This is a genomic window from Sphingobium sp. JS3065, assembly GCF_026427355.1.
Lineage (GTDB): Bacteria > Pseudomonadota > Alphaproteobacteria > Sphingomonadales > Sphingomonadaceae > Sphingobium.
The window spans coordinates 344,465-402,135 of record NZ_CP102665.1; the positions used below are offsets into that span (position 1 = coordinate 344,465).

At 62.6% G+C, this 57,671-nt stretch carries 49 protein-coding genes (2 of these 49 running past the window's edge); 29 read left to right on the forward strand and 20 right to left on the reverse strand.

The window, feature by feature from the left end:
• The 4 genes from NUH86_RS18970 to NUH86_RS18985 form a co-directional block, all read right to left on the reverse strand.
• Positions 1 to 1,917: the 5' portion of an AAA family ATPase gene (locus tag NUH86_RS18970; protein WP_267252870.1), read on the reverse strand. The gene continues 708 nt to the left of window position 1, outside the view; only the first 1,917 of its 2,625 coding nucleotides appear in the window; the start codon lies at positions 1,915 to 1,917; its stop codon lies beyond the left edge, outside the window.
• On the reverse strand, positions 1,914 to 3,038 hold the full coding sequence (locus NUH86_RS18975; RefSeq protein WP_267252871.1) for a metallophosphoesterase family protein: 1,125 nt from the start codon (positions 3,036 to 3,038) through the stop codon (positions 1,914 to 1,916). Before NUH86_RS18975 ends, NUH86_RS18970 begins: the two co-directional genes overlap by 4 nt.
• A 2-nt stretch (positions 3,039 to 3,040) precedes the next feature.
• Positions 3,041 to 8,995 (reverse strand): DUF3320 domain-containing protein, encoded by a 5,955-nt coding sequence (locus tag NUH86_RS18980; protein ID WP_267252872.1) that lies wholly within the window; start codon positions 8,993 to 8,995, stop codon positions 3,041 to 3,043.
• Between the two features lie 625 nt (positions 8,996 to 9,620).
• Positions 9,621 to 11,297, reverse strand: coding sequence for an MFS transporter (locus tag NUH86_RS18985; protein WP_267252873.1), 1,677 nt, complete (start codon positions 11,295 to 11,297; stop codon positions 9,621 to 9,623).
• Between the two features lie 199 nt (positions 11,298 to 11,496).
• On the opposite strand from NUH86_RS18985, the gene NUH86_RS18990 reads away from it, so the two are divergent.
• Entirely contained in the window at positions 11,497 to 11,736 is a 240-nt protein-coding gene (locus NUH86_RS18990; protein WP_267253043.1) for a hypothetical protein, read from the forward strand.
• A gap of 349 nt (positions 11,737 to 12,085) precedes the next feature.
• Here the strand turns inward: NUH86_RS18990 and NUH86_RS19000 are convergent, their stop codons facing one another.
• The 6 genes from NUH86_RS19000 to NUH86_RS19025 form a co-directional block, all read right to left on the reverse strand.
• Positions 12,086 to 13,057: an energy transducer TonB gene (locus NUH86_RS19000; protein WP_267252874.1), complete on the reverse strand. Its 972-nt coding sequence runs from the start codon at positions 13,055 to 13,057 to the stop codon at positions 12,086 to 12,088.
• A gap of 359 nt (positions 13,058 to 13,416) precedes the next feature.
• A complete protein-coding gene (locus tag NUH86_RS19005; protein ID WP_267251045.1) occupies positions 13,417 to 14,514 on the reverse strand; it encodes an IS630 family transposase in 1,098 nt (365 codons plus the stop codon).
• Between the two features lie 192 nt (positions 14,515 to 14,706).
• Entirely contained in the window at positions 14,707 to 15,033 is a 327-nt protein-coding gene (locus NUH86_RS19010) for an excalibur calcium-binding domain-containing protein (protein ID WP_323749037.1), read from the reverse strand.
• A gap of 15 nt (positions 15,034 to 15,048) precedes the next feature.
• Positions 15,049 to 15,630, reverse strand: a complete 582-nt coding sequence (locus NUH86_RS19015; protein ID WP_267252875.1) for a hypothetical protein — start codon at positions 15,628 to 15,630, stop codon at positions 15,049 to 15,051.
• Between the two features lie 12 nt (positions 15,631 to 15,642).
• Entirely contained in the window at positions 15,643 to 16,818 is a 1,176-nt protein-coding gene (locus tag NUH86_RS19020) for a M48 family metallopeptidase (protein ID WP_267252876.1), read from the reverse strand.
• Between the two features lies 1 nt (position 16,819).
• Positions 16,820 to 17,563, reverse strand: a complete 744-nt coding sequence (locus NUH86_RS19025; RefSeq protein ID WP_267252877.1) for a hypothetical protein — start codon at positions 17,561 to 17,563, stop codon at positions 16,820 to 16,822.
• Between the two features lie 227 nt (positions 17,564 to 17,790).
• Here NUH86_RS19025 and NUH86_RS19030 point away from each other — a divergent pair, with 227 nt between their 5' ends.
• Together NUH86_RS19030 and NUH86_RS19035 are read left to right on the forward strand one after the other, a co-directional pair.
• Positions 17,791 to 19,281 carry a DUF2235 domain-containing protein gene (locus tag NUH86_RS19030; RefSeq protein WP_267252878.1) on the forward strand — a complete coding sequence of 497 codons (1,491 nt, stop codon included), beginning with the start codon at positions 17,791 to 17,793 and terminating at the stop codon, positions 19,279 to 19,281.
• Positions 19,220 to 20,608 (forward strand): MBL fold metallo-hydrolase, encoded by a 1,389-nt coding sequence (locus NUH86_RS19035; RefSeq protein ID WP_267252879.1) that lies wholly within the window; start codon positions 19,220 to 19,222, stop codon positions 20,606 to 20,608. The genes NUH86_RS19030 and NUH86_RS19035 overlap by 62 nt, the downstream gene beginning before the upstream one ends.
• A gap of 244 nt (positions 20,609 to 20,852) precedes the next feature.
• On the opposite strand, the gene NUH86_RS19040 is transcribed toward NUH86_RS19035, so the two are convergent.
• The gene (locus tag NUH86_RS19040) at positions 20,853 to 21,749 is read right to left on the reverse strand and encodes a MucR family transcriptional regulator (protein ID WP_267252880.1); all 897 of its coding nucleotides are present in this window, start codon (positions 21,747 to 21,749) and stop codon (positions 20,853 to 20,855) included.
• 481 nt (positions 21,750 to 22,230) lie between these two features.
• On the opposite strand from NUH86_RS19040, the gene NUH86_RS19045 reads away from it, so the two are divergent.
• From NUH86_RS19045 to NUH86_RS19060, 4 genes are all read left to right on the forward strand, one after another.
• Positions 22,231 to 22,761 (forward strand): RNA polymerase sigma factor, encoded by a 531-nt coding sequence (locus NUH86_RS19045; protein WP_267252881.1) that lies wholly within the window; start codon positions 22,231 to 22,233, stop codon positions 22,759 to 22,761.
• 23 nt (positions 22,762 to 22,784) lie between these two features.
• Positions 22,785 to 23,765, forward strand: a complete 981-nt coding sequence (locus NUH86_RS19050; protein WP_267252882.1) for a FecR family protein — start codon at positions 22,785 to 22,787, stop codon at positions 23,763 to 23,765.
• A 98-nt stretch (positions 23,766 to 23,863) separates the two neighbouring features.
• On the forward strand, positions 23,864 to 26,809 hold the full coding sequence (locus NUH86_RS19055) for a TonB-dependent receptor (protein ID WP_267252883.1): 2,946 nt from the start codon (positions 23,864 to 23,866) through the stop codon (positions 26,807 to 26,809).
• A gap of 1 nt (position 26,810) precedes the next feature.
• Positions 26,811 to 28,880: an Atxe2 family lasso peptide isopeptidase gene (locus tag NUH86_RS19060; protein ID WP_267252884.1), complete on the forward strand. Its 2,070-nt coding sequence runs from the start codon at positions 26,811 to 26,813 to the stop codon at positions 28,878 to 28,880.
• Here NUH86_RS19060 and NUH86_RS19065 read toward each other — a convergent pair.
• The 6 genes from NUH86_RS19065 to NUH86_RS19090 all read right to left on the reverse strand — a co-directional run bounded on the left by NUH86_RS19065 (position 28,765) and on the right by NUH86_RS19090 (position 33,228).
• Complete coding sequence (locus tag NUH86_RS19065) at positions 28,765 to 30,582, reverse strand: asparagine synthetase B family protein (RefSeq protein WP_267252885.1); 1,818 nt, start codon at positions 30,580 to 30,582, stop codon at positions 28,765 to 28,767. The two genes, NUH86_RS19060 and NUH86_RS19065, sit on opposite strands and share 116 nt — an antisense overlap.
• Positions 30,579 to 31,229 carry a lasso peptide biosynthesis B2 protein gene (locus NUH86_RS19070; protein WP_267252886.1) on the reverse strand — a complete coding sequence of 217 codons (651 nt, stop codon included), beginning with the start codon at positions 31,227 to 31,229 and terminating at the stop codon, positions 30,579 to 30,581. Before NUH86_RS19070 ends, NUH86_RS19065 begins: the two co-directional genes overlap by 4 nt.
• A 45-nt stretch (positions 31,230 to 31,274) precedes the next feature.
• Complete coding sequence (locus tag NUH86_RS19075) at positions 31,275 to 31,406, reverse strand: benenodin family lasso peptide (RefSeq protein ID WP_267252887.1); 132 nt, start codon at positions 31,404 to 31,406, stop codon at positions 31,275 to 31,277.
• Positions 31,407 to 31,561: 155 nt separating this feature from the next.
• Positions 31,562 to 32,218, reverse strand: coding sequence for a GntR family transcriptional regulator (locus NUH86_RS19080; protein ID WP_267252888.1), 657 nt, complete (start codon positions 32,216 to 32,218; stop codon positions 31,562 to 31,564).
• Between the two features lie 12 nt (positions 32,219 to 32,230).
• Complete coding sequence (locus tag NUH86_RS19085) at positions 32,231 to 32,650, reverse strand: helix-turn-helix domain-containing protein (RefSeq protein WP_267252889.1); 420 nt, start codon at positions 32,648 to 32,650, stop codon at positions 32,231 to 32,233.
• Positions 32,651 to 32,811: 161 nt separating this feature from the next.
• Positions 32,812 to 33,228, reverse strand: a complete 417-nt coding sequence (locus tag NUH86_RS19090; RefSeq protein ID WP_267252890.1) for a hypothetical protein — start codon at positions 33,226 to 33,228, stop codon at positions 32,812 to 32,814.
• Positions 33,229 to 33,568: 340 nt separating this feature from the next.
• On the opposite strand from NUH86_RS19090, the gene NUH86_RS19095 reads away from it, so the two are divergent.
• The 19 genes from NUH86_RS19095 (at position 33,569) to NUH86_RS19185 (ending at position 49,930) form a co-directional block, all read left to right on the forward strand.
• Entirely contained in the window at positions 33,569 to 33,877 is a 309-nt protein-coding gene (locus NUH86_RS19095) for a hypothetical protein (protein ID WP_267252891.1), read from the forward strand.
• On the forward strand, positions 33,852 to 34,640 hold the full coding sequence (locus NUH86_RS19100) for a DsbC family protein (protein WP_267253001.1): 789 nt from the start codon (positions 33,852 to 33,854) through the stop codon (positions 34,638 to 34,640). The genes NUH86_RS19095 and NUH86_RS19100 overlap by 26 nt, the downstream gene beginning before the upstream one ends.
• A 184-nt stretch (positions 34,641 to 34,824) precedes the next feature.
• Positions 34,825 to 35,169: a hypothetical protein gene (locus NUH86_RS19105; protein ID WP_267252892.1), complete on the forward strand. Its 345-nt coding sequence runs from the start codon at positions 34,825 to 34,827 to the stop codon at positions 35,167 to 35,169.
• Positions 35,170 to 35,295: 126 nt separating this feature from the next.
• A complete protein-coding gene (locus NUH86_RS19110) occupies positions 35,296 to 35,562 on the forward strand; it encodes a type IV conjugative transfer system protein TraL (protein ID WP_037544084.1) in 267 nt (88 codons plus the stop codon).
• 8 nt (positions 35,563 to 35,570) lie between these two features.
• Positions 35,571 to 36,206 carry a TraE/TraK family type IV conjugative transfer system protein gene (locus NUH86_RS19115; RefSeq protein WP_267252893.1) on the forward strand — a complete coding sequence of 212 codons (636 nt, stop codon included), beginning with the start codon at positions 35,571 to 35,573 and terminating at the stop codon, positions 36,204 to 36,206.
• Complete coding sequence (locus tag NUH86_RS19120) at positions 36,190 to 36,957, forward strand: type-F conjugative transfer system secretin TraK (RefSeq protein WP_267252894.1); 768 nt, start codon at positions 36,190 to 36,192, stop codon at positions 36,955 to 36,957. The genes NUH86_RS19115 and NUH86_RS19120 overlap by 17 nt, the downstream gene beginning before the upstream one ends.
• Positions 36,954 to 38,339 carry a TraB/VirB10 family protein gene (locus tag NUH86_RS19125; protein WP_267252895.1) on the forward strand — a complete coding sequence of 462 codons (1,386 nt, stop codon included), beginning with the start codon at positions 36,954 to 36,956 and terminating at the stop codon, positions 38,337 to 38,339. Before NUH86_RS19120 ends, NUH86_RS19125 begins: the two co-directional genes overlap by 4 nt.
• 32 nt (positions 38,340 to 38,371) lie before the next feature.
• On the forward strand, positions 38,372 to 39,007 hold the full coding sequence (locus tag NUH86_RS19130) for a TraV family lipoprotein (RefSeq protein ID WP_267252896.1): 636 nt from the start codon (positions 38,372 to 38,374) through the stop codon (positions 39,005 to 39,007).
• Entirely contained in the window at positions 39,004 to 41,523 is a 2,520-nt protein-coding gene (locus tag NUH86_RS19135; RefSeq protein WP_267252897.1) for a TraC family protein, read from the forward strand. Before NUH86_RS19130 ends, NUH86_RS19135 begins: the two co-directional genes overlap by 4 nt.
• On the forward strand, positions 41,523 to 41,849 hold the full coding sequence (locus NUH86_RS19140) for a hypothetical protein (protein WP_267252898.1): 327 nt from the start codon (positions 41,523 to 41,525) through the stop codon (positions 41,847 to 41,849). Before NUH86_RS19135 ends, NUH86_RS19140 begins: the two co-directional genes overlap by 1 nt.
• Positions 41,846 to 42,082 (forward strand): hypothetical protein, encoded by a 237-nt coding sequence (locus tag NUH86_RS19145; RefSeq protein WP_267252899.1) that lies wholly within the window; start codon positions 41,846 to 41,848, stop codon positions 42,080 to 42,082. The genes NUH86_RS19140 and NUH86_RS19145 overlap by 4 nt, the downstream gene beginning before the upstream one ends.
• Positions 42,072 to 42,704 (forward strand): conjugal transfer protein TraW, encoded by a 633-nt coding sequence (locus NUH86_RS19150; protein WP_416365384.1) that lies wholly within the window; start codon positions 42,072 to 42,074, stop codon positions 42,702 to 42,704. The genes NUH86_RS19145 and NUH86_RS19150 overlap by 11 nt, the downstream gene beginning before the upstream one ends.
• Entirely contained in the window at positions 42,701 to 43,714 is a 1,014-nt protein-coding gene (locus tag NUH86_RS19155) for a TraU family protein (protein ID WP_267252900.1), read from the forward strand. The genes NUH86_RS19150 and NUH86_RS19155 overlap by 4 nt, the downstream gene beginning before the upstream one ends.
• 364 nt (positions 43,715 to 44,078) lie before the next feature.
• Complete coding sequence (locus NUH86_RS19160; protein WP_267252901.1) at positions 44,079 to 46,010, forward strand: hypothetical protein; 1,932 nt, start codon at positions 44,079 to 44,081, stop codon at positions 46,008 to 46,010.
• Between the two features lie 53 nt (positions 46,011 to 46,063).
• Positions 46,064 to 47,098 (forward strand): conjugal transfer protein TraN, encoded by a 1,035-nt coding sequence (gene traN, locus NUH86_RS19165; RefSeq protein ID WP_267253003.1) that lies wholly within the window; start codon positions 46,064 to 46,066, stop codon positions 47,096 to 47,098.
• The gene (locus NUH86_RS19170) at positions 47,070 to 47,918 is read left to right on the forward strand and encodes a type-F conjugative transfer system pilin assembly protein TrbC (RefSeq protein WP_267252902.1); all 849 of its coding nucleotides are present in this window, start codon (positions 47,070 to 47,072) and stop codon (positions 47,916 to 47,918) included. Before traN ends, NUH86_RS19170 begins: the two co-directional genes overlap by 29 nt.
• Entirely contained in the window at positions 47,890 to 48,489 is a 600-nt protein-coding gene (locus tag NUH86_RS19175; RefSeq protein ID WP_267252903.1) for a S26 family signal peptidase, read from the forward strand. The genes NUH86_RS19170 and NUH86_RS19175 overlap by 29 nt, the downstream gene beginning before the upstream one ends.
• Positions 48,486 to 49,334, forward strand: coding sequence for a conjugal transfer protein TraF (traF, locus tag NUH86_RS19180; protein ID WP_416365385.1), 849 nt, complete (start codon positions 48,486 to 48,488; stop codon positions 49,332 to 49,334). Before NUH86_RS19175 ends, traF begins: the two co-directional genes overlap by 4 nt.
• 140 nt (positions 49,335 to 49,474) lie before the next feature.
• Entirely contained in the window at positions 49,475 to 49,930 is a 456-nt protein-coding gene (locus NUH86_RS19185; RefSeq protein ID WP_267253005.1) for a hypothetical protein, read from the forward strand.
• A 32-nt stretch (positions 49,931 to 49,962) separates the two neighbouring features.
• Here NUH86_RS19185 and NUH86_RS19190 read toward each other — a convergent pair whose 3' ends face one another.
• Complete coding sequence (locus NUH86_RS19190) at positions 49,963 to 51,129, reverse strand: ATP-binding protein (protein WP_267252904.1); 1,167 nt, start codon at positions 51,127 to 51,129, stop codon at positions 49,963 to 49,965.
• Between the two features lie 127 nt (positions 51,130 to 51,256).
• Between NUH86_RS19190 and NUH86_RS19195 the strand changes: the two genes are divergently transcribed.
• Positions 51,257 to 52,678, forward strand: coding sequence for a conjugal transfer protein TraH (locus tag NUH86_RS19195; protein ID WP_267252905.1), 1,422 nt, complete (start codon positions 51,257 to 51,259; stop codon positions 52,676 to 52,678).
• Positions 52,679 to 52,692: 14 nt separating this feature from the next.
• A complete protein-coding gene (locus NUH86_RS19200) occupies positions 52,693 to 56,421 on the forward strand; it encodes a conjugal transfer protein TraG N-terminal domain-containing protein (protein WP_267252906.1) in 3,729 nt (1,242 codons plus the stop codon).
• On the opposite strand, the gene NUH86_RS19205 is transcribed toward NUH86_RS19200, so the two are convergent.
• Entirely contained in the window at positions 56,405 to 56,818 is a 414-nt protein-coding gene (locus NUH86_RS19205) for a hypothetical protein (RefSeq protein ID WP_267252907.1), read from the reverse strand. The two genes, NUH86_RS19200 and NUH86_RS19205, sit on opposite strands and share 17 nt — an antisense overlap.
• A 300-nt stretch (positions 56,819 to 57,118) precedes the next feature.
• On the opposite strand from NUH86_RS19205, the gene NUH86_RS19210 reads away from it, so the two are divergent.
• A complete protein-coding gene (locus NUH86_RS19210; RefSeq protein WP_267252908.1) occupies positions 57,119 to 57,382 on the forward strand; it encodes a helix-turn-helix transcriptional regulator in 264 nt (87 codons plus the stop codon).
• Here NUH86_RS19210 and NUH86_RS19215 read toward each other — a convergent pair.
• Positions 57,302 to 57,671 carry the 3' portion of a tyrosine-type recombinase/integrase gene (locus tag NUH86_RS19215; protein WP_267252909.1) on the reverse strand. Its footprint extends 917 nt past the window's final position, so only the last 370 of its 1,287 coding nucleotides appear in the window; its start codon lies off the right edge, out of view; its stop codon occupies positions 57,302 to 57,304. The two genes, NUH86_RS19210 and NUH86_RS19215, sit on opposite strands and share 81 nt — an antisense overlap.

Consider the following 57,671-nt stretch of genomic DNA (forward strand, 5'->3'; position numbering starts at 1 on the left):
CAGCGCGGCATCGCGTTCCGCGAGACGCGCCGTCAGATCCTGCCCTCTCGCCTCTCGCTCGTCTAAGGGGCCGATGATCGCGACCACTTGCTCGTCGCGCGTCTGCAGGCGCGCGAGCACAGTCTCCGCCTTGATGAAGGCCTCGTCGGCTTGGGCTCGGGCAGGTTCGGCCGCGCGTATCGCCTGCGCGGCCTCGCGCCGGCGCTGCTCTGCTGCGTCACGGGCGGCGCGTGTTTCGTCGGGATCGGCCTTCAACTCGTCCGGAGATGGATCCACGCCGGCTAGCGCGGCCACCGTCTCGCGCAACGCATCCAGCCCCTCGGGCGCGATGACCTTGAGTTGCGCCCGAGCTTCGCTGGCCTGCGCCTCGATCGACCGGGCAAGAACCTGCTGGGCGCGCGCCGCCGCCAGATCAGCGACCCCCATCGAAGCGAGCAAGGTCCTGCGCTGCGTCTCGGCGGCGGCAAGACGGCCGTCATCATCGCCGGCGGTGTGGGAGCGCAGCGTGATCGTACCGATGCCCGGCGCGACGAGCTGGGCGTGGTCGTTATAACCGCGCTCCTCGCCGTCGCCCAGCGTCGCGCCGCCCATCGTTACACGTGCGGAGGCGGAGGCATCATAGGCGACCGTCACGGATGGACGCGCGGCATCCTGCACCGCCCGGATGCGGGCGATCTCGACATCCAGATCGGCAAGCTCGTCGATCGCGCCGTCAGGCAGCCGGACGCTGGAGAGTTGCGCATCGCAGGTTTCGATCGTGCCGCGCATCGCTTCGGCACTCTGTAGCCGCTCCTCCCACTCCGCACGTCGCGCAGCCGCCTCACGCGCCTTGATCGCCGCATCCAGCAGGACGAGCAACTCGCGTGCCGCCGTTTCGTCCGCCTCGGCCGCCTCGATCTTTGCCTGCGCCCGGGCGATCGCCTCGCCAGCCGACCGCCGGCGCTCAACCGCCTCGTCGCGGCGGCGATGGGCTTCGCGGCTATCCTCCGCCACCTGCCGCGCTTCGACAAGCGCCTCGTCGAACTGCCGATGCTCGCGCGAGGCGGTATCGCGTAGTTCGCACGCCAGACCGAGCTGGGCCTGCGCCGCCTTCAGCCGCTCGGCCTGCGCGCGGGCGGCATCGAAGGCGATTTCGGCGGCATCCACCGCTTGCTTGCGGGCATCGCGCGCATCGCGGCTTTCCAGCTCGGCAAGCCGACGCTGGGCGGCGCCTCGCCGGTCGAGTTCGTCACGCAGGGTGATCACTTCACCAGCCAACCGCTGTTCCTCTGCCGCCAGCCGGTCGCGTGCATCGATCGCAGCGGCATAACGGCCGCCGGCCTTGGGGCGACCAGTGGCGGTTACAAGTTGCCCGGCAGCCTCCCCGGCTGCGGCCATGATCTCGGCCATGCGCCGGCCGCCGGTCATCGCCTCCACTTCGCCCTGCACGGATTCTAGCAGGCTGGTTCGGACCTGCCGGTCGCTCTCTTCCTCGGTCCGGCTGCGCGGTTCGATGCCGGTGAGCCCCTGGCGGACCCACAGCAGGCCCGCCGGCCCGCCGACGCCGCCATGGATCAGCGTCGCGATGAAATTCTCCGCCTCGTCTGTCTGCGCGATCAGACGTCCGGACGCGAGATCCACGACCCTGGCGAACTTCCCCGAATAATATTGCTTAGTGATCCTGTAGCGGGCATCGCCGACGATGATGTCAGCCTCGATCAGCGGATTGCCGCCGCTATAGGGGCGCAAGGCACGCACGCCGCCAGCGGTGCTGGAATGCGGCTGGAAGAACAGCCCGTGCAACGCCTCGAAGCTGGTCGATTTGCCGAATTCGTTGGCGGCGCACAGCACGTTGACGCCGTCGCCGATTCCTTCGATCGCCACGCCGCGCCCGGCGAACCGCTTGACATTGTGGAAGCGGAGCGCTGCGACCTTCATTGCGATACCTGCTCGACATAGCCGTAGAGACGGGCCAGCGCGGCGACGGCGATCGCCCGGTCAGCGGACGAGCGACCCGCATCTTCACTCTCGGCGAGCAGAGCGTCGGCCGCATCTCGCAGGGCACCGGCGCGATCGATCCGGTCGAGATCGCCGACGTCGCATTCGGTTGCCAGTCCGGTCTCGTCAAGGTCGAGCCACGCGAAATCGGGGGAGACGCGTTCGATCCCGGCTGTCAGCACGGTGCGAGCGGCAAGCCCGGTGCGGCCGCTGGCAACCACCCGGGCCAGCGTCTGCCGGCGATCCCGCAGATCGGGCAGCAGCGCATCGAGCGCCGCATCCGGATCGTCTTCCGCCAGCATATGAAGGTCCAGCGTGCGCCAGGCAAAGCTCCCGGTGGGGACCGAAGTCACCGCGGGTATCGCGCCGACTCCTGCGATATCGACCAACAACGCCGTGCCGGATCGATCATGTTTGAACCGATCCTGTTCGGGCGAGCCACTATAGTGGGTGCGGGGATCGACCTCGATGGCACCGTGCCAATCGCCCAGCGCGAGATAGTCCAGCCCGGCGCGGCGCGCACGATCCGGGGCGATTACCTCCGCGCTGATGGCGTCTTCGGAAAAGCTCTGGATCGCGCCATGGGCAAGGCCGATGCGGATCGCGCCATCGGCGGTGGCTGCGCCATCCATCCATTCGCTGAGATCGCGACCCGGCCGCCTTGTCGTGCAGGGTGCAGGCAGAAGGACCGCGTCGCCCGCCAGATCGATCGGCTCTGCCCGTGTCGCCAGCACGACATTGTCCGGCGCCTCGCGGGCCAGCAGCGTCCACAATTCGGTCGCTTGCAGTGAATCGTGATTGCCCGGGAGGATGACCCAGCGGATCGGCGCATGATGCGCCATCTCGGTCAGCGCCTGTCGCCGGACATCCGCAGCGGGGGTCTCGGTATCGAATGTGTCGCCCGCCAGTAGGATCGTGTCCACCCCGTTCAGGCGCGCCTGTTCGGCCAGCTTGCCGAGCACCGCGTGGCGGGCCTCCCGCAGGCGGCCGGGCAGATCGCCAGAGAAGTTTCCGAAGCGCTTGCCGAGATGCAGGTCACTCGAGTGGATGAAACGCGCCATGCTCACTCCACCTCAGGCATGGCGGGATCGATCGACGCAGCCGCGCCGTCTCCACGCCCGCGCGCGATCGCTTCGTCGAGGCGAGCGCGCGATCCGGCTGCCAGCCGCTCGACCCCCAGCATGCGCGCCAGCTCGCGCGCAGGATCTGGCTCCTCAAGCAGGTCTAGATTATCGCGGACGACCGCCGACAGTTCCGCAAGCGGGATATCCGGGATCGCCCGGCGTGCTTCATCGCCATGGGGAGGGCGATACGGGTGGAAATCGAGGATGGCGCCGGCCTTCCAGATGAACTCGCCGCTCGATTCCCGCGTCCGGTCATAGTCGCGCAGGTGCATGTCGATCCGCTCGCGGATCTTGCCTCCGGTACGCAGCCAGCCATGCGCGCGGGCGACGCGCTGGCATAATATATCGGTGCGCAGCGGGCTCTCGGTCTCGATCACCGCAACGACCATCGCGCGCAGCGAATCGCGATATGCGAAATCGAAAAACTGGTTCGGATCGGCCGCAAACCCCGTCAGATCGGTGATGCGATAACGGCCAACCAGATCATCTGATACGACCGAGGCCGGGGCGGGGGCGGGAGCCTTGTCGGTGATCCTGACCGGCATGACCGAGTCACAGACCTCCGCGGACACCAGCTCGATCTCGATCGGCACGGGCGCGGGCGCCACCTCATCGGTGTGCGCTGCCGCCTCGTCGTTGCGAATGCCCTCGATCCCCTCGACCTCGTGTCCCATGTCCCAGTGCGCAGTGACGCTGCTGTCCGGTTCCGCCGCGCGGCTTGCCTCCAAGAGCGCCTCCAGCGCCATGTGCAGCCGATCCGCGCAACCGGCGGCATCGTACCACCAGTCGGTCGACCAGACGCGCAGCATGTTCCAGCCGAGACCCGTCAGCACCTGTTCGCGCACCTTGTCGCGATCACGGGCAGTCGCCGCGCTGTGGTAGGACGCGCCGTCGCATTCGACCCCGGCGAGATAGGCTCCAGGCAGATCCGGGTGCCGGACACCCAGGTCGATGCGAAAGCCCGAGATGCCGACCTGCGGCACGATCTGCCAGCCCCGTTGTTCGAGCTGTGCGGCCACCGCCTCCTCGAAGGGAGACTCGAAGCCCCCCACCGAACCCGCGGTCTGGGCCGGCAACGCGATCGCGCCACGCTCCGCATAGTCGAGAAAGGTCTTGAGGTGGTTCACCGCCAGCGCCTTGGTCCGCGTCGGATCGATCTGGTCGGCGGTGAAGCCCGAGAAGACGATTAGTTCCTGCCGTGCGCGCGTTACGGCGACGTTCAGGCGCCGCTCACCGCCGTCGCGGTTGAGCGCGCCGAAGTCCATCGTCAGCTTGCCCGCCGCATCCTTCCAGAAGGTGATCGAGAACAGCATGACGTCACGTTCGTCGCCCTGTACATTCTCCAGATTCTTGACGATGGTTGCCTCGACCCGCTCATCGGCAAAGAACCATTCGAGCGCCGGCTCGTCGCGCCGGGCGACGTCCAGCAGATCGAGGATCAGCGACTGTTGCTGCGCATTGAAGGTGATGATGCCCAGCGTCGGTCGGCTCTTTTCGGGAAGCTCCAGCCACCCGCGCATGCGCGCGACCGCCTCATCCGCGACGGCCTGCGCCTCGATCCGGTTGGTCCGGCTCTTGCCGCGATCATAGATGCCGTGCGGCACCTTGCGCAGACGCACTGCCCGGTCCTCAACCTGCGGCGACGGGAAGGTCACGAGCCGGTTCTGATAATAGTGGTTGTTGGAGAAGGCGATCAGTGACTCGCTGCGGCTGCGATAATGCCAGCGCAGGTCGCGCACCGGGATGCCCGACGCCTTTGCCTCGTCGAGGATGCTCTCCATATCCCGCTCATGGTCAGCGACATCCTCGTCGTCGTCGTTCCTGCCAAAGAAGTTGGTTGGCGGCAGCTGCTTGGGATCGCCGACAATGATCGTCTGGCGCCCGCGCGCGATCGCGCCGACCGCATCCCAGGTCGTGATCTGCGAGGCCTCGTCGAAGATAACGACGTCGAACAAGGCCTGGTTGGGCGGCAGATATTGCGCGATCGAAAGCGGCGACATCAGCATGCAGGGGGCGAGCTTCGAGAAAGTTTCCGGCATCTTGCCGATCATGTCGCGGATCGACTGGCTCGGGCGCTGCAGCTCCATCTGGTAGCGCAGCAGGCCCAATTCGGAGTTGCGCGGCACGCTCTGCACCGCAGGCAGGTTGTGCGCGAGCGCGCCGATCACGCGGCCTGTGGCATGGGAGCGTACCAAATCGTCGATCTCGCGGAATTCGGCAATCGCATTCTCATGCTGGAAGCGCCGGAAATCGCGCAGCACTGGATCACTGTCCAGCACCATAGGCAGCCACCAGCGCGCATAGCCCAGCCGGAATGCCTTGCGCGCGCCCTCGGCGGACACGACTCCGGCTTCGATCTGCTCGACCAGCGCGATAAGCCCGGAAGCGATCGCCCGGTTGCGAACACGGCACCATGCCGACCAGTCGCGCAGCAGGTGGCGTGCTTCCACAAGCGCCGTCAGCGATACCGAAAGGGTGGTCAGCGCGCTCGGTGCGGCTTCGAGCGTGACATTGCGTCCCGCCGCCCTGGCGAAGCGGCTCCGCGCGTCGTCGAAGCCCTGTCGCGCCGCCAGCAGCTTGGCGCCGTCCTGCCAGAGGCGATCGCTCTGATCGCGCTCGTGCAATGCGGTCGCGATCCGCCGGGTGGCAGTCTCCACCGCGCCCGCGTCGCGACCCTCCAGACGTAGTGCCGCGCGCAGCCTTTCCGCGTGAGCGAGGATGTCGGCGATGGCGGTCAGATCGGTGTCGAGGCCAGTGAACGGAAGCGACCGGCCGGCCAATGGGCTCTTGTCGATCGCCGCCAAATGCTCCTTCATCCTGCGTAACTGGGGCAGATCACTTTCAGGGTCGGCCGCGCCGCCACTGGCATAGGTCTGGAGCAGGCGCGACACCTTGCGCTTGCCGAGCGCCGAAAGCGGCCAGAGGGACGCGTTCGCCTCGCGCCATTGGCGATCGAGCGTTTCGATTTCAATCGCCCGCACACTATCCAGCGGGAAGGGCGCGGCGAGTTGGTTTTCGGCTTCCCGATATTTGCCGATCGCGCCGGTCAATGCGGCCAGATCGCCCGCCGATCGAGGGATTTCGGGATCGAACGCGATCGAGATGTCGCGATCGCGCCCCGCCTCCATCGCTTCAGCCAGAGAGGCAAATGTCGCGATCTCGGCGCTCACAGGCTGATTGTCGGCACCAAGTCCGATAGCGCTGCGCCATGCGTCGAGCGCGCCGGCCAGCAGGTCGGCGGCGTTGCGCAGCGACTGGGCGGCAGCGATCAGTTCCTCCTGCTGAGCTGCGCCAGGCTCTTCGATGTCGACCAGATCCAGCGCGGGCCGCCGTTCGACCGATGCGAAGATCAGACCCAATTCCCCCGCCAGTTCTTCCAGAGCCGCCAATGCCGGCGTGTCGTGCACCTGCCCCCACGGCCAATCGAACTCCGGGGCCGGGGTATCCGCCTCGCGTAGAGCGATGCCCAGTGCGAGATAAGGCGTCCAGCCACTGGGCGCAGGCCTGTGCAATGCCTCTACATAGGCGTTGAGCGTATCGCGGCGCAGCTTCAGCCGCTCGTTGACGGCGATCCATTCCGCAGGATCAACACGTCCACCATGTTCCCACGCAGCCTTGAGCTGCGCCAGGAAATGGCGTCGGTCAGCCTTGCTGGAATGCAGCTCGATACACTGGTCGCCCAGCCCATGTTCGCGCAGGCGGCGATAGACGACGTCGAGGGCAGCCGTCTTTTCCGCCACGAACAGCACCGTCTTCCCGACGCCCAGGCAATTGGCGATCATGTTCGCGATGGTCTGGCTCTTGCCCGTGCCCGGCGGCCCCACGATCACGAAATCGCGGCCCGCCGCCGCCGCCAGGCTGGCGGCGGTCTGCGAGGAGTCGGACGGCAACAGGCTGATAATATCCGCCGGCGCATAGTCGCGATCGAGGTCACGCTCGTCACGGATAGCGGGCTGCCCGTCATCCGCCCCAAACGGCTTGTCCGGTGTATCGATCAGGTGGCGGACGACCCGGTTCTCGCGCAATGCCTCGGTGCGCTCGACCAGGTCCTTCCACATCAGGAACTTGGCGAAGCTGAACGTCGACAGAGCAGTGTCGTCGATGACCTCCATGCCTGGAACATCGCGCACCGCCTGCCGCATCATCGCCAGCACACGCGGCACATCGATGCCGCTGTCGTCAAGCGGCAGATCGCCACCGAACTGGGGCAGCCGGAGATCGAAATCGCGTTCCAGGAACTGAAGGAGTGTCGCGTTGAAGCGCGGCTCATCTTCATGGAAGCGCAGGCGGAAGGGGGCGGTCGCGCTGCGGCGCTCCACCTTGACGGGAATCAGCAGTAACGGCGCGCGATAGCTGCGCTCGTCCTCCGGCTTTTTCTTCCAGCGCAGGAAGCCGACCGCCAGAAACAGGGTGTTGGCTCCGCCCTCGGCGAAATCGTTGCGCACCTGCCGATATAGGTCGATCAGGCGCGCTTCAAGCTGGGGTGCGTCCAGCGGCGACGGCAACTCGTCCCGTTGCAGGGCTTCGGCTGCAAAGCCGCGCTGGAGATCGCGGCCATGCACCTCGCGATACAGGACCGCGTCGCGCTCACCTAAAGGGTTTTGCTGGGGCAATGACACGATCTGGATTGCGGCACCGTCCGCCAGTCTGTCCTCGAGATAGGCGACATCGGTGCAAAGGAACGGAATCGTCTTTTTCGATTCCGGGAAGTTCAGCAGCCGGTTGCGGAGCGTCAGGTCAAGCAGCTTCTTTTGCCAGCGATCAATGCGGCCAGCGGCGGTCGTCGGTTTCTCCTCGACCTGCATGTCCGGCAATTCGTTGAACGAGGGGGCAGCGGGCAGCGACAATGCTGCGACCGACGCGCCTTCTTCATCCCCCGACGCATCATGCCGCGATGCCTCGTGGGAGGCGAGCGGGGTGATGCCGCCACTGCGCGCGCGCCGCACATCAATTGCCGCGACGAAGGCGTGCGCCTCCTCCTCTCTCATACGATGATCGAGAGCCCGCTGCGCCATGTCCAGAGCCATAGCCGGACGATGGGTGACGCCGGTCGTCTCGAACACGATCAATTCGCGCGACGCCAGCGCCTTGCGAATCTCCATCTGGTCGGTTTCAATCGTGTTGCCCAAGGTCCGCTTCGTCAGCCAGACGCCCACCGCCGCATGGCCCAGGAACATCAGGATCACTGGATACAGGCCCGCCCCTTCCAGGGTTGCAGCGATCAGCAAAGTCGTATCCAGGCAGGTGCCAAGCCGCTCTTCTGCAATCGTGGCGGGCCGCCGCACCTTCTGCCCGCGATCTTCGAAGCTGGCCGGCGGCTCGGCGTAATGGATCCCCATCGCGGCAACAGCGGAATAGATCGCCGCCGCGAGCATGTAGCTGCGCTGCGGATCGCCCGACTGATAGCCGTCCAGCCCACTGGGATGGCCATGCTCGGCCAGTCGGTCGGCTGCGCTGCGCAGGATACGGGCGACGGCGGGGTCGTTCGGCATCACGAAGGCGGGCAGCAATTGCGCCATGTCGGTGACGCCACCCCATTCGTCACGGGCGAGCAGGCGGACCGGAAAGCGTTGCTCGTTGAGCACCGCATCGCCGGCCGACAGCCTTAAGGTGATCTCGCCGCGCTCGGCTTCGTTCAGTCCAGCAAGATAGCCAGAGTCGAGATCGACCTTGCGATCGCCCAGCGGAAGGCTGTCGCCCGGTACAAGCCGATCGATTGTCCAGGACTTGGCACGCAGAAACGCAGGTGATGAGGTGAGATCGACACGGATATTTTCGTGATGTCGTCCGTCGGCATTTTCTATCCGGATGGATCGGATGACGGGTATCGCGTTCTGATAGGAAGCATAGGTGAAGCTACCTGCAATGTCTGCGGCGACTGTCGGATCGTTCACACTCGCGCTGCTAGGATTACCCGCCATGAAATCTTGATCGTTAGAATCGCGCATAAGCCCCCCATCCAGAGGGAATCTAATAAAGCACGCTCGCTAAAAAAAGATAAAATCACGGTCTACGGCTTTGTTGAATGGGGCTGAGCAAATGACAGCTCTTTTCGGTTGATCCCGTAGATGCGGCCATTCAGATTTCTATTAGAACACGACAATTGGCACGTCATGAACGAACGGCTGTTTTTGGGATTAGCGCTCGATTGCCCAGCGGCCAAAATTACGGCGCACTGTTGGCAGTCCGTTCTGCAACGCCCGATCGGCAGCTTCTTTTAGGACCGGACTTTCATAAAGCTGCTGTAAACGACCGGCTCTGGTCGCCTGCCGCCGGAAACCTGACCGTCCGGAGCTGAGCACCGAAAATTGGCACCTGAACGGCCGACAAGGGTCGTAGTCTGGAGACGAACTGATCAGTTATCGCATAGCCCATCGCCCCGATCGCAGCCAGCCGAACCAACGTGATCATATCCTTTGATGAGCGCGCTACTCCTTGGCATCGACAAGAAACACAGGTGAGGCGTGGAAGTCTCACATGCAATTATTGTCCTCGGGTTCCGCACTGCTATGAAACGCCTCAGACGCCAGCGGGCGGAGACAGATTGCCCGAACCATCCTGGTCCGGCGTCCGGTCCTTCCAGCGGACCGAACCCAGCGGGCGATCGAGCTTGCGACGGACCAGGCGGGGCACCGGTCCCTTGTGATAGGCGGCGGCCTGACGCTCGGTCATGCGCTCCGCCTCGGTCGCGCGGGTGCGCTGGCGAAGGTAGTCAAGCCAAGTCGGGCAGTGGAAACGCTCCGTCCATAGTTCTGGCTGCGCAATGTCGCGGGCGAGCGACCAGCCGTAGGCCCCGTTGCGCTGGCGGCTGAGCTGCACCTTCTGCATGACGGCGTAGAAGGAACGAGCGTCGGCCGGATCGACCTGATATTCGATTTCGATGATGATCGGGCCGCTTCGGGGCGTGAGCTTCAGGGTCACTTCCGGATCGGCAGGCAGTTCCTGCGCTTCGGCTGCCAAGACATCGCTCGCCGGCATGGGCAGCCAGTGGCCGAACAGAGGCAGCAGAGCCAGGGCGATGCCCGAACCTAGCAGCGCCGTTTCGACGCCCCACCCGGTCGCGACATGGCCCCAAAACCAGCTGCCGAAGGCGATGCCGCCCGCGATCGCGGCCTGAAACCCCGCCAGCGCCCTTCCCGCCACCCAGCGCGGGACGCGCAGCTGAATGCCGATGTTGAAGATCGTGATGCCTACCATCCACCCTGCCCCCGCGAGGATAAGGGCGAGGCCGGTCAGGATGCTGGAGTGGCTTAATGCAATGACGGAAATCGCCAAGCCCATGAGCATTGCGGCAAGGCGGATCGTCCATTCCGCGCTCAAGGTGCGGCGGACGAGGGCGATGTTCACCGCACCCGAAACAGCACCCATCCCGAACATGCCAAGCATGATGCCATAGATTTGCGCGCTGCCACCGAGCAGATCGCGGGCGACCAAGGGCATTAGCGCCGAAACCGACCCACCCGCAACGCCGGTCAGGAAAGTGCGGAACAGTACGATCCGGATCGTCGGGGAATGAAAAATGTAGCGCGCGCCCGAGATGATCGCGCCGCTCATGCTTTCGGGTGGCAGCCGTGGCGGCACTTCAACGCGCTGCCAGCGCGCAATAACGGCGAGGAGCGGCAGGTAGAGAATGGCGTTGGCGAAGAAGGCCCCCACCGCGCCCGCGACGGCAACGATGATGCCCCCGACGGCCGGCCCGAAACTGCGGGCAATGTTGAAGCTGATGCTGTTGAGGGCGACGGCCGACGCCAACGCCTCAGGCGGGACCTGTTCGCTGACAGAAGCCTGCCAGGCAGGACCGAAAAGGGCCATGCCGCTGCCAATCACGAACGTCAGCAAGAGCAGTAGCGCGGGAGAGACAAGGCCGAGCAGCGCGAGCGTGGATAGCAGGCTGGCCCCGCCAAGGGACAGGAGCAGCGCTGCGAGGATCACCTTGCGCCGGTCATACATATCCGCCGCCGCCCCAGCTGGGATGGCGATCAGCATCACAGGCAGCATCAGGGCCGTCTGCACCAGCGCGACCATTTGAGCGGACGAGGCCATTTCGGTCATCGCCCATGCAGCGCCGACGCCTTGCACGAGGAGGCCGAAGTTGGACATTAGGCTGGCCAGCCAGATCGCCCGATAGACGGGATATCGCAGCGGGGCGACGATGCTGTCGTGGCCTGCTGCTGAAGTAGAAATCGCGCGGTTCATCCACGTCTCCATGCGACAGCTGCGGTCTATATGCAAACTGTGCCATGTGAGGAACCGTCGCTTTGCAAGGGCGCGGGAGTGGTCAAAGGCGGCAGGAGATCGTTGTTCTAGATCGAAGCCATCGGACAGTAAAAGCAATCCTCCCCTTCGATCTCTTCATTGGCACAGCCAGCATAGAGTCGTCCGTCAGGGCTAGGGCATGGGCAGTGCGGCGCGCAACGCAGCGATGGAAGAGCGGTTCGATTGCATCAAACTGTCGGTGCCGGAGGCCGACGTCCCGCTGAGCGGCCTCGGCCGCGAACCGGCCTGGGCGCTGGCCACTGGTTCGCATCGGAGGATCATTCGTTCCGAGTTCCTGCTGTCCTCCACCTATTTGCGCGCGCCACAGACGGGACAGACAATCCGGGCGCGGCCAGTGTTGAGGGCCGATTTCGGATAGCCGACCGTCTGGACCTGAGCATCGAAACTTGGCCCCTGAACGGCAAAGAAGGGTCGGCTGTGGGAAGGTAGGATTGGGCCACTATCGCTATAGCGGAATGGTCCAGAGTGGCATCGCGGAACGCCATTCTCTTTTCGCTCGGGATACCGATCGACGAGTTGCGCTGTATGCGGCCTCATCAGTAGAGTGATGCGCTGCCCCGCTGCCGGGTATGTAGGAGGTAGTTGGCGCCGCACCGGCAAGCTGGTGACGAACTTGGCAAATCCACCACCGGCGCCCTTAACGCAAAATCGGGCTCGGGTCTGGGCTGGAGTGGCCGCGGCTAGGCGCAGCAGGAAGCCGACGCGCCCTACCGCGTCCAGGTCCGGCTGATCGCATATTCGCTTTCAATCGGATCGCCCTTCTCATCGCTGCCCGGCACGAATTTCGCCCGTCGCGTCCACCCCGCGCAGCTGGCTGCGTCTAGTTCGGCAAAGCCGCTAGAAGCGGTAATGGTGCAGCCGCTCACCTTGCCGTGCGGGTCGATCCGCAGGGTCGCGGCTACCGTGCCTGTCGCTTGGGTGCGATAGCCGCTGACCGGATAATCGACCAGCGAGAGCCAGCTCTTTTCATCGCCCAGCGGGCGGGGCTTTTGCAACGGCGAGAAGGCACCGATCCTGCAGGACCAAACTTCCTTGCCGGTCCCGTCCAGGATGATGAGTTGCTCGGGTCGTGCGTGTACGGTGATCGTCTGGGTGGCGATGTCATATGGATTGTCAAGGCTGGGTTCGCCGGGGCTTACTTCCTCACTGACATAGGGGGAAATGAGTCTGGCAATGAAGGCGATCTTGCCGCCGGCCTTGAGGGCCGGCGCACCTGCGATGGGCTGGGGCACGGCGAACTTGTAGCCATAGTCTCCCGATACACAGCCCATGAGATTGGTGGGCATTTCGAGCGCGACATCATATTCGAATTCCGCCGACGACTTGACCGTCACTGGAATGCCCATGCGCGTCTTAGTGCGGTAGCTGCCCGGCGGTTTTACATCGCGCCAAACATTATGGTTTTTGTAGAAACTGCCTTCGAACAGTTGTTCGTCCGCCTTGTAGGCAAAGGGCACATCTTCATTGTCATTGAGGGACTCGCAAAACAGTATCGGTTCACCGCCCAGCAGGGTCTGCAGCCGATCGGATCTTTCGGAGAACTGCGCGCTGGTTTCGAACTCGTTCTTCGCCGACGTGAGCAGCTCGCGGTTCATGTTAAGCGCGATCGCCAGATTCTTGAAACTCGCCTGGCGGCAGGCAGTACCGATTAGCGTGGCTGGCGTGTAGCGGTTGAGCAAAGATGTCCTGCGAGCACCTGCGAGGGCGACAAAGGTTTGGGGGCAGGCGTGGCCGCCCGTTGCTTTGCCGCAGGTCGGCGCATCGGCGCGCCCTGCGCCGTCGTCGCTGCGATCATCATGGCAAGCGCGCCTGATAAGAGCGCCAAGCGTCCGGTCTTCATAGCTCTATTCCCCGTTCGCCATCTTCACGCCCCCCGTAACGATGATCGCTCTCGATAGAACAGGCTGATGGCGGGGGGCAATGGCATAGTTCGCGATCGCAGCCCTCGGGGCCGGGCCCCAGGCGGTCCTCCCTTACTCGTGTAGTGTCTGCCGGGCTTGCGATCCGGGTGGGCGAGGCGGTACGATGCGCCGACGGCCTAGTCACCTGAATCCGAAGTTCGGCTCATTGTTTTTTGGCAGAAGCGTCTGACCGAGGCGAGGATATCGTCGGCGGATTTGACCCATTTGTAGGGCTTGGGTTTTTCGTTGTGAGCGGCGATGAAGGCGGCGATATCGGCTTCGAGTTCGGCCGTTGAGCGGTGGACGGCTCGCTGCAATTGCTTGCGCGTCAACTCGGCGAACCAGCGTTCGACCTGATTGATCCACGATGCTGACGTCGGCGTGAAGTGCACGTGCCAGTGCGGACGACGGGCGAGCCAGGCCTTGATCCGGGGCGTCTTGTGGGTGGCGTAGTTGTCCATCACAAGGTGGACCTCGGGGCCTTTGGGCATTGCCGCATCGATCTGCTTGAGAAAATCGAGGAACTCTGTCGCGCGATGCCGCTTGTAGCATTTTCCGATCACGGCGCCCGTGGCAATGTCGAGCGCGGCGAACAGCGATGTCGTGCCGTTGCGGACGTAGGTATGGGTGCGTCGCTCGGGTATGCCGGGCGCCATCGGCAATACCGGCTGTTCGCGATCGAGTGCCTGGATTTGCGATTTCTCGTCCACGCATAGCACCACCGCACGGTTCGGAGGTGACAGGTACAGCCCGACGATGTCCTGCACCTTGTCGACGAACAGTGGATCACTCGACAGTTTGAACGTCTCCGAGCGGTGCGGCTGCAGGCCGAATGCGACCCAGATACGGCGGATCGTCGTGTGCGACAGACCAGCCTCCGCCGCCATCGAACGGATCGACCAATGCGTAGCATCCTTGGGCGTGGTGTTCAGCGTGCGCTCGATTACTTGCGCGACTTGCGCATCGCTCACCGTGCGCGGCCGACCCGCCCGATACTCGTCGGTCAGCCCTTCAACGCCGGCTTGCGCAAAACGACGACGCCACTTGCCGACCGTGTGCTCGTGAACCCCAAGCCGCTCGGCAACCTCCTTGCTCTGCAGCCCGTCCGCGCAAAGCAGGACCATCCGGCAGCGGTCCGATAACGAGCGAGGTGCCTTGTGACGCCGCACCTGCGATTCCAGAAACGTGCGTTCAGCGGCACTCAATGCCAACACGTCCGCCTGACGACCAACCATCCATGCCTCCTGCCACCACCAAGAAGCATATACAATGTAACTTATTTCAGTTCCAGGTGACTAGCTGTCCAGGCCACACCGTGAACCGCCGCGAGTTTACCGGAGGCTTATAATCTTAACAGTTCAGCAAGCCAACCGTCAGCTTGTCGGGATTAAAAATCGGCGGCTAAACGGCCGGGATGTGTCGCGGTATTATTCGCAGCCGATCCCGTCGCCATCTCGATCCAGGTGACGCCCATATCCCGGATCGCCCGCGCGAACCGGCGCAGCTCCAGCGGCCCGGGCAGCGGCACAGTTGCGGAATGCGCCGCCTCCCGCGCTTGATAAAGCTTGGCGCGGTGGTTGTGACGGGACGTGCCGATGGCAATGATAGCCGCCCGTACGCCTATCGTTGTGGCAACCCTCAGCGTTCAGTCCGCCTGGATGGCCGTGAACTGAAAATGAGGCTGCCAACACCAAGGCTAGGCCTGAGGCGGTCAACCTTCGCACCATTTTGCTCACCTCGATCCGATCAAGCATGTCGTTTCAAAGGATTCAGAGCTTCAGTGTCGCGGCTAGCTTTCGGAATTTCTCGACATCCTTATCGAAGAAATAAAGGGCGGGAGCTTCGTAGATCACTAGGAAAAGTTGGCCGTTGACCATTGCGCCGATGCCTTCGCCCTTGCGCTGAACCTCGTCATCGGCGCGTGAAAAGGCATAGGTGAAGCGAATTCCCTTATTTCCATCAAGAAGTGCCGGCTCTTGGGTGTCGATCTGCATCTGGTTGACCGAGAACTGGCTGCGATAGGTCGATTCCAACAACGCTGGAATGTCCGTGATCAGCATATTGCCCGCGACCTTGGGCAACGGACGGTTCTTCCGATCAATCTCGCGCAGCAACGGCTCGCCTACTGGGATGCCGCCAAAAAATGAGACTTTGTTCAGCGAATCGCCGTCCAGCGTCCACAACTCGACGTTCTTGCCGTCCTTGCGGCTCAGCCGATTCCATTCGCCATCCGGGGTCGCTGACAATCGGGATTTAGCGATGCCTGCCTTTAGGCCGGGGGCAATAAGGGAGTTGGCGATTGCCGGCGACGCGATGAGGCTGAAAATGGCCGCGATGATTACAGTGCGCATGATCAAAATTCCTTAGTTCGCCATGAGGGCTTGGATCGCCTTGGCATCCGATGCCTCTGGACGGGCGGTAAGATAGGCAGATAGCGCAGCGCGTGCCTCGTCGGTCTGGCCGTTTCGCATCAGTGAGAGGCCAAGATTGCGGTCGAGTTCGGGTTCGGCATAACCGGCCTCCTTGGCTTGGCGATAAAATTGGCTCGCCAGTTGCAGGTCTCGCGGATTTGCGCGCGCCCGATATAATTCCGCTCGGGCAAAGAGGAGGTCACCTGTCCAGCCGGTTCGTTGAGCAAGATTGTCGAGGATATACTGGCTACCGCCGAAATCATTGAGTTTGGTTTGAGCGGCCAGGAAGCGCGGAAGATAGGGTTTTACCGCCTCGTTGAATTCCTTCGCCCTTGCGTCGCCGCCGGGAGGTAGCTTTGCCGCTTCAGCGGCAAGATAGGTGGCCCGTTGGAGCGATGCGGGATGTGTGTCGAAGAATCCCGCGGAATATTTCACCTTCGCCTTTTGATTGCGTCCGGCTGACGTTGCATCCGCTTCGGCCATTAGCGATCTCCACACTTCTGCTGCGGCCGCTGAAGGATAGCCAGACTGCGCAAGATATTTCAGTCCGAGGAGATCGGCTTCCGTTTCTTGCGCGCGGTTGAACTGATACATCGACCCAAGCAGCGTCAGATTTGTATCGCCGATCGGCGTATTGCTGATGCCGCCCAATACCGTGATCCACGCCATCGCATCACCGGTGCCTCGCCGGTTCTTGAAGCCGTTAAGGCCATGGCGCAGTTCGAAATGAGCAAATTCATGACCAAGAACGGCAGCCAGCTCTGCTTCGCTCCGTGATCTTAGCAGTAGGCCGGATTGCACCTGCATGGCGCCGTTAGCCATCATCGAAGCGTTAAAATCAGGAACTTCCATCGCGTATATGCGAATGCCCTTGCATCGATCCGAGCCGACTTCACGGCAGAGGACATCCAGCAGATAAGCCTCCAGCTTGCCTTCTCGAATCCGGAGCGGGCTGTCCCGCAGCTGCCTTTCGATCTCATCTGCCTGCATCCACTGGCCACGCTCGTCGACCGTGGTCGGTTCATAAGCCGGTGTATAAGGCGGAAGTGCAAACTTTTCTGCTGCTTGGGCCGGCGATACCGCGCAAAGACCGGCCAATAATGCGACCGCTGAAAGGATCCGCTTCATGTCACTGTCCCGCAAGGGCAACTTCGGCCGGTTTGCCTGGGAACCCTTCGAGCAGCTGCTTCACCCGCTTTTGCGCCCCTTCGGCTGTTCGAACGTCGCCGCCCATTTGACGGTCCGCGTTAAGCCACACAAGTTGACCTGTCTTCAGATCTACAAGTCCAGCGTGCCCCACATGAACACCAGACGTTACCCCCACGCCCCCGAGCATTCCGACGATCTGCAGCACTTTTCGGCCGGTAGACCCATATTCATCATGGGTGGAGATGAAGAGCGCATAATCTGCGCCCTCAAGCGATTTCAATGACGCGATCCCCGGACCGATTGCCCATTCAAAGCCTTTATCACGCTTCTTGGTGGGAAGCCGATTTCCTGGAAAGAACTGATATTCGATCACAGAGTCAGCGACAGCGCTGAACAGGTGCGAATATTGAGTGACGATTGGCCCTTCGCCGCTGGCGGCTTCGGAATAGGCCACTACCTGATTACCGAGCTGAGATTGAGCCTGAGCCAGCGCAGCGGCGATATTCTCGCGAGCCTGGTTCGTCCAGTCAGCGTTGGGTTCGTACATGCCGCCCGTCGACTGCTCGCCCGCACCAATAACGGGGCGCATGAGGACGATCCTCGCAGTGCCGGGCTTCAACGAGAAGCCTTCCTTATTGCCGGTTTTCTCTTGTCCGAGCGCCGCCGATGAAGCGCAAAGCGCAAGCGCGAGCAAAGTTGCCCGCGCGCAATGATTGAGTCGCACTAACACCCCCTGTAATACCCCAGCCCTTCCTAACTAACTGATGTACGCAGGTAAATACTGCTGAATCCTAAACATGCGAAATGCGCTTATGATCACGCCAGAAATCGAGATAATAAGCCAAAGCTTGGGTTTCCGCCCAGGATTTCATAAGCTTTCTCCTGTCGATAGCTTGCAATGCGCTCATCCTTGGTGAATTTGTTGAAGCTGCCGAATTTGAGGGGGAATATATGAGCGCTCCGATTGGAAGCACGAGTGACGCGGCCTCAAATGAGACCAGACCGAGCGGCCGCAATATCGTCATCTTCTCCGATGGCACCGGCCAGGATGGCAGCGTCCGCGCTGACCAACGGCTTAGCAACATTTACAAGATGTATCGCGCCGCGCGCGTGGGGTCGGATAACAGCATTAATCCAACCGAGCAGGTAGTTTTTTACGACCCGGGTCTGGGAACGGAGACGAGCGCCGTTGGGGTGACCGGCATGCGAAGGACGATCACGAAGCTCATTTCGTCGGTCACGGGGCGTGGCATCACCACCAACATTGCCGACTGTTATGAATTCATCATCAATCATTATCGGCCCGGGGATCGCATCTGGCTGTTTGGTTTCAGCCGGGGTGCGTACACCGTTCGCTGCATCGCCAATGTGCTGATGCTCTGTGGCGTGCCGACACGAACACCCACTGGGTCGCTTCCACGATTCCGAAAACAAATCCGGGAAATTGCCGACAAAGCAGTTTTGCGGGTTTATGAGCATGGTGCCGGCCATCCGCGCGCGAAATATGAGGAGGAACGACTGGAACTGGCGCGCCGCTTCCGCCGGGATTTCGGTGCAGGTAGTGAAGATGAAGCAAACGCCGCACCCTATTTCATTGGCGCCTTTGACACGGTCGCTTCGCTCGGAGCGAAGGGGCCGCTTCGGATTTTCCTGGCTATGCTACTGGTATCGCTGATTGCGGTATTGGCCGGTGCTGCTGCCAGTGCGATTCACTGGCTGTTCGACGCAAACTGGGTTACCTCATTCGCTGCGAGCGCACTGTTGATCGGAACCTATTCGCTGGTGTCCCATCTTCGCACTGCGCTCAAGTTCGTGTGGCCGCCAATGCCGGGAAGGCGGTGGCCGCGCTTTCATATTGCTCAATGGAGCGGAAAGAATTTCGACAGATTGTTGAGCAAGTCGGTCATCTATGCGCGCCATGCTATTTCTATTGACGAGAACCGCGCTGACTTTCCGAGGCTGAAATGGGGGTGGGGCACTTCGGTAGCGGCGCCTGAGGAAATCGATGGTGAGGCCAAGCCGTTCGTTCAACTCTGGTTTGCAGGCAACCACTCCGACATTGGGGGCAGCTACCCCGAAGCTGAGTCACGGCTTTCCGATATCGCCCTGCAGTGGATGACCGAAGAGGCTAGGTCGGTGCCATTTCCGCTTCTCCTCAACGATCGGCGACTCCAGCTATACCCGTCACCTGCTGGCGTGCAGCATGATGAGATCGCAGGCATGGCGGATACGATAAGCGGCAGGACGCCAGCCTTTTTGCGATGGCTGACCAAGGGCTGGACCTGGCCGGTCAGGCAACGAGATCCAGCGGATAACGCGACCCTCCACCCTTCGGTTGCTCAGCGCTTCGCTATGGAAACCGTGCCGAGCCAAGGCGCGGATGAACCCTATCGCCCCGAAGCGCTTCGAAATCACGAGCTTTTCAAGCACCTATATTCCTGAGGTCAGTAAGCGTGTGGATGTTGACGCGGATGTTCCGGAGAGGATCACAATGAAGCTCATCGGAGTGATTGTTCCGTTCTTAATGATGCTGATGAGCGCCACCTCCGCATTTGCCCAGCCGGAAGTAAGCCCAAGCGAGCGGGTTCGACGTAATGTCGTCGTGCGGGTCGAGCCCAATGCCGCTTCGCAGCCGATCGGCGCGCTGTCTCCAGGCGACAGTGTTTCGGTGGTCGGTGACGCGCCCGGCTGGCATCAAGTCCGGCTTAGCGATGGCCGGATCGGCTTCGTTAGTAAGGCCTGGACCATTATCAGAAGTGGGCCGGAGCCGCTGATCGACACCGCCGCGCTTAAACTGCATGTCATCGATGTAGGCACTGGTCTAGCCGTGTTCGTGGAGGGCCCATCATTCACGATCCTTTATGACGGCGGGAGTCAGGATGATCTGGCGGACGGTCCTGACAATCGCATCCTGAATTATATCCAAGCGGTCCGTCCCGGCCTTCAGACGATCGATCATCTGATCCTTAGTCATCCGCACAAGGATCATCTGGAACTGCTGCCAGACATATTCGACCGCTTTATGATACACAATGTGTGGGACTCAGGAGCCGTCAACAGAACGCGTGGCTATTGCAGATTCCTGAAGAAAGTCGCAGCCGAACCGGGAGTTCAATACCATAATGCGATTGCCACTGGGGGGACGCATCGCGTCGTGTTCACTGGCAAAACCTGTTCGGGGGAAGTTGTCTTGCCGCAGGCGGCGATGATGACAGCATCACCTGTTGCGCTTGGTCCGGGTGGGACCATGTCGATCTTGTACCGCGATGCCTCGAAGCATCATGATCCCAACGAGAATAGCGTCGTTATTCGCCTGGATTATGCGGGGCGGCGGATTCTTATCGCCGGCGATGCCGAAGGCGGAGCACGTAAGGCGCCGTCGCAGCCGGCCGACGCCAACAGTGTCGAAGGAAAGTTGATTGCCTGCTGCTCAGCAGATTTGCGTTCAGACGTGCTCGTCGTTGGGCATCACGGCAGTATGACGTCGTCACGCCAGGAATTCCTCGACAAGGTTCAGGCATCGACTTTCATCATATCTTCGGGACCACACCCCTACAGCAAGGTCGTCCTTCCCGATGTGGCAATTGAGGATGAGCTTCGGGCACGGGGCGCGCTTTTTCAAACAGACCTTGCTGATGACGATTGCCCAGCCAGCGAAGCCAAGATCGGACCCGATAATGATGAGAGTCCGGGTGGTTGCGACAACGTCATCGTGACTGTCAGCTCAACTGGTCAGGTTGCAACCGGCTATTTCAGGGAAGCGGACTAAGCATCGCAAACTTGCGCTGATCGTCGCTTGCGTTTGTAAATTGGGGCAGCTGTCCTACTTTCGCTCGTCGCACGTCTCGTCCCCGGAGCGGATGTCTTTAGGATGTGATCTCATTGCGGACCGTCCGGACCCAGGGATTGAAATTTTGACTCTGAACGGCCGGGATGGGTCGAAATCCCCGGATGTCGTTGAATCATCTGCAGATTAGCGAAGCGCGGCGCCCACGGCGCCGCGCTCTACTCGTTCACGCCTTCCCAGCTACGGCTTGCTTCAATTCGCCACCGTCCGTGACAGGCGCAGTGCCTGCTTTCACGGTCGGTGCCGACGATTTCGGCTTTGCCGCTGGCTTGGCCGCCTTCGGTGAGCTCGGAGCTTTCCCGGTCCTCTTTGGCTTGATCGTTTCAGCCTCGACCCCAAGGGAAACTGCTTGATCTTTCCTGCCAGCTTTGGGCGCGGGGGCGGGGGCGGGCTTGTCGTCCGTTGGCGTAGCAATAGACAAACGCTTTCGCGCTGTTTGCTTGTCCGCAGATGGTTCCTTTTTTCCGGGCTTGGCCGAGGCAGTCTCTGGAGCAGCTATCTTCGTCGTTTTTGATGCTGTCTTGGCCCTGTCCGCCTTACCCTTTTTTATGCCGACATCGGCTGCTTCGGCGGCGACCACTGTGGTGGGCGGAGCTGGATTGATCTTCGAAGCCGCATCCTTCGGCTGAGCGTCCTCCTTGCCGTTCTTTGTAATCTTCGTGGGCTTTCTACCCAGACCCAGCTTTTCGGCGACGGCTCGCCGGGCATCGGAATAGGCTGGGGCGACCATAGGATAGGACTTGGGTAGATTAAACCGATCGCGATACTGATCCGGCGTCAAACCATGCTGTGCCAGATGTCGCTTCAATGTCTTGTAGGGCTTTCCGTCGATCAGGCTCAGAATGAAATCGCGCGACGCAGTGCTTCTGCGGATCGATACGGCGGGTACGTAACCTTGCGCTTCCGGCTCGACCTGGATCGCGACCGGGTTTGTGGCCAATGCCGCACGTGTCGACTTGATCAGGTCAGCCAGACCGTCGGCAGGAACCGTATTGTTGGAGACGAAGGCGCTCAGTAGCTGGACGGTGAGCGTCGTGAATTCATTGGGTGTTTCATCTGCCATTTATGCGAATCCATGGTGTGGAGGGAGGGAATGGATTACTGCGTGACCAAGAATAATTTGTAAATGCCAGGACCAGACTAGATCGACTTGATGCAGAATGTTGCGCATCCAAAACCGAGGAACACCAATTGAGTACAGCCGGTCTGCTGATACGCCCCATCCGAGCATGTAAAACTTCCCCTCACTTCGTCTTGAAATCGTCCTGTAGACCATGCATCATCCTTTTGCCGGACGGAGAATGCTGACAGCCTTCCGGTAGGATTTCCCTGTCAGGCATCAATACGTCCGTCGTGCGTGTCGGACGGTCAGAACAGATGCGGCAGCATCGTTCGAGACACACCTAGCCAATTCACCCCCGAGTTTTCGGGGCTGTGATGCTGTCGGTCGCATGGCCAGGTGTTTTGTGTCCCGTCCCATTCGTGCTTCCGTCCTGGATGAAGGCTATGGCGAAGAAGTCCCCCAATGCGTCGACGAGCGCTCCATGGACGTCGTCTTGCTGGCGGACGAAGAGATCGACACACCTCTATTAGCCCAGACCTACCGCACCCAGGCGCCGGGTCTGCTCCGTTACTTCAAGCGTCAGACCCGAAACAGCGATGACGCTTGCGATCTGATGCAGGAGGCTTTCGTGAGGCTCACCGCCCATATGCGAAAGACCCCCCTCTCCCATCCGGCATCCTACCTGCAGAAAATTGCGCGCAATCTTCTCGTTGATCGCATCCGCCTTTCCAAGCGCGCGGAAGCCGCCTTCGGGAAACAGACATCAGAAGATGTCGAAATCGCAGTGGAGCCGGATCAGGGGCTTGCGATCGAAGGAGTCGACACCCTGCGTCTCTACCGACAGGCCGTGGCCGCCCTTCCCCAAAAGACGCGGCAGGTCTTTATCATGCAGCGTGCCAAAGGCATGACCTACAAGCAGATATCCGAGGAACTTGGCATTTCTATCCCGACTGTCCAATATCATTTCGGTCGCGCGCTTGCGCGGATCGCGCAGGCACTGGATGGTGAATGATGATGGATAGGCCTTCAGATTTCTTGCGCGACGAGGCGGCAGCATGGTTCGCCGCCATGCGCGGTCCGGCTGCAGCGGACCGGAAGATGGAGTTTGACGCCTGGATGGCCGCCAGCCCATCGCATCGGGCAGCCTATGCGAGGATTAGCGAAATATATAATCTCGGAAAGTGCCTGGAATTCGGTCACGAACCTGCCATCCCGGCCCATCGGCGCCAACGACGGCAGCTGTCCGTTCTGGCTGCCGCCCTGTGTCTCGGCATCATATCGCTCGCCGCTTTTGTCTGGAAACCTCTCCACCCTGGGCCATCAAGCGATGCCTCGCGCTCGATGGCAGTGGCAGCAAATGCGTCGAACCCGATGCAGACCGCCATTGGCGAAATCCGCAGGATCAAACTGGCCGATGGGTCCACCCTCACGCTCGACACCGACAGCCTCGTTCGAGCCGAATTCACGGATTCAGCCAGGACTCTCCATCTCGAGCGCGGGCAGGCCCGCTTCGACGTCGCGCACGAGGCCCGGCCCTTCACAGTCATGGCAGGCGTCCTGTCGGTCACAGCTCATGGCACAGTCTTCGATGTCAGTGCGCGTTCCAACGGGCGCTCTGCTGTGCATCTGCTGCGCGGTTCCGTCGAGGTCACCCAAAGAGCCGGCGTTGAAGGTCGACGAATATTGACGACGAAAATGCTTGCCCCGGGGCAAGCGGCCGAAACCGGATCCGCAGGGCTCAACCTTCTGAAGCAATTTCCCACAAATCCCGCAGGGACCGACTGGCCTTCGCTGCTGCGCCAGTTCGACAAGATTGAACTGGGCGAACTGATCCAGGAAGCGAACCGCTATTCGCGCGTGAAGATCCGGCCGCCTGCGCCCGAAGTTGCGGCAATGCGGGCGTCGGGCACGTTCAGGATCAACGATCCCCAGCGTCTGGCCAGCAATCTTGCACTTCTTCTCGATCTGCGCGCCCGGAATGAGCCAGACGGCACGATCAGTATCACGGCCCAATAAATTTTTCGCGAGCCGGCAGCCCTCTCATAAATCGGTAAATTCGAGCGTGGTCCCCGTCATGCGCCGCAATCGGCGCGCGACAGACAAAGGGGGACATAGTGCGACAGATATTCCATGGATTGGCTTCCTCGGTGTTCAGCATCGCAGCGATCACAACCGCCAGCTATGCCCCGATCGCGATCTCGCAGAGTGATCAAAGGATTGAACTGCATATCGCAGAGCAGGATCTGGCCGCCTCGCTCCAGGCGCTGGGCGCCGCGACGGGGCGTGAGATCCTGTTCCGGCCCGAAGCCGTAGCGGGCAGAACCGCGCCGGCAATCGAGGGCCATTTTACAGCCACGCAGGCGCTCACCATTCTTCTCAGGTCGAGCGATCTGCGCTTTCGCGAGAATGGCAGGAGCCTGGTGATCCGGGGGCGATCGGAAGCGTCGGCGGCGCTAAGTGACGGCGCTGACGCGGCGAACACGCTCTTCGTCACCGGCTCCCGCATAAGAGGCGCGGATGCGCCAGGATCGAACGTCATCCGTCTCGATCGAAAGGCTATCGGCGAAAGCGGCTATGCGTCTGCGCAGCAGATCCTCCAGTCGATCCCCCAAGCCTATGGCGGCGGCGCCAACGAAGCGACGAGCGGCGCCACCGGCGCGAGCGGCGCAAATCTCAACGCGTCCTATGGATCCTCGATCAATCTGCGCGGTCTTGGCCCCTCCTCCACGCTGGTGCTCCTCAACGGCAATCGTCCAGCCCTGGGCGGCTCCGGCGGCGTCTTTGCAGACATATCGATGCTGCCCGTCAGCGCGATCGAGCGGATCGAGGTCCTTCCCGATGGCGCATCCGCGATCTACGGATCCGATGCGGTCGCCGGCGTCGTCAACCTCATCACACGCCGAAAATTCGAGGGGCTCGAAACCGGCCTTCGCTATGGCACGGCTGACGGAGATTTTTCGGAGATCCAGGCCAGCCAGGTCGCCGGCACCAAATGGAGTTCGGGTCGCGCCGTGCTTGCGATCGAATATTATCGTCGCGGTAGCCTTGCGGCAGATGATCGTGATTTCGCAACACAGGACCTGCGCCGTTGGGGCGGTAGCGACTATCGCGTTCAGTTCGCCAACCCCGGAAACATCGTGGCTGGCGGCAAGACCTACGCGATTCCCTCCGGCCAGGACGGAAGTTCGCTTGTTGCATCGGACCTGGTCGCAGGGTCGCTCAACCGACAGGACGGATGGGAGCAGGCCGACCTTCTCCCACGCCAGACGCGCTATTCCGTCTATGGTCGGGTCGAACAGGATGTGACCGACGGCATCACGCTGGACATTGAGGGTCTGTACGCCCGGCGGTCCTTCTCCAAACGCGTGAACCCCGCAGGCTATCAATCCTCCATCACCGTCACACCCGACAATCCCTATTATATCGATCCTATCGGGACAGGCCGCGCGATCAGCGTCCGCTATGATTTCACCGACGAGCTTGGCCCGCGTACCGATCAGGGCAAGGTCGAGGCCCTGGGGTTCAACGGCGGCGGTACGATCGCTCTTGGCGGCTGGGCAATCGATATCCGTGGCACCTATGGGAAACAGATCGAGAATTTCGGGACGATCAATCTTCCCAATACCGCTCGACTGGCCGTCGCTGCGGCGAGCAGCAATCCCTCGATTGCCGTCAATCTCCTTGGGGACGGCAAGGTCAACAGTGCCACGGTGCTCGACTATATTCGCGGATCGACACACTCGCGCTTCGCGTCGACAATATGGTCGGGCGCGGTGCGTGGTGACGGTCCGCTGGTCAACCTCCCCGGTGGCCAGGCGCGCCTTGCCTTGGGCGCCGAGCATCGCGATGAACGCTTCAAATCGCGGTCCGTTTCGGACCAGAGCCGGCTCGAGCCATATGTTTTCACCGGCACGCAGGGCGCGCGCAATATCGAAGCCGTTTATGGCGAAATCTTCGTGCCGGTCATCGGCGCAGCGAACGCCCTGCCCGCATTCCAATCGCTGAGCCTGTCCGCAGCAGTCAGGCACGAGCGGTATAACGACTTCGGCTCCACGACGAACCCGAAGTTCGGGCTATCCTGGAAACCTGTGTCCGGTCTGGAGCTTAAAGGCAGCTTCGGCACCTCTTTCCGGGCGCCGGGGTTCGTGGAACTGCGGCAGACACCGGATTCGGACGTCTATTTCATCTATCCCGTCAGCGATCCGCAGTCACCCACTGGCACCAGCAACGTGATGTACTATCGCGGCAACAAGACCGGCATGAAGCCGGAAAAGGCGCGCACATTCACCCTGGGCTTTGTTTTGGAGCCAGCACTGCTTCCTGGCCTGCGCCTTTCGTCGAGCTATTTTGATATCCGCTATAAAGATCAGATCGTCGATCTGACATCCGCCCTGCTGCAGATGCTGAACAATCGGGCAACCTATGCCGCGCTGATCAACGACAATCCCTCGCTGGAGATGCTGCAGGCCGCCATCAACTCGCCGAATTTCATCGACTATCTTGGCCTGCAAGCCGCCGATGTCGATGTTTTCATCGATGCCCGAACGCAAAATCTCGCGGTTGTCCGGCAGAAAGGCCTGGACTTCGATGCCCAATATCAATTTCCAGCGGGGAGCGGCACAGCCCGGCTTGGCATCGATGGCACCTATCTCTTCCGCTTCACACGTGCCGCGAGCGCATCGGCGCCAGCCATCGACATATTGAACAGCATCAACAATCCGGTCGACCTGCGTCTGCGCGCGCATGCGGGATGGACCTCTGGCCCCCTCTCTGCGCTCACCAGCCTTAACTATGTGCGCGGCTATACCAACAGCATCGTCAGTCCGGCCGAGCATGTGGATGCGTGGACCACCATCGACGCGCAGCTCAGCTACCGCTTCGAGAACAAGACAGGCGTGCTGCAGGACCTTGCTGTTGCGCTCAGTGCGACGAATCTGTTCGACAAGGATCCGCCCTACGCGGCCTTCTCTTTCAACGGGATCACGGCGGTTGGCTATGATCCGCAAAACGCCAATCCGCTGGGCCGGGTTGTTTCGCTTCAGCTGACCAAGGCGTGGTGAGATGCGCCTTCCATACTGCCTCGTCGCTGTCCTGTTTGCGGCAGTCGGCGCCCTGCCGTCCGCTGCCGCCGCGCTCTGCTCCCCCCCGCCGACACGCGCGGAGCAGAGCGCCACAAATGGCGCCAATGTCAGCCCCGAGGATCTGCTCGGCCTCTGGGACTTTGGCGATGGTGGATCCAGCCCTCTGAATGCCTCCCATATCGCGCTGTCCCCCAACAAGAAGCAACTGGCGGTGCAGATGCGCCGTGCTGACGCAGCAACCAATCGCTACTGCATGGCGCTTGTGATCATCGACCGAAGCGGGCAGAGCGCGCCTATCATAGCCGATCAGGGCGGAGACTTCATAAAGGCGCAATTTTCCAACCGCCGTCTGGCGGGATTCCCGATCGGCCTGCCCATGCCGCTGACGCCGCGCTGGTCGCCGGACGGACATCATATCGCCTATGTGCGGCGCGACCAGGGGCAGACCCGGCTTTGGATCGCCAATGCGGATGGCAGCGGGGCAGAAGCGGCAACGTCCGGGGACCTGCCGATTTCCGATCTGAGATGGTCGGCAGATGGGCGGCATGTGCTTCTGGCAGCCGACACGAACCGCCTGGAAGCTGAACGTCGCATCGAGGAAGAAGGGCTTTCCGGCTTTCACTATGATTATCGAATATGGCAGGCGGCCCGCGCCCTTCCCTTTCCGCCCGGCCCGTACCCGCCCATCTATTATCAGGTCGATCGCGAGACGAAACAGCTGATGAGCCTTCCGGCAGACGCCGCCAGCAAGGCTTTCGGATCGCGCGGCGAAGGCATTCCGGCAAACGCCAGGCTTGGCACGTTCAGTGATGATGGAAATGCCGCAGCGTGGGTCGAGCGTGAGCAGCCGGATCAGCTGCGCTCACCCTCAAGGCTTCACGCAGTCGTCGATGGCGTTCCCATCGCATGTCAAAGCGAAGCGTGTGCAGGCGAATTGCTCGGCATCTGGTGGACCGATCGGCGCGAAATCCTGTTCCTGCGAACGGAAGGTCCAGCCGACCGGAGCCACCTTGCACTTTACAAATGGCACCCACGGCGTGGACGACCCACCCTCCTCCTGCGGACGGAGGATCTCATTCTCGGCTGCCAGGCAGGCAAGGGCGAACTGTTTTGCGGCTATGAGCGCAGCCTCGAGCCGCGCCGGGTCGTCGCCATTTCGGCGCGGGACGGCGCCGTCTCCACCGTCTATGAGCCTAACCCCGATTTCGCGCGGCATCGCTTCGGCGCGGTGCAACGCCTCTATTGGAAATTCCAGGGCGGTGAAGCCTTTGGCGATCTTGTCCTGCCGCCCGACTATCGGAACGACAGGAAGCTTCCCCTTATCGTCGTCCAATATACGAGCCGCGGCTTTCTGCGGGGCGGAACCGGCGATGAATATCCCATATTGCCGCTGGCCGCGGCAGGCTTTGCCGTGCTGAGTTTTCAGAGGCCGACGGATTATGCCAATCGCATCCCTGCCGCGAATATTGCGGAGTTCAGCCAAAACAATGTCACTGGCTGGGCGGATCGGCGTCATGTCCTGAACGCTCTTGAAGCCGGTGTCTCACAACTGATTGACCGCGGACTGGTAGACCCGGCGCGCATTGGCATCTCTGGCCTCAGCGACGGGGCGTCGACGGTCCAGTTCGCCCTGGTCAATTCCAGTATGTTCCGCGCCGCAGCCGTCAGCTCCTGCTGCGAAGACCCGAGCAATTACGACAGCGCCGGCGAGGAATATTATCGCGATCTCGTCAGTTGGGGCTACCCGCCCCGAGGCACGGACGGCCGCAAATTCTGGCAGCGCTATTCGCTTCTGCAAAATGCCGACAAGATTGCGGCGCCCATTCTCATGCAGCTTTCAGACGACGAGTTTCGTCTTGCGCTCCCCGCCTATCACGCCCTTGAGGCTGCGGGAAAAACCGTGGACATGTATGTTTTTCCCGACGAGCATCATATCAAATGGCAGCCGGCGCATCGCCTCGCGATCTACCGGCGATCGATTGCCTGGTTTCGCGGATGGCTGACCCCTCAAGGAGACCCCGCGTCACCTTCCGCCGGCGAACGGCCCTGACCCACATTTCCGTATCCCACAGCACCATCAGCCGGTTGATGCCGCCACTTCCGCTTTCCTGGAATCGGAAAAACTCCTCATCCACGGCGTCTACATCGATGATTTTTTCCGTAGCAAGCCAGCCATCGTGCAGATGCGCCTTCATTTCTCCGCTGCGCTCCTTGAAGATATCGCGGATCACAGCATCAAAGCCGCCCTTCGACCGGCGACCCGAGATCATCGGGGGCAATCTGTCGGCGAGCAATCGGCGAACCGGGGCACGGTTGCGCCCGCCCTCAAACCATTGCCAGGTCGGTATCTGAAGCGCCGTTTCGACCACCGGCTTCGACACGAGCGGGAACCGAAGGGCGTCGTGGCGAGGCGCGCTGTAGGCATCCAGGTGATTATGGATGCCGATCATGTGCTTGAGATGATCGCATTTGCCTCTCGGCGCGCAGCCCAGATCGATCCCCCGGTGATAGGCCCGGCGCGACAGCGACCGCCGCGTATCACGGGACAGGAATGAGCCATCCCTTTTCCAGGAAAGCCGATGCGGCAGGCTCATCCTGCGCAATGCCCGCCAGATAATCTCCGCGCTGGTGGTATCATGGGCGCGCGCAAGATCATGGACAACCGCCGGACTGTTCAACATCGTTTTCCAACTGCCCAGACAATCGATCAACGGTGCGCTGGAGGGAAGGTAGCAAAAGGTGCCGTCGCCGCCGCCCCCGCTCATGATCATGTCGCAGCCAAGCTCGTCCATCGCCCTATCCGCCGCCTGATCGAACAGCTGAGTAAAAAGCCGGGCGCTCGGCCACGCGAGATGCGCGGCAGCCGATTCATGGAGGCGGATGTGATCAGCGGACAGGACCGATCCGCGCCACTGCCGGCCCAAATGGGCGCAAACTGCCCTGGCAAAATCGCTCTCATCTTCTCGCGCGTCAGGCCCGACATAGGTGACCGCCGTAAAGTCGATCGCCATGTCCGCCAGGAGCATGGCGAGGAGGGAGGAATCCAATCCGCCGGACAATTCCAGCATTACGCGACTGGCGCCGTTCGTTTGCGCGCGCACGGCGACCCTCAGCACCCTCTCCAGCCGCTCCGCAATCTCTTCATGCGGAAGCGCGCGGCCCACCTCCAGGTCCACGAGCGGTTGCCAGACATAGCGAACCTCCTCATTTTGATCACTGGCGGTGCATCCCGGTGTCAGTTCGCGGACGGATTTCAACGCCGTGCGGTCCTGCCGAAGATCTCGATAGGCAAGCGCCCGGATAATTCCGTCCCGGCAAATCTCGAAATCCTGCCCGGTGACGAGGCGCAAAAGATCGACGCTCGACGCGGCGAAGAACGCGCTGCCGACGCGGCACATGTAGCAGGCCTGCCCAGCCGATGGATCCCTGTAGAAGCGCACTGTCTGCGCATCGACCGTGACAGCGACAAACTGCCCCCAATGGCGCGACGCCACCGTTTCGAGGGTATCAGCGGAATGCGCCGCCCTGTCGAGGCTCTCCCGGCTCAGGCGGCCGCCAGCTGCATCAAAGGCTTCGCCGATTATGACAAGGCGCCGGTCCGACGAAATCTCAACGCGTCCCCTCAGGAAAAGCCTGTAGTTCGCGTCGATCGACGTTTCGGAAAAGTCGTCAGTCAGGGACAGATCGGCAAGGGCCCGCCGAGCGATGCCGATAGCCGGTCCCGCTGATGGACAGAGGATGAAATCGCTCATGCCCGGCACCGCATGATCGGCGTAAATCGACGCACATGGTCGATTTCGTCGTTCAGGAGCCACCCATCGCGCTCGAGCCAGCAATGCGCGGCAAAGGGATCGAGACTGACGCCAAAGACCAGTTCCGTCATGGAATCTCCAACAAAATGGTAGAGCGCAACGCTGTCTAGGAGGCAGACGCGGGATAGCGGAATGGCTGGCCGGCAAGCGGTAAAGCGCCCGACACGGTCCATCACGACCTGCTGCTCCCGAACCGGCATCTGTCCTGCTCGTTTCCGCATCGGCTCGAGGGTTCTCGCAAGCGATCCCGTTGCTATGCGCAGGCGCGTCGTGGCAAGAAACCAGGCGATCTGCAGATACTCGGCACGATTGGCGGACGACACGCAAATCTCGGCGCGGCTCTTCAGGGGTTTCGCCGCGCATGCCTCCAGACGTCGATTTCCCGCCTGTTCGCGGGACACATATCCCTTTGCCATCAGGTCATCGAATGTTTCGTCTGAATGCCTGCTTTCAGCGCCCGCTTCCCATTGGATCAGCGCCTCACCCGATGCACCGTGGATCAGGAAATAGCGGGTCGTCCTCATATCGAGTGCGACGACGCGCCCGTCGACCAGACAATGGTGAAAATGAGGCGTTGCGTAGAGCATCGTTTCGTAGATCGGCGCGGCCAGAGCCGCGCCGATCCCTTCGGATTATTCGTCGGCCATGCCGTTCAGGCGGTAGCCGACGCCGTCCGACGGTTCGCCCGCGATCGCGCCCTTGGTTTCAAAGGCGGCGTTGCCCAGATCGACGAAGTCGTCGGAGAGGTCTTCGATACGTTCCATGTTCATCTCCATCATGCAGGCCGCAGTCATTTGCGGCAGGCATGATGATAAGTAGCTCGCCCCTTATACCCGATCTTATAAGTTCTCATTTCACCGGCTTATAAGCGCCATATTGGAGATAACCCCGCACCGGCGGCAATCAAAGCCGCTGAACATCAGCTTCTACCGGCAGTGTCGGAGGATGGCGGGACTGCGCTAATTCTGTGAGCGATTGCCGAAGCGCGTCGTATCCGTCTCCTGTGATAGGCCCAGATGGCATCACGTAATGCGGCATCCTGACCGGATCTGGTCAGGTTCCAGATCGCAAGCAGTTCTTCCTCGACATTCTTGACGACGGACGGCTCATGGAGTCGCGCGACCGAAAGCAACTCGCCCGCGGCAAGGACCGCATGGAGATGTACCTGATTTCCAGGCCTGCTGCCAATCCGGCCGAACAGCGCGGCGGTTGCATCGCGAATATCCTTGGGATGATGTGGACCACTGCGCTCCAGGATTGCGATAGGCCCTGGCTCCCCCGCAACGGGACTATTTGCCTTCAGGGCATGCCTGACCAGATAGCCATGCCAGACATAAAGGTCGCGCAGCACCTGCGCATCGAGTTGCGGGATGGTGAACCCTCCCCCGACATTGAGGCCCAATAGTCTCTCGCCCACCAGCCGATGCGCGCCATCGCGTACGGGCGATATGCTCACGCCATAGTGCTCAGCTGCATTCTGTACGATCAACTGGGATCCCGGAGGGAAGACGCCATCGAGTATATCGGCCTTGAGCCGGCGATAGATGCGCTCTGCCGTCAGGGGTTCAGGTGCCATCAAGACCTCCCGTCAGGACGGTTCGCCATCATCACCCGGCCCGAAGAAGGAGGATCTGCGCCGGGTGACGGCGGCCTGCGAATGCTCATAGACGAGCGCGATGCAGCGATCTTCCAGTTCGGAGAGGTCCTCCTCCACCAGATATTCCTCGGGAATCGACATTCTTCGCTCCATGAGAAGAAGCGGGATCATGATGTGGGTGGTCGAGAGACCAAGCCGATGGGCACATGCAAGATGCTCATCAAGCTTCGACTTGGGATTGCCCGCCTCAATTTCCCGCAACCATCGAACACTGACCCCGGCCGCGCGTGCAAGCTGAGGCTGCGTGATCCGGTCACGTCGGCGGCGCTCTTCGATCCGTTTCCCGGAAATCTCCTTTATCCTGGAGAGAACCAGCACGTTATCCTTGGTCTGAAGTCTTCGAGTCGGCATGCGCAGGCACCCCTGACACTGGCTCGAAGCTTCCAATGGCACTTACCCGATCGCCGAAATCTATGCATTTGACGCACGCGGTCAAAAACAATCATTCTCATTTTGAGATGAATTCGACGATCCAACCTGATGTTGGCGCCGGCGTCCTGTGCCCGCAGCATTTATGATCGCGCCCGCTCGCGCGCGAGACGAGCGACCCAGCTGGTCAATTCGCGGTTCTCCGAGGCGCCAAGAACACCCAGCCCGGCGATGTAAATCCGACCGATCTGGGGCGCATGCATCAAGCCTGTCTGCGATAATCTCTCCCTGATCGCCCGCGCCGACCGGCCGATAGCAGGCGAACCGCCCACGAAATGCTCGCATTTGCCGAAATAGATATCCAGGCGATTGTCGAGCATCTCGGCCGCCACCTCATCGCAATCCCGCTGCTCCAAAAGATCGATCGCAGCCTGGAGCGTTGCTCCATAGGGTAACAGATCCTGCGCCAGGATGCACAGACGCAGGTGGACAGAGAGATAGAGTTCCAAGCCGCGTTCCGAAAGGGTCAGCCGATAGGCGCGTGACCTTTTACCGTTCATCCTTTGCACTTTCCTCACTGAAAAATGACGGGCGGAGCCTGACGCGATTCGTCCAGCAAGGCGGAGTGTATCCGCGATGGTCGACGCTTCGCCCGTTACAAACGATCCATGATGCGGCACGCAAATGCCCAAGCGGCACTTCACTGCCGCCTGGCGGCACGTCAGTGCCCTGCACCGGCACGTCATTGCCCTGGCCATTGCAGGGCGGGGGCGGTCTCGACATCGATGGTTTCAACAACCGGTGACGGCGAGCTTACCCGAATGACCGAAGCTTCCCGCCAGCACCCTTCCCGAAACCGGGCCGCCGCTTCAGCCGCCCAGATGCGAGGAGACATGCCCCATGGGCAGAGGCATTCCTATCGGCGCCCCCACGCTCGTCATTCTCATGGCGGCAACTATGCCCGCAATGGCGGCCAAAGGGCAAGCCATGGTGAAGGCGCGAGTTCCCACTGACTGGGTCCAACCTCTCGCCGTTCGGCAGCAGGGCGGCGAGTTCATCATCGAGGCGGTAACCCTGGGCCAAATTCCGCCCGCTCCCGCAATGACTGTACCGCTTGGGCGCTCGATCCGCTTCGATCCGGCGCTCCTTGCCCGGCCATTCCACGACAGGAAAGGAAATCATGATGTCATGCCACGCACGGATCGCTAAGACACTGGCGATTGCGCTGATCGCAGGCGCTGCTGGGGTCGTGAACGCGGCACCTGCAGAGCCCGCGACGGATCCGGTCGCTCTCGACGCTGTAGCGGCAAAGGCGCAGGCAAGCCTCCGCCAAAGCTTCACCAACCTCCAGTTCGAGGATTTCGGCCCTGCGCCCGTCAAAGGCCCCGTGTTTCAGGCGAGCGCCGGCGGCCGCATCCTCTATTATGCGCCTGACAGCGAGCACCTTCTGTTCGCCACCATCTACGACAGAAACGGCGTCAACCTGACCGCCCTCGCACAGGATGCCAGCGCGCGGAAAAAACTGGGCGCGCTCGGTCCCAATCAAGCACTCACCATTGGCCCGCCGGGCGCGCCGACCGTCATCGAGTTCACCGATCCCGATTGCCCCTATTGCCGCGCCCTCGATCGTTTCTGGGCGGCAAAGGCAGCCGAAGGGAAGCCAGTGCGACGGCAAATCTATTTCGTGAGCGGTATCCACCCGCAAGCCGCGTCCAAGGCCGAGCATATCCTCTGCTCGAAGGACCAGGCTGGCGCCTTCCGCGCCACCTATGCCGGAGACGCGCCAAAGCCCCTCACGACCTGCAAGGAGGGCGCGGCGCTTGTTGCCAGGAATGCCGAGGCGGTCAAAGCCATGGGCATATCGGGAACCCCCACCCTCATTCTTGATGGCCGCGTCATTTCCGGCTTCCAGCAGGCCGAGATCGAGGCCTGGCTCGAGGAAAAGCAGGCGCCCAAAAAGCCGCCCAGCTGATTTCCTCCAAATTTGGCGGGCTCATGGCGGCGGGCGCAAGCGCCGACTCCCTGAGCAACAGATGCCGGTGAGAGGGGCCCGTTACCAAGGAGCCACCCATCCCTTCGCTGGCCGTCAACGAACAGCCGTGTCGGTGCCGGCAGGCATTTTCATGGGGAGGCTCCTTATTGCCTGGAGAAAGCTCATGCTCAAACTTGCCTCACTGCCTGCCCCCTCCCGGAACCGGATGCGCCGCCTCTCTTTTGCGTCGGCCGATGCCGTGGGAACCCTGCTCATCGCGATGACCCTGGCATCGGCCGCCCACGCCTTCCAGGCGCCGGCCGCCGGCGACCTTGGCTACGATATTTACGACATCGTGGTGAACCAGGGGGTGAAGGGGCCGCTCGGCTTCGTGGGCGGCGTCGCCGCCTTCCTGTTCGGGGTCAGCCGCCTCTTTTCCAACATCATGATCGGCATCCCGACGATCGTCGCTGCCGTCTGCCTCATTCGGGCGGATTCCATCCTCCAGACCTTCGGCATGATGGTCTGAGATCCGCCTGAAACAGAGACTGGCGCGGATCTCAGGTTCCGGGTCCGCGCCGGACACGGGGAACGAATGGTCGCTCTTCGTAACAATCACGTCTGGTCCAGGCGTGATGAAGCAAGGGAGAAGGACGTGGACGAGAGACTTCCCCAATTCCTGCACAAGCCGGTCCAGATCCTCTGGTTCGACGCGCAGGAGTTCATCCTCGTGGTGTCCACCATCTTCGTCGCCGTCATCGTCGGCGGATATGTGGGCTGGTCGCTCCTCGGCGTTCTTCTCCTCTTCATTCCCTGGAAGCGGACCAAGCCGCGCGGCTTCATGCCGCATCTCGCCTGGCGCTGGGGGCTGCTCAAGCTCCCCCGCTACCCCGGTCCGACCCAGACCCGCTTTTGCGAGTGAGCTATCCCATGTTCGGCAGATCATCCGCCCGCGAGCCCAGCGACCCCTTGCGGGATAAGCCGGCGAGCTTCGGCATCCATCGCTATCTCCAGGGGTCGTCCAACCTGTTCGAGGAGAACCGCCTCCTAAAATTCTCGGTTCTCGGCCTGTTCGGCATCACCGCCGTCCTGGGGATTGCCCTTTACTCGACGAGCCAGAACCAGCGCACGATCGTCGTGCCCTTTGGGGCAGGCGGCGATCTCTATGTGACGGGCGGCAAGCCCTCGCCCGCTTACCTGCGCACCATGACGCGCAATATCGTCGCGCTTTCGGGCACCTATTCCGCGCTCTCGGCCGACCGGCAGTTTGAGGAATTGCTCAGCATCGTCCACCCCACTGCCTATAATGGCATCCGCGACAGTCTGAACGCGATCCTCGACGAACTGGCCAATAATCCGACGCTCTCGATCGCGACCTATATCCGGCCCGACCAGCCCGTCACCTGGACGGATCGCCAGATCCTGGTGCCAGTGGAAAAGGTGCGCGTCATCGGCGGCGTCATCCGCAAATTCCGCGGCAATCTGCGCATCCGCTACACGATCGATGCCGGTCGCTTCTGGCTCCTGTCTCTTTCCGAGGAAAATTTCGATGCCGAACTTCGGTAAGCGCCTTGGCGCGCCTGCAGCGCTCATCACCGCCTGTCTTCCGGTCCCGACATTCGCGCAGGCCATCATGGCCCTGCCCGACCAGATCAGTAGCATCCGCCTCTCCAACCGCGACATCAACCATCTCATCTGCCAGGGCGGCGAGATCGAGGATGTCAAATTCTCCGCCGAAAAGGCGATCGCGGTCGAGAAGGCGGGTGCTGACGCCTGGGTCAAGTTCCTGGTCAAGGAAAGCGACGATGCGGGCCAGGTGACGCGCAGCTTTGTCACCACGCCTTCGGAATTCTTCGTGACCTGTAACGGCGCGATCTATCCGCTTTATGCCGAACCCACCGACATTCCCGCCCAGACCGTGACCCTCGCACCCGGTGCCAGCCAGCGCGCCCGCGCCAATGGCGAGCTGCTGGGGCCGCTTGTCGAGGAGGAGCGCGCGGTCTCGATCACCCTCTCAATGCTGCAGGACCGGGTGCCGGCCAGCTTTACCGAGATCGCCGTTTCGCCAAGGCCGCTTGCGCTCAGCGCCGCGCCCGCCTTGCGCATCACCGAGCGCCGCCGCGTCGCGATCGAGGGCACGGGGCTGTCGGCGTCGGAATATTGGATCGAGGCGAGCACCGACAACGAGATTGACGAGCGCATATTTCTCGATGCGTCGCTCGGCGCGCGCATCTTCAGCGTCACCCTCGATCGCCTGTCCCTGAAGGCCGGCGAGACCGCGCGTCTCATTCTGCTGCGTCGGGGAGAGACGCTGTGAGCGGCCCTGGCGACAAGGGCGGCGAGAAGCCAATGGGTGCGCAACCGACGGGCTCGAGGCCCGATGCACCGACCCAGCGGCCCCACGCCGGCATAAAGGGCTATTCCCGCCCGCCAAAGAGGAGGGACGGCGCCAGCGGCGAACCGGATGATCGCGCCGCCACGGAGGTGCGCGGTCCGGCACTGCTCGACCTCAAGGCCCGCTGGGCGTTGCTGAGCGCTCGCCAGCAGCTGCGCGCCCGGCAGGCCGGTGTGGGCGTCGTCATCGCGATGTTCGGCTACGGCCTCTACACAGCCTCGACCGGATCGAAGGACGAGGCGCCGGCGGCACCGGTGGCATCGCGCCTCGACATGGGTGCGGGCCTGCGCGGCGACAGCCTCGAGACCAAGGTGCGCGGCGACCTCAAGAAAATTCTCGATGGCCAGATGCTGCTCGGCGACCGGGTGACCGCGATCGAGGAAGGCAGGATCGCCCCTGGCGGGCGAACCATCACGGACGCGGCAGAGGGCGATCTCCCCAGCGCCATGCCTGGCGACATCCCGCCCTTCCCGCCCAGCCCCAGCGGACGCGAACTTGAGAGCGCTGACGGCAGCCTACCGCCGCCTCCTATGCCGTCCGTGCCGCCTGCGCCGCCCGCCCCGCCAGTGGAGCGGCAGGTCGGCTCGATCGGGACCGCGACCGCCGCACTCACCGCCGACGCGGGCGACAAAGGGGCAACAGGCGTTAAAAAAAAGACCCGGACGATCTATTTGCCGCCTGGTTTCATGAAGGCGCGGTTGCTGACCGGGATCGACGCGCTCGCGAGCCGGGACGCGACCTCGAACCCGGAACCGCTGATCGCCCGCGTCCAGGCGCCCGCCGTGCTGCCAAATGACGTCAAGGCGAACCTTGCTGGCTGCTTTGTCATCGGCAATGCGACAGGCAGCCTCGCCAAGGAGCGGGTCGAGGTCCAGCTCGTCTCCCTCTCCTGCGTCGACTTTGACGAACGCTCGGTGGTCGATCAACCGATCAAGGGCTTCTTCGTCGATACCGACGGGAAGAAGGGGCTGTCGGGCCGGGTCGTCACCCGCGCCGGCGCCGCGCTCGCCCGCAGTTTCATTGCCGGCACGATCTCGGGAATGAGCCAGAGCGTCGAAAACACGTTCGGGGACACGTCGGTCTCCGCGCTCGGCACCGTCCGGTCGCTCGATGCGGGCGACGCGGCCAAGACCGGCATTGCCGGCGGCCTCTCCAAATCCTCCGACAAGCTGACCGACTTCTATCTCGATCTCGCCCGTCAGGCCGGTCCCATCGTCGAGGTGGGCGCCGCCAAGGATGTCGTCGTGGTGATCCAGGAGGGCGTCACCCTCGAAATCAAGCCGACTGCGGGAAGCAAATTCTGATGCGCCCGCGCCTCAAACAAGGAGACACGCCCATGCCGCTCCTCTCTTTCCCGTCAGCGTTAGCCCTGCGCCGCGCCGGAGCCCCGCTGCTGATGCTCGCCGCCCTGCCCGCCTGCACCGCCATCGGCTCGGTCATGTCGCCCTATCCTGAAAAGTTCAGCTGCAAGAATAGCGACCATGGCCAGTGCATCCACCCAGAGCGCGCCTATGAGGATGCGGTCGCCGGCGCCGCCTCCCGGTCCGATCCCAGGGTCACGAACGACAGGAAGATGCTGAAAGGCAGCGCCGTCGCCGCCTCGCCCGGATCGACGGGACGCGCCAGGGGCAAGGCCGCCACGCCTTATCTTGGCTATCGTGACAGCGTCTATCGCGAGCTTCAGGGGCTGGTCGAAGCGCCAGTGACGCCGATGCTGCGGCCCGGACGCACGATCCGCACGCTCATCCTTCCTTATGCCGACCGTGAACGGCCCGACCGGCTCTACATGCCGCGCTACGTCTATTCGATCCTCGACAAGCCCCAATGGGTGGTCGGCGACTATCTGGTGAGCCCCGTCAATCCGACGAGCCGTGTGCCAGTCCTCGAGCAGGTGAAGGCGAAGCCCGCGCCGATGCAGACGAGCGACCTTCCCGCTCCCCCGCAGGAACAGCCGCGAGAACAGGGGCAATGAAGGCGCCCGGCACCCGTCATGTCGGCGGCATGACCTTCGAGCGGCTGCGCCAGAGCGTCTCGCGCGACGCCTATTCCGACTTTCTGCCGATGGTCGCCTGGGTCGCGGAGGAGGAAGCCTTCCTCTGCATCGACGATGGCTGGGGCCAGGCCTGGGAACTCGTGCCCAGTGCCTATCTCTTCGCCCATGTCCATCAGGCGCTGCTCGGCCTCCTCAACATCCACTTCGCGCCGGGCACGGTGGTTCAGCTCCACTGCTTCGCCGACCCGCTGATCGACGGCGCGCTCGACGCGTTCCTCGATCTGAAATCCCGGCCCGATCCGTTGATCCAGGCTTCGGCGCGCCGGACCCGCGACTATCTGCGCGACGGGACGCAGGGGCTCGATGCGCTGCACGGCATTCCGCTGCGCAATTTCCGGCTGCTGCTTTCGATCAAGACGCGCAAACCGCTTGGGGCCGACCTGCGGCGACAGATCGAGGAGCAGCTTTCCAAGCTTGGCATCACCCGCCTCGCGCCCGAGGCGCTCGTCACCTTCTATCGCCGCATCTTCAACGGCGTGTTCTCTGCTGCACCGGGGGTTTTCGCCCAAGGCAGCGAGGACATGCCCGCGCGCCCGGTGCGCAAGCAGCTGATCGATGCCGGCCCCGATCTCGTCTTCGATGGCCCCGAGCTGTTCCTCGGCGATCAGGTCGCACGCTGCCTGACGCCCAAGTCGCCAGCCCGGCGCGTCACCGCCGAACGCTGCAACCGGCTGCTGGGCGGGATGCGCGGTGCCTCGGAGGACAGCGACCAGATTGGCGGTCCCTTCCTCTACACGCTCAACATCCTCTTCGATCATTCGAGCTTCGAAATCCATAAGCGTGCCCAGATCCTCTCCGCGCAAAAGGCCGCCGGCAGTTTCGCGGTCGAGGTCGGCAAGCAGATCGAGGAGATCGGCTGGGTGCTCGACGAAGCGGGGAACAGCCGCTTTGTCTCGGTCATCCCGGTCATCTGGGTCTTCGGCCGCGACAGCGCGCAGGCCCGCGAGATGGCCGCGCGCGCCAAGCGCCTCTGGGAAAGCGAGCCGCTGCCCTGGATGATGCAGGAGGAGAGCTATCTCAATCCGGTCCTGCTACCAATGGCGCTCCCCTTCGGCTTCTATCCCGACCGACGGACGGTGCGGATGCTGGAGCGCGACCTTCCCATGCCCGCCAAGGCGGCAGCGCTGCTCGCGCCGGTGCAGACCGACTTTCGCGGCGGGGGGCGCCCCGCCCTCCTCTATGCCGGCCGCAAGGGCCAGCTCATCACGCTCGATCTCTTCGACCCGCGCATCAACAATTATAATTTCATCGTTTCGGCCGAGAGCGGCGCGGGCAAGAGCTTCCTCCTCAATAACCTCTGCCAGCAATATTATGCCCAAGGCGCGCTCATCCGCATCATCGATATCGGCGGCAGCTATGCCAAGCTCTGCACATTGTGCTCGGGCCGCTACATCGACATTGGCGAGGAGCATCTCATCCTCAACCCCTTCGACATGGGCTTCGCGCTCGACGGCGACGATCGCCAGTCGGCCATCTCCATGGCGGTCGCCATCGTCGCGGAAATGGCCAATGCCGCGACCCGCAAGGGCGTCAGCACGTCCGAATGGAACCTGCTCAAGTCCGCAGTCCAATGGACAATCGACAGCGGACGGGCCGAAGCCGGGATCGATGCGGTCCGTGACTGGCTTGGCGCCTATCCCGCCTATGCCACAAGCGATCTCGACAAGGTCGAGCATCTGATCCCCGCCGCGCGCGAACTTGCCTTCAACCTGCGCGATTTTGCCAGTTCGGGCGCTTATGGCCATTATTTCAACGGCCCCTCGACCTTCGACATTTCCGCCGATGAATTTGTCGTGCTCGAGCTTGAGCGCCTCAAAGCCATGCCCGATCTCTTCAATGTGATCGTGATGGTGGTGGTGAATGCGGTCACGCAGGAACTCTATCTCTCCGCCCGCGATCGGCCCCGCTTTGTCCTGTGCGATGAGGCCGCTCAGTTCATGACCCGCACCGACGGGCAGGATCTTTCCCGCCTCGCCGAGGTATTCGGCCAGGGCTACCGGCGCGCGCGTAAATATCAGGGGAGTTTCGGGGTCGTCCTCCAGTCGATGAACGATCTGCTGCTCTTTGGCGGCACGGGACAGGTGATCCTCGAAAATGCCGCCACCCGCTTCCTGCTCCAGGGGTCGACCTACGATCGGGCCGTCGAGAACAAGATTCTCGATTATTCGGGTTTCGTCCTCGACCTCCTGAAGTCGGTCCGCAACAACAAGCCCCATTATTCGGAAGTCTTCATCGACTCGCCCCTGGGGCTCGGCATCGCCCGGCTCGTCGTGGATCCCTTCTCCTACTGGATCAACACCAGCGCGCCGCAGGAGGTGGCGGCGTTCGAGGCGCGGCTGCGCAGGGGCATGTCGCCGCTCGAGGCAGTCTGCGATCTGGCCGGCGTCGATCCGACCGAAATCCTTGGGCACGGCTCCAGCGGGGAGCAGCTCTGATGCGCACGCCGCCCGACCAGAACCAGCCCCGCTTCGAATTCGAGCCCGACCCGAAACTGGAAGCCTTCATCGAGGCGCGCGCGGCGGAGAAGGCCGAGGCGCAGGCCTTCCAATGGCGCTTTCGGCTTGTGACGATCGAGACGATGATGCTTGGGCTTCTCGTTGGCGCCGCCGGGATCGCGCTCCAGAAACCGCCATTCCTGATCCTGCGCGCAGCGGTGATGGTGGCCGCGTGCTGCTTTGGAAGCGGCATATTGCTGATCGGCATGACCGGCGCTGCGGGCACGTCGGCCAAATGGCTACGCCGCTGGTGGAACCGGCGATGAAGGGCATCCTCAGCGCCGCCCCGGCCCCCGGGCCGATCCGCCTTCTGGTGGGCACGCAGCTCATGCTGCTCGTCCTTACGATCCTGGTGCTCGAAACGCCCGGTGCGCTGCCGCTGCGGCTTCAGGGCCTGCTGCTAGCCGGTTTGGTGCTCGGCGCGTCGGCGCTCATCTGCGCGATCCGTGGCGACAGAACTGACGAGCGACCCTGGTGGAGACGGCGCCATGGCCGCTGAACCACGCTTCCCCGATCGTACCCGCCACGCCCTGATCGGCGCGCTGATGCTGGGCCTTGCCTGCGGTCAGCCTGCAACGGCTGCGACCTCTACGATTGGCCGAACCTGGCCCATCGCAGAGCCCGACGCCATGACGGAGATAGAGGCCCGCGCCGCCAGGGCGCCGAGCCTCGCCTCGCGCCTTGGCCCGCGCTCGAGCTGGTCGGCGCTTCAGGCGGCGGGGCTGGGGCAGGCCAGGGTGGGCCGGGTTCGCACCCTCGTTCCCTTTTACACGCTTGAGGAAGATGTCCGCCTGCCCGATGGCCGGCTGCTCTATCCCAAGGGCTTCACCTTTAACCCGCTCGACTATGTGTCGCTGCCCCAGCGCCTCATCATCGTCCATCCGCGCGATCTGGGCTGGGCTTTGAAGCAGGCGCGGTTCACGGATTTCATTTTGCTGACCGCGGGCGATGCGCTCGACCTCTCCGAACGCAGCGGGCGTCCCCTCTTTATCCTGGAGGAACGGGTCAAGGAGCGGCTCGGCCTCACGGTCGCGCCGGTGATCGTCGCGCAGCAGGGCAAGAAGCTCGTCCTCACCGAATATGCGCCGCTCCGCTGGGCGGGCGGGAGCGCGCGGCCATGAAGCGCAGGCTTCTCACGCGCATGGCGCCGCTCGCCCTGGCGCTGGCCGCCGGCGGCGCGTCGGCACCTGCCCACGCCTCCAAATGCGAGGCCGGCACCATCTTCAATCCCATCACCAGGGTGCGCTGGAACTGCATCTTTCCGATCACGATCGGCGGCGTGCGGGTGGCGAGTTTCGACAAGCTCGACAAGGAACTCGATGCCCAGTCCGCCTCCAAGCCGCTCTGCGCCTGCCGCAAGGGCGCGACCTTCTGGTTCGGGGTGAAGGTGAGCTTCTGGTCGCCCAACCGGATGATCGATGTGGTGACCGAGCCGGGCTGCATGATGGCTCTCGGCGCCGATCTCCTGCCGACCGGCGGCCGGCTTCAGGGCAGCCAGTCCGGAATCGCTGACGGCACAAACAGCCAAAAACTGTTTGCGCAGATGCACTATTATATCTCGCCGGTCTGGAAGATGCTCGACATGTTCACCGACCTCCCCTGCATCGAGGATGACGGGTTCGACGTCGCTATGATCACCGAAGTGCTGCCGACCTGGCAGTCCGGGACATTGGGCGCGATCATCCAGCCGGAAGGCATTCTCTTCGGCAATCCCGCGGCGGGCCTTGCCTGCATGGCCGACAGCGCTGCGGCGGCTGCGGGGAAGGTCATCGATCCGCTCTTTTGGTGCATGGGAAGCTGGGGCGCCACCTATCCGGTCGCGGGCGACATCCATTTTGACGACAGCGTCGAGGCCTGGGCTGGCCTCGCCGCGCGCGGCACCTTCATGATGGGGCGGCTCGGCGCGCTCACCATCTCCTCGGCCGACGGCTGCTCCTTCAAGGCCCAGCCGATCTGGACCAAGAGCCGCTACAAGCTCCAGATCATGGAGCCGGTCAAAGGCGGCAAATGCGTCAACATCGGACGCCCCGGCGCGCTCTGGTCCTCGGGCAAACATGCGCCCGGCAAGGACAATGCCCAGTTCATGTCTTTTGAAAAGGTGATCTGCTGCGCGGGGGTATCCACCCCATGAGCCAACCCCTTCCCCCATCCCCCACAGCGATCGCCTGCTTTCGATGGTCTGCCCGCCAAGGCCAGAACCGGCCGTTCGATCGCTGCGTGGGCGGAGCGGCGCTGGCGCCATCCGGCGCCGCTCCAACACCTAATTCTTCCCATGCGGCTTTGGAAACGCACGGGGAGAAGGTCAGCACGGCCAGATGGTCCCCCGGCGGGCAGGGATACCCCCCTGTGCCTCAATCCTCGCCCGCTTTGGCCGTGCTGACCACCATCGACGGAAAGGCCGCCTTCCAATGCCTGTCGGAACCACCCGACATGGCCGGGCTTTGCCCCTTGTTCCGGCTCCGCGCCGTAGATCGCTCTCGCTTAGGTGAGGAAGCATGAGGTGGCCCTTCGCCCCCTCGCTCGCGATACTGGCAGCGCTGAGCGTCCAATCCGCCTTTGCGCAGGACATGGACGCGAGAGCGCGGGCGGCAGCGGCGGCCTCGCGCGCCAAATCCGGCGACAGCGAGGCGATCAGCAGCAATTATCTGACGCCGGGTCTCGCCAACCAGCCGGTCAGTACGGTCGACAATAGCCGCAGCTTCACGCCCAGCATTGCCTGCCAGCAGAGCGCCACCATGCTCGAAATGCTGGTCCAGCCCGGAACGACCGGCGATATTTCCCATCTTTCCATTTCCCGCGACAAGGATCTCGACGGCGCCTTCGACCAGGTCCTGACCCTCCCGGTCCCGGTATCCGGGATTTGCGCCAACGGCGTCATCTCCTGTTCGCCCGGAAGCTGGAACCAGTGCCAGAGCTTCAAATGGGATGTGAGCGGTAGCGGTGACCTCAAGCTCAGCCAGGTAGACATGCCGGACCTCGCCGGATGCTATTGCGTCAATGCCAGCTGCGGCGCCAACCTGGTTGCGGGCAATTTGCCCTCGGTCTTGAAGGATCTGGGCGGTGGGGTCATCGGCGCGCTCACAACCGCCGATCCCCGGATCGCCGTGGCGCAGGCCAGTATCGACGGCCCGGTCATCCGCTATGTCGGCGCGCAGACGACCGCATGCTCGTCGTCGCCTGCGGTGTCCGCGACGAGCTATCGCGCCAACCCGACCGCGATCAGCGACGACGCCTATGCGGCTTCGCAAGCCAGTTCGGTCTTCACCGCGCTGGCGGCCTCGCCGGCAGGGAATGGCAAGGCGGAGGAAACGCGCTCCTGCACGATTGAGCGCGAGATCAACGTCAAATCCTGGGACTTCACCGACATCGTCTCGGCCAGTGGCTCGATCACCTCGACCGCCAGTTGCGGCACGGGATGCCTCCGCTTCCAGATTCGGGGCGCGGGGAGCTGCGGCAGCAATCCGCCCGTCTATACGGTCACCTTCAATCCGCTGGTACCCGGTCGGATCATTTCGGCGCGGATCATCGAGATGGGCGCGGACGACTGGGTTCAGGGCCGGATCAATGGCCAGGTCGTGGGCTCGGCGGGCAAGCGCCTCTGGACGGGCGATGGGCTGCCGTCTGGCGACTGCCGGATCAGCGATGATCCCTGGTATAACCGCACGCCCATCGAATTTACTGACAAGCTCAAATCCGGCGCGACGTCGGTCAGCGCGCGGGTACGCGGCGGGGGCGGCGGCAACTGGGGCTATGTCACCGTCGAGATCCAGGTCAACACGAGCTGCGAGGTGAGCGAACGGCTGGTCGACCTCTGCGCGGGCTATGCGGGTGATCCCGCCTGCCGCCTGACCCAGGAAGATGTTGATGGCGTCGAGACGGTCAGAAACGGCGCCGTCACGGGTCTTAAACCCCTGCCCCAAACCCGCCTGTTCGGCACCGGCAGCTGCACCTTTCAATATAGCCGCGACTTCTTCCTGCGCACGCGCCGCTACTCCTGCGTCGTCGATACATCAGGAACAGCGCAACCCGATCTCGGCCGGGCAACCTATATCATCGATCGTTCGACCGAGACGATGCTCGCCGATCAGACGCGGGCCAGCGATGGCGCCCTCGTCCAGTCGACCCGTGCCTTCGCGCTCCCCGATCGCCCCTCGGTCGCGGCGTGCGAATCCATCTGCAAGACCCGCGCGCCCAGCGCCAATAGCGGCGTTGCCCCGGCGGGGACGGTGGCGGAGAGGCAGAATGTGCCAGTAGGCTGGGACAGCTTCTACCATGTCTGTTCGGCCGACAATGTCTGCCCGCTGGGCGACGGCGAGGAGATCGTCTCACCCTGCGGCTGCCTCGATGATTTCCCCGAGGCGGTGGTCATGATGCAGACGGTTAGGCTCGCAGGCTCGGACCTGGCCTGCACGGCGGTGGCGCGATGATCCGCCGGCTCGCCCCCGCACTCGCGCTCACCTGCGCCCTGGTTCCTCTCACTATGGTTCAGCAGGCCCATGCCGCGCAGCTCTGCGCCGCCGACCTCAACGGCAATGGCGATGCAGCGGACGAGGGCGAGATGGCGCAGTGCCTTGCAACCACCGATGGCGGCGCGCTCTGTGCCATCGGCCAGGTCGACTGCATAGCCGACGCACAAGGCGGATATTCCTGTCCGCTCGGGGCCGCTTTTGCCTGCAAGATGCCGACGACAGCTGCCGTGCCGGCCTGCTCACCCAACAGCTGCATCGATACGTCCGCCACACCGATCGAAAATGAGGAAGTGGTCGACGATCCCGGCGCGCCGGGTGACGGCCCGGTCGATGTCGACGGCAATTGCCTGGGGACGATCGCGATATTCGGCGGACGGGCGCTGCGGTGCCGGCCGCCTGGCGCCAGCGTCACCTTCCAGAATTGCTGCAAGGACAAGGGCAAGATCGTCAAGGACGGGATGGGTGGTTCGCTCAGTTCGATCACCACCAAGATCGCCATCGCCAAGGGCGTCTTCACCGGCATGAAAGCGGCCTATACCGCGTTCAAGGCGGGCGCGACCGCGAGCGAGGCGGCCTCGGCCGGCGCCAATGCGATCATCGTCGGCATCGATCCGACCTCGATCGCGATCAGCCTGGCCATCAACTATATGATCGAGGTGCTGCTCCAGGGCTGCGACCAACAGGATATGGAAACCGGCATGCTGCGCGGCTCGGGCATGTGCCATGAGGTCGGCACCTATTGCTCGTCGAAGATCCTGGGCATCTGCATCCAGAAGGCGCGCGGCCATTGCTGCTTTAACACGAAATTGGGCCGCATCATCCAGGAACAGGGTCGACCGCAACTCGCCGCCTTCAACAGCCTTGGCTGGGGCACGCCCCAACATCCGTATTGCCGCGGATTTTCCGCTGAAGAATTCCAGGCGCTCGATTTCAGCCGGATGAATCTCAGCGAATATTATTCCGACATCGAAGCCCGCGCCCAATCCGACATTCAGATCGATATGAAGGAGAAGATCGATGCGACGCTCAGCATCATTCATCCCTGACCTTTTGCTGCGCGTGGGCGTCATGGTCGGACTTTGGGCCGCCGCCCCTGCGCTGGCGCAAGGCGGGGAGACTGCTGAAGGGCTCCGGCCACCCGCACCGGATAGTGCCGCCGCAGATAAGCCCGCTATATCCGGCCCGTCCGGCATCCCCGAACCATCGCATACGATGCGCCGCCGGGCGTTCGAGGCAATGCGGCAGAAGGGGCGCTTTCCCGCCATCGAAGCGCGAGCACGCAAGGACCGTGAAGATGCCGCGCAGCGCCTGGCTGCCGAACATGATGCCGTGCAAAAGCGACTTTACGAGGCCTTGGGGCTTGCCGCGCCGATCGATGCGGCGAAGCCGAGGGACGGGCGCGCTGGGGCTTTGGCAAAGAACTGGGTGCCGATGCTGTTCGCCTCCTCCTCCCTGCCGCTCCAGACCCTGCGCAATTACGCCGCGCAGCTCGAGACAGTCGGGGGCGTCATCGCCTTTCGAGGCGTTCCCGGGGGCATGAGCAAAATCGGCCCGATGGCGAAACTGACGGCGCAGATTCTGCGCGTCGATCCAGGCTGCGAAGGGCCTGCCTGCACGATGCGCAACGTTCAGCTCATCGTCGACCCGATCCTCTTCCGCCAGCATGGCGTTAATCAGGTCCCTGCCTTCGCCATGGCGCCGGGCGATCCCACCCTTCCCTATTGCGAGCGCGACGACGAGATCGGCCCAAGCGCCAGCCATATCGTCTATGGCGACGCAGCCCTGTCAGGACTTCTCGAAGAATATGCCCGCCTTGGCGGCAAACAGGAGGTCAGCGATGCCGCGTCTCGCCTGTCTCGCCGCTAATCGGCTTTGGTTGGGGCTCAAGACCCTGCCCGCGCAGGCGGCGCTCGCGCTGGGCGGCGGGGTCGGCAACCAGCCTGCCGACAACAGGCGATTGGCCCTGAGCTTCGCGGTCATCCTTCCCGTCGCGACCCTCACCTGGCTTGGTCTGCCCAGCGTGACCCTGGTCATGAGCCCCTCCATCGATGCCTGGGCCGTGCGGCGCGCGCCAGGTCCGGTCCGCAAGGGCGATCTCGTTGAGTTCATGCTCTCCCATCCGATCGCAGGCCCGAAGCCGGTGAGCGTCACCAAGCGAGCGCTCTGCCTTCCAGGCGAGCGGCTCCGCGAAATCGAACGTCTCTCGGTCGACGGTCGCGAAGGCACGCGCAGTTGGTATTATTGCGGCCGTACCTTTCTCGGCGCGAGCCGGCCCTTCGGCCTCGACGGCCGCCCTCTGCCCCATCTGCGCTGGGGCGACAGACCGATCCCTCCGGGTTTTGTCTATGTCGGCTCTGATCATGCCGGGGGCTTCGACAGTCGCTATTTCGGACCGGTCCGGCTCGAGCGCCTCACCCGCATGGAGCGCATCCTGTGAGGCGCGCGCTTGCCCTGCTGGCCGTCGCTGGCCAGCTTCTCGCGGCGACGGCCTCCGCGGAGGATACGATCCGCCAGGGTTACTGGTGGTATCGCGCCAAAGCCGATCCCGCCGAGACGCCGCCCGAAGATGTGCCTCCAGCGCCGCTGATCCCACCCATGGCCGAACTCGCGCGATGGAGCCCGCCCCGGATCGCCAAGCTCATCGCAGACCAGCGTGATTATGCGGCGACCGTTCTGACCGTCGAGGCAGTTTCCGATTTCTGGCGGCTGGAGGATTTCGCGCGGCGCAAGGCCCGCGCCTTTGCGGGCGTCACCCAGCTAGCGATGCTCGCCCATCCCGAGCTCAGCGCCAAATCCGCCAATCCCATGATTGGCGACGCACGCGATGCGCTGGGCGCGCAGAAGGATGCGGTGCGCCGCGCCTATCTGCGCTCCCGCGTTCCTGAATTCGCACTCGTCATGTTCTCGCGCACTTCCTGCGGCTATTGCCGGGTGCAATGGCCGATCCTCCAGCGCTTCCAGGAGGAAACCGGCTGGCAGATCATCCGTGAGGATCTCGATCGGCGGCCCGAACTTGGCGCCCGCTTCGGCGTCGAGGTGACGCCCACCACCATGGTCATCCGCCGCAATTCCGCGCAACGCATGGTCATCGCCAATGGTGTCGAGGCGTTTCCGACTCTTATTCAAACCGCGTATCAGGCGGTGAAACTGCTGTCGGGCGACATCAGACCCGAACAGTTTCTCACCGGCGCGGGTGAGGAGAATGGCTTTTTCGACGCGCTCGCCAATGGTCCTGTCGCGGCTGGCGATCCCATGGCAAATCAAAACGGGGGCCACCCATGAGGGTCCGCTGCCTTGGAGCATTGATCGCGCTGCTGGGCGCGCTGCCGTTCTCGGTCCATGCGCAGGTGGAACTACGGGCACCTGACGATCGTGCAGCGGCGGCGCGCGCAGCGATCCATCCGGTTTCAAGCACCCGCGAAATGCAGAGCTGGCTCGCCCGCGTTCCCCTAACCGTTAATTATCCGCCGGATTTCGAGGCAGCGTTAAAGGGCCAGGGACCGGCGTTCATCATCGAGATGAGTACCGCGCCCGGTTGTCTGCCCTGCGGCGATCTCTGGAACAAACTCCTCGCGCTCAAGACGCGCTATGGGCTGACGGTCCGCCCGATCGGCAGGGAGGAGGCGATGCTTCGTTCGGGCCGATTGGGCCTACCCTGGATCGGCCACCCTGTCGCGTGGCTGCGGCCAGTCTCCGATGAAGCCCGCATCCTGCCGATCGCGATCGGCACGGACCATCCGGCCAATCTCGCCCGCAATATCTATCTCGGACTCAAGATGCAAACCGGTGTGCGGGCCGCCGTGGGCGTGCGCGCAATGGCGAAGTTCACCGGTATCGTCGCAGGCAGCGCCGGTCGGAAGGGCGAGGAGAGGCGATGACGATGCCCCTCATCTCCCTTGCTGGCCTGCAATCAACGCAGGGAGAGCAGCCATCGGCCTGCCTCGGCCACAGCGCAAACCTCGATATTCTCTGCGAGCCTGTAGGTTTCCTCCCCAGGATAGATGACGATCCGCCGTGCCGGATCGAGGTCTGCGCAAGCGTGGTGAAAGCCCCGCTCCACTTTGGGCGAAAGGCTGCGCTTGATCTCGAAGGCCCAAAGGCCATGGCCCGGGATGGTGAGAAGAAGATCGATCTCAGCGCCCGCCGATGTTCTGTAGAAATTTGCCTGTGTGCCCTCAGGCGCCGCCGATATCAGCGTCTCGATTGCAAACCCCTCCCAGCTTGCGCCGGCGACGGGATGTCCCAGCACATCCTCGCGGGTGGCAAGACCCAGCAATGTGTGGATGATGCCGCTATCGCGCACATAGACGCGAGGCGATTTGACGAGACGCTTGCCGCTATTGCTGTGCCAGGGCTCAAGCCTACGGACGAGAAGCAGGTCGACCAGAAGGTCGAGATAGGAGGCGATGGTCTTGGAATCGACGCCAAGACTGCGCCCCAGTTCCGAAGCGTTCAACAGGCCCGATTGATGGTGGGCGAGCATCGTCCAGAAACGCCTCAGCGTTTCGGAAGGAATACGCGGACCCAGCATGGGAATGTCACGTTCGAGATAGGTTCGGATGAAGTCCTGCCTCCAACGCCGGCTCGTGGCATCACTGGTGGCGAGATAGCTGTCGGGAAAGCCGCCGCGAATCCAAAGCCGATCAACATCCCCGTCGCCCACCTCCAGGGCGTCGAGCGGACGCATTTCCAGATAGGCGATGCGCCCGGCAAGACTTTCGCCCGATTGGACCAGCAATTCCATGGAAGCCGAACCCAGCAGCAGGAACCGACCCGTCCGCAATCCCTTTCTACGGCCACGATCGATCAATCCTCGCAAAAGCTGGAACAGGTCCGGCAGCCGATGAACCTCATCGAGTATGACGAGCTTGCCTTCGTGGCTTTCGAGATAGAGTTCGGGATCGGCAAGCTTCGCGCGATCCCGATCCGATTCAAGATCGAGATAGATGGATGGCCGCTCATCGGCCATCTCATGCGCGAGCGTCGTCTTGCCGACCTGACGTGGCCCGAGCAAGGCGACCGCAGGGCTTTCGTCCAGTCGGGCGACAAGTTCGCTTTTGATCCGACGTTCAATCATCCTTGCATATTTGTATCAATGATCCGAATTTGCAAGGTTAAATGTCTAGAGATTTTGCAAGCAATGCCAAAGGGCGCGCATATGGCGGGTGGGCCCTTTCTTTCCTCCACAAGACAAGAAAGCCGCCATGCCCCATCTCAAATGTAGCGCGACGCTAACCGTTCTGGCTCTGCTTGCAACCTGCGGGACGGCTATGCCCGCCCATGCCCAAAGCTGGGCCGAGCATTGGTTCGATAATGTAACCTATACCAGCCCCGGCAGATTCGAGGACCAGACGCGCGGCTATGTGACGGCGGGCGGCATGTCCGGCCGCATCGATGTCCATAGCGACTATCTGATGAGCCTCACCATGCCGAAGGTGAAGGCAGGCTGCGGCGGCATCGACATGTTCCTCGGAGGCATGTCCTTCCTCGACCCCGACTATCTCGTCCAGAAGCTCGAGAGCATCCTCCAGGCCGCGCCCGCCGTCGCGTTCCAATATCTACTCGAAACATTGGATGAGAAGATGGGGAACATCATTTCGAAGATGGAGGCGGCCACCAATTTCTTGAACTCCATCCAGGTCAATGACTGCCGCCTCGCCAACCGCATGGTCCAGATCGCTCGAGGAGACGACAATATGTCGGGGATCATCGAGGAGATGACTGGCTACAAGTCGGTCAGGCAAGGCTACGCCAAAAGCTATCAGCAAAGCCGCGAGAAGATCCAGGCGAACGGGAACAGCCCGACCGAGGATCTGAAGGATGCGCTGGCCAACTGCCCGACCGAAGTGACCGACATCTTCCGCACCGGATCGCTGCTCGCCCATGCGGCGTCCCGCGTCGGCGCCGCCGATTGGGCCGCCGTCATGCGCGCGCGGGTCGGCGACGTCTATATGCGCTGGGACGCGACCGACAAGGTGCCGCTCTTCTCGGCTATCCCCGCCTGCGCTGGTCAGGATAGCGAGTCCTCGGACGACTTCCTGAGCGGGCGGGTGATGCGGCGTGCGCTCAACATGCCGGCCACCGCCGCCGATTGCACGCAGGATGGGAACAAGGGCGCGCTGGCGCTCACCCGTGAGCGCATGACCTCGATCGCGGAGAAGATCAGGACGCGCGCTTCGCTCACGGCCGAGGAACGGCAGTTCGTCGCCAATGTACGGACCCTGCCGGTCTACCGGATGCTTGAATGGGGCGTGCGCCAGGATGTGGTGGACTCGGTTATCGGCGATACCGACGAGCTGGTCGCGTTGACCCTCGCCTATCAGATGCTGAACGATCTCACCCGTAGCATCGATTTTGCCATCTCCAATGCCGAGCGCGGGACCAGCGCTGCCGGGGCTGCCGATGCCGGCAATGCCAATATCTGCCAGACCCGCATCCTCACCAAGGGCATCGAGCAACTCCGCGACCTGCGGGAGGAGGTGCTGCGCCAGCGCGCGCAGATGCGGCAATCCTATATGGCGGCGCTCTCCCAGGCGAACCTCTCGACTGGCTATGCCGGTCTCATCCGCCAGCGTGATCGGGACGCGCGCGACGCCGCCGGCACCGCCGCCAGCCGCAACCGCTGAAGGATCAGGGTGCCATGCGCCGCCTTTTCCGCTTACCCGCGCCGATTGGCAGTCTCGCCAGCCTGTTTGTCGCCTCCCCTGCCCACGCTCTGGAGACGAGCTTCCACACCTATGACGGCTTTGCCGAAACCGTGGATGCGTTTCGTCTCGTCTCGATGATCTTCGCCGATCCGCGCTACGAGACACTGGTGCTGATCGTCGCGGTTGTCGGGTTGGCGCTGGGCGCCGTGCTCGCCATGGTCCGCGGCACCGGCATGGGGCTGGTTGCCTTCGGCCTCCAGATGCTGGTCGGTATCGGCCTGTTCGTCGGCCTCGTCGCGACGACCGGCACCGTCCATGTTTATGACCGGGTGCGCAACGCCTATCAGCCGGTCGGCGATGTTCCGAACCTGATCGTCTTGGTGGCGGGCGTCACCAACATGATGGAGCGCGCGCTTGCCGAGACGATCGATGACAATACGCTCGACCCACATGCCAAGCTCGAGTTCGGTGCGGGCGGCCACGCCTTCGATCTGTTCCTCAATGCCGTCAGCCCCCACGGGCCGATGACCGATGCCTTTCTCGATGCGACGATCAAGGATTATGTCCGCCAATGCTATCCGGTTGCCCGCGTCTCGCCGGCCTATGGCGTGGATGACGACCAGCTCTTCCGCACCAGCACAGATCTCCCCGCATCGTTCGCCGCGATGGCAGGGCCGTCGACCTTCAGCACGGTGTTCACGGCTTCGGACAAGGGCGGCACAACCGTTAGTTGCAGCGAAGCCTGGTCCCATATCGCCGATCGGCTCTCAGACCCGACGATCTTCGAGGACTATTCCGCCCAGGTCTGTCAGCGCACAGGCTATGACATCGCCAAGGCCGACCAGCTCGCACGGTGCCGCAGCAACCTCGCCGAGATGGGCGACATGATGCTGGGGACGCCGCTCACCGCCCAGACCTTCTTCACCAATATCCTGCTTGGCAACAGCGTGGGCGACGTGCTCTTCGAGGACAGCCCGGCGACCGCCGCGCGCGTCATGGCCAATCGCGCCGTGGTGGCGGGTGGTCTCGCCAACATGTCGACCGCCAATGAATGGATGCCCACGATCCGGGCGACGGTGTTCGGGATCATGCTCTTCATGATGCCGATCGCGCTGCTGTTCATTCTCACCCCCATCAACCTGCGGGTCGCAAGCTTTGCGCTGGGCCTCTTCGTGTTCGTGGCGCTCTGGGGCGTCATCGACGCCGGCATTTATCAGCTTACGCTGGGTCGAGCGATGGCGGCTTTAGCCGAGATGCGCTCCAACCATTTGGGAGCCAATGCCTGGATGCTGGCGCCTTCCTCGGCCATGAAGGCGCTGGCGATCTTCGGGAGCTTCCGCACGGCGGCGGCGGGCCTTGCCGGCGCGTTCGTGTTCACCGTCTTCCGCTTTTCGGGCAATGTCTTCTCCTCCTTCACCGACGGCTCGCTGGGCGTCCAGGCGCAGGGCTCGGCTGCCGCCGCTGGCGTGTCCACCTCCGAGGGCCTCGCCTCCGCGCTGGAGGCGCAGGCCTCGGCCATGGGCACGGGCGCGCGCCGTGGCGCAGCGTCGACCTTCGGAGATTTTGGGGAACGGTCGAGCTTCGGCGCTAATCGCGGCTTCGGCGCGGCGGGCGCGGTCACGGCATCCCATGGCACTGGCGCGCCCGGTGGCGCAGCGATGGGGCTTGGCGCGCTCGATGCCGCCCGCGAGATGGGCGGCCTTGCGCCCGCGCATCATGGCCGGGACTTGGGTGACCCGGCAACGATCAGCGCGGTTCGCGCGGCGGCGGCTACCGGCGCCATCCACAATTTTGCCGAGAAGGATGCGCTGCGGACCCTCGGCACCCGCTATTTTGGCGCGGGCGAGGCCGGCGAGAAGGCGTTCGGCGCCTTCACCCAGGGGCTGGTTCAGTGGCGAGCGTTTGGTGACACCCGCGCCTATGGCATGATGATGCAGCAGGCCACCCGGCATTTTGAACGGGCCGGTTATGGGAACCAAGATGCCGAACTTAAGGCGAGCGGCGTCGTGGCCGAGGCCAGCGCCGATCCGACGTTCGCGAAACTGATCGCCAATAGCTTCACTCAGGAGACGATGCTCCGCAATGACCTGACGGCAGCGCAGGTGCAAGTCGGGGCGATGGAAGGTCGCCGAGATTATGCGGGTGACCGGGTCGCCCAGGTGGAACGGGGCAACGTCGCGACCGAGCAGGCACATCGCACTGGCGGCAATGAAGGTCAGCGCGAAGCTGCCGCTATGCTTGGCCTCCCCATTGACGAGATGAGCCGCCGCATCGCCTTCATCATTGCCCTCTCGGGCGAAGCGCGCTCCTCCGCTATCACGCAACTCTCCCGCGCAACGGGCCGCAATGAAGCCCAGGTGACCAAGGCTCTCGAAACCTATCGGGCAGCGACCGATCTTGGCACGGCCGATGGCGCAACGGCTGAAGCGGCACGCGAAGGTACTAGCGTCTATGGGCGGACCCGGGAAGCTGCCGGCTATGACTTTGCCGAGCGTTCTGGAAAACTCGACGCGCAGAAGGAGGTCGGGCATGGCGGCACCCGCAGCACTGCCCGGATCGGCGAACAGCGGCGCCAGTCGGAGAATTTCGGCTTTGCACAAGGCGCCGAGGTCGCCGGCATGTCGACGCGCGAGGCGGCTCGTCTCGACAGTTTCATTCGGACGCTGGCTGATGCCAGCGGCAATCAGCTCGACATGGCGGAAGGTGGCACCGACGGCATCGCCGACCGGGCGCGCAACGCCCGGATGACCAGCATTGTCGAGCGCGAGCGTCTGTCACGCATGCAGGGTCTGCTGCGCGCCAACGGTATCGAGATGAGCAAGCGTCAGATCGCCATGGACCAGAATGGCGACTTCAGGATGAACCTCACCCCGGCAACGGCCGCACAGATGTGGCAGGCCGGCCTTCTCAATGAAAGCCAGCTCGGCGCGGTCGCCAATGGCGGCCATGCCCGCTTCAGTCTTGCACATAATGACCTGCTCGTCTCCAGCAGCGCTGGGTTCGAGAAGTCCGCGCGCAACGACACCAGCACGCGGTTCGAGGCTGGCAAGCAAGCTGGCCCTGATACGATCGAGCATTTCATGGGCGGTGGCGCCGAAGGTCGCGCCGCGATGGCGAACTGGCTCAAGGGCGGGTTCGAGATGGATCGCAAGGGCAATTGGCGCTTGAAGCCCCAGGTCGCGGACACCATCCAGCGAGATGTGCAGGCGATCATGGCGCAGACAGGCTGGGAGCGCTCGATCGGAAGGGCAGCTCAAGATCAGAATGTGTTCAATATTACGGCCCAGGGCGAAATCGCCGGTACAACCATCAGCACAGGCGGGGGATCTAGCAAAGGTCGCTCCGGGAGTGGCAGCGGTCGAGTTGGAGGATCTCTTGCCGTTTCAAGTCAGGAAAGCGGGACCACGAACGAAGCCGCCACCAGTCAGCTCAGCATTGTAAATTACGATGTCCGGCAAGCTATCGCCAACGCCGAGTACGCGGCTTCGAAGGCCGGCCAACCGGCAGATGCATTCACAAATCGCCTTACCTCAGAGATCCTTGGAGCCAACGGCCTGCGAAACCGCTATCTTGGAGATGCCGACAGCGCGCGTGGAACGACCGATATAAATGCCCCCGTCACTTCGTTAGAGCAGTCTTCGCTCCTCTACAGCGGCCGCTTCTCGACCGACTTAGATAACGGTCCAACAGACGGCGACGGGTCATTCAAGAAGCGCGATTGATATAGCCGGGGTTAAGGGGGTTCAAAGAGCTGCCGATCCATAGAGCCCCGGACGCGGAATCCAGCGGATCAACCTCTTTCGGCAACCTTGACGGCCCATATTTCCTGCGCTCCCAAAATGAGTCCTCATCAAATTCACCGTCCTCCTGGGCTGGCAACGACGCCAGTTTGTTGCGCAAGAAACCAAACGAGAGAACGAGCGCGACCATCGGCGGGAAGAACAAGACGTTCAGATATCCACCGGCAGCCGAATGATAAACTTCAGTTAGAGCATCAATCTTGAGGGATGCGAGCATGCCTAGCCAATAGGCCGGCACCCCGCTCCACCATAGCTTCGCATACCACGGCCGCCACAGCCGAGTGGGCGCTTGTCGTTGACGTTGAGAATTTTCCATCATGCTCAAACTCATCACCGCTCATGATTTGAAATCTATCATCTCTTCCAGTTCATCGATAGGGGGACTGCGTTGCTGCCCGCCATCTGCCTGACCCAATTTCAGAACAGAAAACCCACGCACCATATCAACCTCTTCACTCCCTCCTCTCTGGAACATCCTTACTGAAAGTCCGCAAGTCTTTGTTTCACGGCATTACTGGACAAACTGCATCACATATTTTCCGCAGGACATATTGATCCTTTCCTGCACTCTCGTCATACTGTTCCTGCGGGCAGATCAACACTTGGAGTTGGTTTGCGTATGGACGAAAAGAACGAGCAGTTTTTGCGACTGAGAGCCGTGATCGCGAAGACGGGCAAGCCCAAGGCTTCCATCTATCGCGACATCCACCTTGGAACATTCCCGGCGCCGGAAAAGATCGGCGCCAGAGCGGTTGCCTGGCGCCTGTCGAGGATCCTACGCTGGATGCAGGCACCAAGCGCTTTACCAGGACGACTGAAACCACTCCAGTGCCCCGACATTGGGCTTTGCCGGCGTCGCTTTTTCAATGGCGATCGCCGCTGAAGCCTGTTCGGCCTTGTCGAGATAGTCGGCCCACCATTCGAGCATCTGCCGACGGTGGGACAGATAGCGTGCGGCGTTGTAGACGGCGCGAACACCGCCGGGTACATGCGCCAGCTGCAGCTCGATCCAATCCGCTTTGAACAGGCCGGTTTCATTCAGCACGGTGCTGGCGATCGAACGGAACCCATGCACCGTCGCCTTGTCCCCTACCCCAAGGCGCTGCAGCAAGACCAGCATGCGGTTTGAACTGATCGTATCGCCCTGTTTGCCGATTACCGGGAACAAATAT

Coding starts and splice junctions, on each gene's coding strand:
- NUH86_RS19185 (WP_267253005.1), top strand. CDS start 49,475: ATGCAGAGCTGGCTCGCCCGCGTTCCCCTAACCGTTAATTATCCGCCG.
- NUH86_RS19065 (WP_267252885.1), bottom strand. CDS start 30,582: ATGAGCGATTTCATCCTCTGTCCATCAGCGGGACCGGCTATCGGCATC.
- NUH86_RS18975 (WP_267252871.1), bottom strand. CDS start 3,038: ATGGCGCGTTTCATCCACTCGAGTGACCTGCATCTCGGCAAGCGCTTC.
- NUH86_RS19090 (WP_267252890.1), bottom strand. CDS start 33,228: ATGAACGGTAAAAGGTCACGCGCCTATCGGCTGACCCTTTCGGAACGC.
- NUH86_RS19210 (WP_267252908.1), top strand. CDS start 57,119: ATGGACGAAAAGAACGAGCAGTTTTTGCGACTGAGAGCCGTGATCGCG.
- NUH86_RS19060 (WP_267252884.1), top strand. CDS start 26,811: ATGCGCCTTCCATACTGCCTCGTCGCTGTCCTGTTTGCGGCAGTCGGC.
- NUH86_RS19115 (WP_267252893.1), top strand. CDS start 35,571: ATGTTCGGCAGATCATCCGCCCGCGAGCCCAGCGACCCCTTGCGGGAT.
- NUH86_RS19100 (WP_267253001.1), top strand. CDS start 33,852: ATGTCATGCCACGCACGGATCGCTAAGACACTGGCGATTGCGCTGATC.
- NUH86_RS19135 (WP_267252897.1), top strand. CDS start 39,004: ATGAAGGCGCCCGGCACCCGTCATGTCGGCGGCATGACCTTCGAGCGG.
- NUH86_RS19035 (WP_267252879.1), top strand. CDS start 19,220: ATGAACCCTATCGCCCCGAAGCGCTTCGAAATCACGAGCTTTTCAAGC.
- NUH86_RS19155 (WP_267252900.1), top strand. CDS start 42,701: ATGAAGCGCAGGCTTCTCACGCGCATGGCGCCGCTCGCCCTGGCGCTG.
- NUH86_RS19030 (WP_267252878.1), top strand. CDS start 17,791: ATGAGCGCTCCGATTGGAAGCACGAGTGACGCGGCCTCAAATGAGACC.
- NUH86_RS19070 (WP_267252886.1), bottom strand. CDS start 31,229: ATGCTCTACGCAACGCCTCATTTTCACCATTGTCTGGTCGACGGGCGC.
- NUH86_RS19140 (WP_267252898.1), top strand. CDS start 41,523: ATGCGCACGCCGCCCGACCAGAACCAGCCCCGCTTCGAATTCGAGCCC.
- traN (WP_267253003.1), top strand. CDS start 46,064: ATGGTTCAGCAGGCCCATGCCGCGCAGCTCTGCGCCGCCGACCTCAAC.
- NUH86_RS19005 (WP_267251045.1), bottom strand. CDS start 14,514: ATGGTTGGTCGTCAGGCGGACGTGTTGGCATTGAGTGCCGCTGAACGC.
- NUH86_RS19095 (WP_267252891.1), top strand. CDS start 33,569: ATGGGCAGAGGCATTCCTATCGGCGCCCCCACGCTCGTCATTCTCATG.
- NUH86_RS19195 (WP_267252905.1), top strand. CDS start 51,257: ATGCCCCATCTCAAATGTAGCGCGACGCTAACCGTTCTGGCTCTGCTT.
- NUH86_RS18985 (WP_267252873.1), bottom strand. CDS start 11,297: ATGAACCGCGCGATTTCTACTTCAGCAGCAGGCCACGACAGCATCGTC.
- NUH86_RS19170 (WP_267252902.1), top strand. CDS start 47,070: ATGCGACGCTCAGCATCATTCATCCCTGACCTTTTGCTGCGCGTGGGC.
- NUH86_RS19010 (WP_323749037.1), bottom strand. CDS start 15,033: ATGCTTGATCGGATCGAGGTGAGCAAAATGGTGCGAAGGTTGACCGCC.
- NUH86_RS19075 (WP_267252887.1), bottom strand. CDS start 31,406: ATGGAACGTATCGAAGACCTCTCCGACGACTTCGTCGATCTGGGCAAC.
- NUH86_RS19190 (WP_267252904.1), bottom strand. CDS start 51,129: ATGATTGAACGTCGGATCAAAAGCGAACTTGTCGCCCGACTGGACGAA.
- NUH86_RS19015 (WP_267252875.1), bottom strand. CDS start 15,630: ATGCGCACTGTAATCATCGCGGCCATTTTCAGCCTCATCGCGTCGCCG.
- NUH86_RS19160 (WP_267252901.1), top strand. CDS start 44,079: ATGAGGTGGCCCTTCGCCCCCTCGCTCGCGATACTGGCAGCGCTGAGC.
- NUH86_RS19105 (WP_267252892.1), top strand. CDS start 34,825: ATGCTCAAACTTGCCTCACTGCCTGCCCCCTCCCGGAACCGGATGCGC.
- NUH86_RS19020 (WP_267252876.1), bottom strand. CDS start 16,818: ATGAAGCGGATCCTTTCAGCGGTCGCATTATTGGCCGGTCTTTGCGCG.
- NUH86_RS18990 (WP_267253043.1), top strand. CDS start 11,497: ATGGGCAGTGCGGCGCGCAACGCAGCGATGGAAGAGCGGTTCGATTGC.
- NUH86_RS19145 (WP_267252899.1), top strand. CDS start 41,846: ATGAAGGGCATCCTCAGCGCCGCCCCGGCCCCCGGGCCGATCCGCCTT.
- NUH86_RS19120 (WP_267252894.1), top strand. CDS start 36,190: ATGCCGAACTTCGGTAAGCGCCTTGGCGCGCCTGCAGCGCTCATCACC.
- NUH86_RS19175 (WP_267252903.1), top strand. CDS start 47,890: ATGCCGCGTCTCGCCTGTCTCGCCGCTAATCGGCTTTGGTTGGGGCTC.
- NUH86_RS19080 (WP_267252888.1), bottom strand. CDS start 32,218: ATGGCACCTGAACCCCTGACGGCAGAGCGCATCTATCGCCGGCTCAAG.
- NUH86_RS19150 (WP_416365384.1), top strand. CDS start 42,072: ATGGCCGCTGAACCACGCTTCCCCGATCGTACCCGCCACGCCCTGATC.
- NUH86_RS19200 (WP_267252906.1), top strand. CDS start 52,693: ATGCGCCGCCTTTTCCGCTTACCCGCGCCGATTGGCAGTCTCGCCAGC.
- NUH86_RS19085 (WP_267252889.1), bottom strand. CDS start 32,650: ATGCCGACTCGAAGACTTCAGACCAAGGATAACGTGCTGGTTCTCTCC.
- NUH86_RS19205 (WP_267252907.1), bottom strand. CDS start 56,818: ATGATGGAAAATTCTCAACGTCAACGACAAGCGCCCACTCGGCTGTGG.
- NUH86_RS19130 (WP_267252896.1), top strand. CDS start 38,372: ATGCCGCTCCTCTCTTTCCCGTCAGCGTTAGCCCTGCGCCGCGCCGGA.
- NUH86_RS19040 (WP_267252880.1), bottom strand. CDS start 21,749: ATGGCAGATGAAACACCCAATGAATTCACGACGCTCACCGTCCAGCTA.
- NUH86_RS19045 (WP_267252881.1), top strand. CDS start 22,231: ATGGACGTCGTCTTGCTGGCGGACGAAGAGATCGACACACCTCTATTA.